At 39.3% G+C, this 57,671-nt stretch carries 48 protein-coding genes, 2 tRNA genes and 1 other RNA gene (1 of these 51 running past the window's edge); 30 read left to right on the forward strand and 21 right to left on the reverse strand.

From position 1 onward, the window contains the following. Positions 1-93 precede the first annotated feature (93 nt). On the reverse strand, positions 94-2,214 hold the full coding sequence (locus WFY05_RS20720; RefSeq protein ID WP_340114849.1) for a M3 family metallopeptidase: 2,121 nt from the start codon (positions 2,212-2,214) through the stop codon (positions 94-96). A 222-nt stretch (positions 2,215-2,436) separates the two neighbouring features. Between WFY05_RS20720 and pheT the strand changes: the two genes are divergently transcribed. The 14 genes from pheT (at position 2,437) to WFY05_RS20790 (ending at position 17,924) form a co-directional block, all read left to right on the forward strand. Continuing rightward, a complete protein-coding gene (gene pheT / locus WFY05_RS20725) occupies positions 2,437-4,887 on the forward strand; it encodes a phenylalanine--tRNA ligase subunit beta (RefSeq protein ID WP_340114850.1) in 2,451 nt (816 codons plus the stop codon). A 97-nt stretch (positions 4,888-4,984) separates the two neighbouring features. Beyond that, complete coding sequence (locus WFY05_RS20730; protein ID WP_340114851.1) at positions 4,985-5,893, forward strand: DMT family transporter; 909 nt, start codon at positions 4,985-4,987, stop codon at positions 5,891-5,893. A 74-nt stretch (positions 5,894-5,967) separates the two neighbouring features. Next, positions 5,968-6,981, forward strand: coding sequence for a phosphotriesterase family protein (locus tag WFY05_RS20735; protein ID WP_340114852.1), 1,014 nt, complete (start codon positions 5,968-5,970; stop codon positions 6,979-6,981). A 164-nt stretch (positions 6,982-7,145) separates the two neighbouring features. After that, complete coding sequence (locus tag WFY05_RS20740) at positions 7,146-7,601, forward strand: hypothetical protein (protein WP_340114853.1); 456 nt, start codon at positions 7,146-7,148, stop codon at positions 7,599-7,601. 305 nt (positions 7,602-7,906) lie between these two features. Next, positions 7,907-9,223 (forward strand): phage integrase SAM-like domain-containing protein, encoded by a 1,317-nt coding sequence (locus tag WFY05_RS20745; RefSeq protein ID WP_340114854.1) that lies wholly within the window; start codon positions 7,907-7,909, stop codon positions 9,221-9,223. A gap of 8 nt (positions 9,224-9,231) precedes the next feature. Continuing rightward, entirely contained in the window at positions 9,232-10,068 is an 837-nt protein-coding gene (locus tag WFY05_RS20750) for a hypothetical protein (protein ID WP_340114855.1), read from the forward strand. An 81-nt stretch (positions 10,069-10,149) separates the two neighbouring features. Continuing rightward, complete coding sequence (locus WFY05_RS20755; protein WP_340114856.1) at positions 10,150-10,434, forward strand: helix-turn-helix domain-containing protein; 285 nt, start codon at positions 10,150-10,152, stop codon at positions 10,432-10,434. Positions 10,435-10,437: 3 nt separating this feature from the next. After that, positions 10,438-10,722, forward strand: coding sequence for a hypothetical protein (locus tag WFY05_RS20760; RefSeq protein ID WP_340114857.1), 285 nt, complete (start codon positions 10,438-10,440; stop codon positions 10,720-10,722). After that, positions 10,713-11,123 (forward strand): hypothetical protein, encoded by a 411-nt coding sequence (locus WFY05_RS20765; RefSeq protein WP_340114858.1) that lies wholly within the window; start codon positions 10,713-10,715, stop codon positions 11,121-11,123. The genes WFY05_RS20760 and WFY05_RS20765 overlap by 10 nt, the downstream gene beginning before the upstream one ends. Positions 11,124-11,300: 177 nt before the next feature. Further along, positions 11,301-11,624: a hypothetical protein gene (locus WFY05_RS20770; RefSeq protein WP_340114859.1), complete on the forward strand. Its 324-nt coding sequence runs from the start codon at positions 11,301-11,303 to the stop codon at positions 11,622-11,624. 415 nt (positions 11,625-12,039) lie between these two features. Beyond that, a complete protein-coding gene (locus WFY05_RS20775; protein ID WP_340114860.1) occupies positions 12,040-14,709 on the forward strand; it encodes a Kelch repeat-containing protein in 2,670 nt (889 codons plus the stop codon). 417 nt (positions 14,710-15,126) lie between these two features. Beyond that, positions 15,127-16,047 (forward strand): AlbA family DNA-binding domain-containing protein, encoded by a 921-nt coding sequence (locus WFY05_RS20780; protein WP_340114861.1) that lies wholly within the window; start codon positions 15,127-15,129, stop codon positions 16,045-16,047. Positions 16,048-16,057: 10 nt separating this feature from the next. Continuing rightward, positions 16,058-17,101 (forward strand): endonuclease, encoded by a 1,044-nt coding sequence (locus WFY05_RS20785; RefSeq protein ID WP_340114862.1) that lies wholly within the window; start codon positions 16,058-16,060, stop codon positions 17,099-17,101. Between the two features lie 181 nt (positions 17,102-17,282). Then, positions 17,283-17,924, forward strand: a complete 642-nt coding sequence (locus tag WFY05_RS20790) for an SHOCT domain-containing protein (protein ID WP_340114863.1) — start codon at positions 17,283-17,285, stop codon at positions 17,922-17,924. A gap of 158 nt (positions 17,925-18,082) precedes the next feature. Here the strand turns inward: WFY05_RS20790 and WFY05_RS20795 are convergent, their stop codons facing one another. The 4 genes from WFY05_RS20795 to WFY05_RS20810 all read right to left on the reverse strand — a co-directional run bounded on the left by WFY05_RS20795 (position 18,083) and on the right by WFY05_RS20810 (position 21,020). Next, positions 18,083-18,634, reverse strand: coding sequence for a hypothetical protein (locus WFY05_RS20795; RefSeq protein ID WP_340114864.1), 552 nt, complete (start codon positions 18,632-18,634; stop codon positions 18,083-18,085). 128 nt (positions 18,635-18,762) lie between these two features. Further along, a complete protein-coding gene (locus tag WFY05_RS20800) occupies positions 18,763-19,788 on the reverse strand; it encodes a hypothetical protein (protein ID WP_340114865.1) in 1,026 nt (341 codons plus the stop codon). After that, a complete protein-coding gene (locus tag WFY05_RS20805) occupies positions 19,785-20,123 on the reverse strand; it encodes a hypothetical protein (RefSeq protein ID WP_340114866.1) in 339 nt (112 codons plus the stop codon). The genes WFY05_RS20800 and WFY05_RS20805 overlap by 4 nt, the downstream gene beginning before the upstream one ends. Before the next feature lie 129 nt (positions 20,124-20,252). After that, a complete protein-coding gene (locus WFY05_RS20810) occupies positions 20,253-21,020 on the reverse strand; it encodes a hypothetical protein (protein ID WP_340114867.1) in 768 nt (255 codons plus the stop codon). 432 nt (positions 21,021-21,452) lie between these two features. On the opposite strand from WFY05_RS20810, the gene WFY05_RS20815 reads away from it, so the two are divergent. From WFY05_RS20815 to WFY05_RS20825, 3 genes are all read left to right on the forward strand, one after another. Further along, a complete protein-coding gene (locus WFY05_RS20815; protein WP_340114868.1) occupies positions 21,453-22,553 on the forward strand; it encodes a hypothetical protein in 1,101 nt (366 codons plus the stop codon). A 20-nt stretch (positions 22,554-22,573) separates the two neighbouring features. Next, positions 22,574-23,818, forward strand: coding sequence for a hypothetical protein (locus WFY05_RS20820; protein ID WP_340114869.1), 1,245 nt, complete (start codon positions 22,574-22,576; stop codon positions 23,816-23,818). A gap of 167 nt (positions 23,819-23,985) precedes the next feature. Continuing rightward, positions 23,986-24,231, forward strand: coding sequence for a hypothetical protein (locus WFY05_RS20825; protein WP_340114870.1), 246 nt, complete (start codon positions 23,986-23,988; stop codon positions 24,229-24,231). A gap of 129 nt (positions 24,232-24,360) precedes the next feature. Here the strand turns inward: WFY05_RS20825 and WFY05_RS20830 are convergent, their stop codons facing one another. Next, positions 24,361-24,939 carry a hypothetical protein gene (locus WFY05_RS20830; protein WP_340114871.1) on the reverse strand — a complete coding sequence of 193 codons (579 nt, stop codon included), beginning with the start codon at positions 24,937-24,939 and terminating at the stop codon, positions 24,361-24,363. 296 nt (positions 24,940-25,235) lie between these two features. On the opposite strand from WFY05_RS20830, the gene WFY05_RS20835 reads away from it, so the two are divergent. Continuing rightward, the gene (locus WFY05_RS20835; RefSeq protein ID WP_340114872.1) at positions 25,236-25,775 is read left to right on the forward strand and encodes a hypothetical protein; all 540 of its coding nucleotides are present in this window, start codon (positions 25,236-25,238) and stop codon (positions 25,773-25,775) included. A gap of 83 nt (positions 25,776-25,858) precedes the next feature. Next, positions 25,859-26,962: a hypothetical protein gene (locus WFY05_RS20840; protein ID WP_340114873.1), complete on the forward strand. Its 1,104-nt coding sequence runs from the start codon at positions 25,859-25,861 to the stop codon at positions 26,960-26,962. A gap of 471 nt (positions 26,963-27,433) precedes the next feature. Here WFY05_RS20840 and ssrA read toward each other — a convergent pair. From ssrA to WFY05_RS20865, 5 genes are all read right to left on the reverse strand, one after another. Continuing rightward, positions 27,434-27,832, reverse strand: a transfer-messenger RNA (tmRNA) gene (gene ssrA / locus WFY05_RS20845). A gap of 76 nt (positions 27,833-27,908) precedes the next feature. After that, complete coding sequence (gene galU / locus WFY05_RS20850; protein WP_340114874.1) at positions 27,909-28,778, reverse strand: UTP--glucose-1-phosphate uridylyltransferase GalU; 870 nt, start codon at positions 28,776-28,778, stop codon at positions 27,909-27,911. A 2-nt stretch (positions 28,779-28,780) separates the two neighbouring features. After that, complete coding sequence (locus tag WFY05_RS20855; RefSeq protein ID WP_340114875.1) at positions 28,781-29,782, reverse strand: mevalonate kinase family protein; 1,002 nt, start codon at positions 29,780-29,782, stop codon at positions 28,781-28,783. Positions 29,783-29,804: 22 nt separating this feature from the next. After that, complete coding sequence (locus WFY05_RS20860) at positions 29,805-31,709, reverse strand: AMP-dependent synthetase/ligase (RefSeq protein WP_340114876.1); 1,905 nt, start codon at positions 31,707-31,709, stop codon at positions 29,805-29,807. Between the two features lie 167 nt (positions 31,710-31,876). Beyond that, positions 31,877-32,914, reverse strand: a complete 1,038-nt coding sequence (locus WFY05_RS20865; protein WP_340114877.1) for an aldose epimerase family protein — start codon at positions 32,912-32,914, stop codon at positions 31,877-31,879. Between the two features lie 283 nt (positions 32,915-33,197). On the opposite strand from WFY05_RS20865, the gene WFY05_RS20870 reads away from it, so the two are divergent. The 10 genes from WFY05_RS20870 (at position 33,198) to WFY05_RS22305 (ending at position 41,130) form a co-directional block, all read left to right on the forward strand. Beyond that, the gene (locus WFY05_RS20870) at positions 33,198-34,205 is read left to right on the forward strand and encodes a GntR family transcriptional regulator (protein WP_340114878.1); all 1,008 of its coding nucleotides are present in this window, start codon (positions 33,198-33,200) and stop codon (positions 34,203-34,205) included. 86 nt (positions 34,206-34,291) lie between these two features. Next, positions 34,292-35,581, forward strand: a complete 1,290-nt coding sequence (locus WFY05_RS20875) for a galactokinase (protein WP_340114879.1) — start codon at positions 34,292-34,294, stop codon at positions 35,579-35,581. Positions 35,582-35,773: 192 nt separating this feature from the next. Next, complete coding sequence (locus WFY05_RS20880) at positions 35,774-35,926, forward strand: hypothetical protein (protein WP_340114880.1); 153 nt, start codon at positions 35,774-35,776, stop codon at positions 35,924-35,926. Between the two features lie 16 nt (positions 35,927-35,942). Further along, positions 35,943-37,223, forward strand: coding sequence for an MFS transporter (locus tag WFY05_RS20885; protein ID WP_340114881.1), 1,281 nt, complete (start codon positions 35,943-35,945; stop codon positions 37,221-37,223). A 223-nt stretch (positions 37,224-37,446) separates the two neighbouring features. Then, positions 37,447-39,108: a sodium:solute symporter gene (locus WFY05_RS20890; protein ID WP_340114882.1), complete on the forward strand. Its 1,662-nt coding sequence runs from the start codon at positions 37,447-37,449 to the stop codon at positions 39,106-39,108. Positions 39,109-39,195: 87 nt separating this feature from the next. Further along, positions 39,196-40,110 carry a metallophosphoesterase gene (locus tag WFY05_RS20895; protein WP_340114883.1) on the forward strand — a complete coding sequence of 305 codons (915 nt, stop codon included), beginning with the start codon at positions 39,196-39,198 and terminating at the stop codon, positions 40,108-40,110. A 150-nt stretch (positions 40,111-40,260) separates the two neighbouring features. Further along, positions 40,261-40,334, forward strand: a tRNA-Asp gene (locus WFY05_RS20900). Between the two features lie 37 nt (positions 40,335-40,371). Next, positions 40,372-40,445, forward strand: a tRNA-Asp gene (locus WFY05_RS20905). A gap of 92 nt (positions 40,446-40,537) precedes the next feature. Then, a complete protein-coding gene (locus WFY05_RS22300; protein ID WP_367575995.1) occupies positions 40,538-40,738 on the forward strand; it encodes a GIY-YIG nuclease family protein in 201 nt (66 codons plus the stop codon). 74 nt (positions 40,739-40,812) lie between these two features. Continuing rightward, on the forward strand, positions 40,813-41,130 hold the full coding sequence (locus WFY05_RS22305) for a GIY-YIG nuclease family protein (RefSeq protein WP_367575994.1): 318 nt from the start codon (positions 40,813-40,815) through the stop codon (positions 41,128-41,130). Here WFY05_RS22305 and WFY05_RS20910 read toward each other — a convergent pair. The 3 genes from WFY05_RS20910 to WFY05_RS20920 are packed head-to-tail and all read right to left on the reverse strand — an operon-like array spanning position 41,094 to position 43,828. After that, positions 41,094-42,362: an L-rhamnose isomerase gene (locus tag WFY05_RS20910; protein ID WP_340114884.1), complete on the reverse strand. Its 1,269-nt coding sequence runs from the start codon at positions 42,360-42,362 to the stop codon at positions 41,094-41,096. The two genes, WFY05_RS22305 and WFY05_RS20910, sit on opposite strands and share 37 nt — an antisense overlap. Before the next feature lie 18 nt (positions 42,363-42,380). Next, entirely contained in the window at positions 42,381-42,695 is a 315-nt protein-coding gene (gene rhaM / locus WFY05_RS20915; RefSeq protein WP_340114885.1) for an L-rhamnose mutarotase, read from the reverse strand. Next, positions 42,695-43,828 carry an L-rhamnose/proton symporter RhaT gene (locus WFY05_RS20920; protein WP_340114886.1) on the reverse strand — a complete coding sequence of 378 codons (1,134 nt, stop codon included), beginning with the start codon at positions 43,826-43,828 and terminating at the stop codon, positions 42,695-42,697. The genes rhaM and WFY05_RS20920 overlap by 1 nt, the downstream gene beginning before the upstream one ends. Positions 43,829-43,960: 132 nt before the next feature. Between WFY05_RS20920 and WFY05_RS20925 the strand changes: the two genes are divergently transcribed. Then, positions 43,961-44,851: a helix-turn-helix domain-containing protein gene (locus WFY05_RS20925; protein ID WP_340114887.1), complete on the forward strand. Its 891-nt coding sequence runs from the start codon at positions 43,961-43,963 to the stop codon at positions 44,849-44,851. Between the two features lie 46 nt (positions 44,852-44,897). Here WFY05_RS20925 and WFY05_RS20930 read toward each other — a convergent pair whose 3' ends face one another. From WFY05_RS20930 to WFY05_RS20960, 7 genes are all read right to left on the reverse strand, one after another. After that, the gene (locus tag WFY05_RS20930; protein WP_340114888.1) at positions 44,898-47,012 is read right to left on the reverse strand and encodes a family 43 glycosylhydrolase; all 2,115 of its coding nucleotides are present in this window, start codon (positions 47,010-47,012) and stop codon (positions 44,898-44,900) included. A 31-nt stretch (positions 47,013-47,043) separates the two neighbouring features. Then, positions 47,044-47,886 carry a M90 metallopeptidase family protein gene (locus WFY05_RS20935; protein WP_340114889.1) on the reverse strand — a complete coding sequence of 281 codons (843 nt, stop codon included), beginning with the start codon at positions 47,884-47,886 and terminating at the stop codon, positions 47,044-47,046. A gap of 9 nt (positions 47,887-47,895) precedes the next feature. Then, positions 47,896-50,142, reverse strand: coding sequence for a S9 family peptidase (locus WFY05_RS20940; RefSeq protein ID WP_340114890.1), 2,247 nt, complete (start codon positions 50,140-50,142; stop codon positions 47,896-47,898). Positions 50,143-50,202: 60 nt separating this feature from the next. Next, positions 50,203-52,557: a fibronectin type III domain-containing protein gene (locus WFY05_RS20945; protein ID WP_340114891.1), complete on the reverse strand. Its 2,355-nt coding sequence runs from the start codon at positions 52,555-52,557 to the stop codon at positions 50,203-50,205. A gap of 110 nt (positions 52,558-52,667) precedes the next feature. Beyond that, positions 52,668-55,379 carry a DUF5695 domain-containing protein gene (locus WFY05_RS20950; RefSeq protein WP_340114892.1) on the reverse strand — a complete coding sequence of 904 codons (2,712 nt, stop codon included), beginning with the start codon at positions 55,377-55,379 and terminating at the stop codon, positions 52,668-52,670. Between the two features lie 85 nt (positions 55,380-55,464). Continuing rightward, complete coding sequence (locus tag WFY05_RS20955; RefSeq protein WP_340114893.1) at positions 55,465-56,817, reverse strand: CotH kinase family protein; 1,353 nt, start codon at positions 56,815-56,817, stop codon at positions 55,465-55,467. Between the two features lie 9 nt (positions 56,818-56,826). Then, positions 56,827-57,671, reverse strand: the final stretch of a protein-coding gene (locus WFY05_RS20960; protein WP_340114894.1) for a DUF4859 domain-containing protein. 1,219 nt of this gene lie beyond the right edge of the window; only the last 845 of its 2,064 coding nucleotides appear in the window; its start codon lies off the right edge, out of view; the stop codon is at positions 56,827-56,829.

The following is a 57,671-nucleotide window of genomic DNA, read 5'->3' on the forward strand; positions in this document are numbered from 1 at the left end:
AGCCAAAACTCAACCTGGAAGAAATTGTCGAAGAAAGACGTGTTTGCTCTTTCTCTTAGATCGAACTCACGTTATTTATAAACAAACTGAGAATTAAAGCAATCCTCTGCCTTTCAACAGCGGCTCAATTCCCGGTTCTTTACCACGGAAATTCAGGTACAATTTCATTGGGTCATCAGAACCACCTTTTGATAATACATTCTCGCGGAATGCGCTTGCAGTTTCCTGATCGAACAAACCATTTTCTTTAAAAGCCTGGAAAGCATCTTTATCCAATACTTCGGCCCACAAATAAGCATAATATCCTGATGAGTAACCACCGGCGAAAATATGCTGAAAGTAAGTACTGCGGTAGCGTGGAGCAATTTCAGGAATCAAACCGTATTTATCCATCGAAGCTTTTTCAAAGGCTTCAACATCCATGTTCGGATCCGCTGAATTTAAGGTATGGTAATCCATATCGAGCAAGCCGGCTGCCAGAAATTCAATCGTTACAAAACCCTGGTTAAAATGGGCTGCATTGTTGATTTTCTTAACCAATTCATCCGGAATTGCTTCACCCGTTTTATAATGTTTTGCATACAGTGCCAGCATTTCAGGTTCAAAAGCCCAGTTTTCCATAATCTGCGATGGCAGTTCAACAAAGTCGCGTGCTACCGACGTTCCCGACAAAGTTCGTGTTTCGCAATCGGAAAGCAATCCGTGCAAACCATGACCAAACTCGTGGAACATCGTTGTCACCTGATCTAAGCTCAACAATGAAGGCATATCATCAGTTGGAGACGGAAAGTTGCATACGTTTGTAATTACCGGAAGTACATCTTCGCCATCCACCATTTCCTGTTTGCGGAATGAGCTCATCCATGCACCGCCGCGTTTACTAGGTCGGGCAAAATAATCGGTGTAGAAAATTCCAATGGTACTGCCATCGGCCTCTTTTACTTCAAACACTTTTCCATCTTTATGGTATTTGGGTAAATCAGTTCTTTCAGTAAAAGTGATTCCCCAAAGCTTATTAGCCAAAGTAAAAATACCTTTCTGCACGTTATCAACCTGGAAGTAGGGTTTAACATCTTCTTCGCTTAGGGCATATTTTTCCTGGCGAACTTTCTCGGCATAGTACCACCAGTCCCAGCCTTGAATTTTAATTTTCGCACCTTCTTTGTCGGCAATAGCCTGCATATCAACCACCTCATGTTTAGCCACCGGAAGTGCTTTATCCCAAACTTTGATTAAAATATCGTATACGTTTTCAGGAGTCTTAGCCATGTTCTCTGCCAGGATGTATTCTGCATGGTTATTGTATCCAAACAATTTTGCACGTTCACTGCGCAATTCAGCAATACGGGCTACAATTTTGTTATTGTCGTACTCGTTACCATTGTCACCTTTCATGATGTATCCTTTGTACAATTTCTCACGCAATTCACGGTTTGGCGAATAAGTAAGGAACGGATACAAACTTGGACGGCTAATGGTGAAGATCCATTTTCCCTCCTGCCCTTCTTCTTTTGCAGTTGCAGCAGCAGCTGAAACAGCAGCAGCAGGCAGACCTTCCAGGTCGGCTTCATCTTCAATAACCAGTTTGAAAGCATTATTATCTTTCAAAACATGTTCGCCAAATTGTACTGAAAGGGTTGCTAATTCACCGTTGATCTCGCGCATGCGAGCTTTTTTATCGGCCGACAGTTCAGCACCACCACGTACAAACGACTTGTATTGCTTTTCAAGAAAACGAGCTTCTTCAGTTGTCAAATCAAGGTTATCGCGTTGCTCGTAAACGGCTTTCACACGTTTAAACAAATCTTCATTCAGGTTGATATCGTCGTAGTGTGCCGATAATTGCGGCTCAATATCTTTTTCAATGGCCTGAATACTATCGTTGGTATGTGCACTGCTTAAATTGCTGAACACATTACTTACCCGATTCAAAAACGATCCGGATTTGTCCAGCGCAATCATTGTATTTTCAAAAGTCGGCTCTTGCGGATTATTTACAATCGCCTCAATTTCTTCTTTGTGCAAACGCATACCTTCTGCAAAAGCCGGGCGAAAATGTGCATTCTTTATTTCATCAAATGGTGGTACACCAAAAGGCGTGTTCCACTCTTTAAAAAACGGATTATCCATATTACTTGTACTTTCTTTTTTTTGCGACTGACACGAAACAAGCGCCAAAGCCGCGATAATAAATAACAACAGCAGTTTCTTCATCTTTTTTACAAATTATGATTTTCAATTTTGCCGCGCAAGATAAACATTTATAGCTATGTTTCATATGACAGACTTCACGGTTTTCAGGTGATATAATCAGCTAAAATACCTGTATGCTAAAGTTTTGGTGTGAATTGCAAAGGATGCCTTTTTCGGTTCGGTTGGTCGGATAAAAATCCTTACTTTTGTCACATTCAAAAAAAGACAGAAAATTCGATTAAAATGAAGATAGCTTACTCCTGGTTAAAAGATTACATACAACTGGATAAAACCCCGGAAGAAATTTGTGACATTCTTACACAAACCGGCCTGGAAGTTGGTGGTCTGGAAGAAGTGGAAACAGTTAAAGGCGGCCTGGAAGGATTGGTTATTGGCGAGGTGCTTACCTGCGAAGAACATTCGAATTCCGACCATTTAAGTGTTACAACCGTAAATATTGGAACCAGTGAAGCACTACCTATTGTTTGCGGAGCCCCCAATGTTGCTGCCGGGCAGAAAGTGGTTGTAGCTACCGTTGGAACAACGCTTTATGATGGCGACCAGGAATTTAAAATCAAGAAATCGAAGATCAGGGGCGAAGTATCGATGGGAATGATCTGTGCCGAAGATGAAATCGGCTTAGGTACCGATCACGATGGTATTATGGTTCTCGATGAAAATGCAAAGGTTGGAACTCAGGCGAAAGATTTCTTCAACATTGAGTCGGACTGGGTAATTGAAATCGATTTGACTCCCAATCGAATCGACGGTGCTTCACTAATCGGAGTTGCCCGCGATTTAGCAGCTTTCTTAAGCAAAACAAAAAAAACAACATACACCAAACCATCGGTCAATGATTTCAAGGTCGATAATCACAATCTGGAAATTCCAGTAGAAGTAGGAACACCCGAAGCGTGTCCACGTTATGCCGGTGTCACCATTTCTGGAGTTGAAATAAAAGAGTCGCCGGAGTGGCTGCAAAACCGCCTGAAAATGATCGGCCTTGCTCCTATCAATAATGTAGTTGACATCACCAACTATGTGCTTTTTGAAACCGGTCAGCCGCTTCATGCTTTCGATGCCGACCAGATTACCGGCGGAAAAGTGGTGGTTAAAACATTAGTAGCCGGAACAAAATTCACGACCCTTGATGAAGAAGTACGCGAATTGCACGAAGACGATTTGATGATCTGCAACACCGAAGAAGCCATGTGTATTGGTGGTGTTTTTGGAGGAATTAAATCGGGAGTAAAAGAAACTACCAGAAATATTTTCCTCGAAAGTGCCTGTTTCGATCCGGTTTATATCCGCAAAACGGCGCGTCGTCACGGACTGAACACCGATGCATCGTTCCGTTTCGAGCGCGGAGTTGATCCGAACAATACCATTTACGTGTTGAAACGGGCAGCCATGCTGATCAAAGAAATTGCCGGCGGCAGTATTTCTTCAGAAATCGTTGATATTTATCCCGAACCGATTGAAGACTTTAAAGTGGAAGTGAGCTACGTCAATATCACCCGACTAATCGGGAAAGAATTGGGGGCTGAAATGATCAAAAACATTCTCACTTCACTCGAAATAAAGATTGATGCCGAAACAGAAACCGGGCTTTCGCTCAGTGTTCCTCCTTATCGTGTTGATGTAAAACGCGAGGCCGATGTTATTGAAGAAATTCTTCGAATTTACGGATACAACAACGTTGAAATTCCGACACAGGTAAACGCGTCCTTGCAAACTGCCGAAAAGCCAAGCCCCGACGGTGTTAAAAACCTGGTGGCTGAAATGCTGACGACACAGGGTTTCAATGAAATCTGGTCGAACTCACTGACCAAAGCAGCACATTACGAGGGATTAAAAGATTTTAAGGAAGAACAGACGGTTATGATCCTGAATCCCTTGAGCGCCGACCTGAACGGAATGCGTCAGACCTTGCTGTTCGGTGGTTTGGAGGCGATTGCCTACAATGCCAACCGCCAGAGCAAAAACCTGAAGATGTATGAATTCGGGAATTGTTATTTCTATAAAGGCACTCAGTTAAAGGACCAGCCGGCCAATAATTACTGGGAAGAAAATCACCTGGGATTGTTTATTACCGGTAACAAGGAACAGGAAAACTGGACGACAAAAGAGGAAGAGGCTTCATTCTATGGATTGAAAAGCTACGCTGAAAAGATCCTGAAAAGATTGGGACTTCTGAATCATACTATCCAGGTTGATGAATCGGAAAGCGAACTGTTTTCGGATGGCTTGAGTTATTCGTACAACAATAAAGTGGTTTTGGAACTGGGTATTGTTGCCGGCTCACATCTTAAAAAGTTCGATGTTGATGCACCGGTTTATTATGCCGATTTTAATTGGGATAATGTTTTCCAGTTGCATAAGAAACATCAGATATTATTCAACGAATTGCCGAAATTCCCGGCCGTTCGCCGAGACCTGGCTCTATTGATCGACAAAAAAGTACAGTTCAATCAGATAAAAGAACTGGCTTATAAGTCGGAACGCCAGATTTTGCGCGACGTTGATCTTTTTGATGTTTACGAAGGCAAAGGTGTGCCGGAAGGGAAAAAATCGTATGCCGTTAGCTTCATCCTTCGTGATGACAACAAAACACTGAACGACAAACAGATCGATAAAAGCATGAAGCGACTGATCATGGCATTTGAACGCGAATTGGGCGCCGGGTTGCGTTAGTATTTCGGCTTTCACATGCATTGAGTAAATGTATTTCAATTTTGATCGAACTGCGTTCCGTTTATTGGATAACTAAATTTTCGTAGAAGTTCGGCTTATGCAAAACCACACAAAAGGAATTATTTACGCTGCCGTAACTGCCTTTTTGTGGGGTTTTCTGGGTATTGCATTAAAAATAGCGGTTCGCGAAGTCGATCCGGTTACCGTTGTCTGGTTTCGTTTTGTAATTGCTTTTATTGCTCTTGCCGGTTGGTTGGCTGCTAAAAATTCATCCTCCTTCAAAATAATAACCAAACCTCCAATATTGTTGATTCTGGCGGCACTGGCACTTTCGTGGAATTATATGGGATACATGCTTGGGGTTCATTATACCACACCCAGCAATGCCAACCTGATTATTCAAAGTGGCCCCTTGTTGCTGGCTACTGCCGGTTTTGTTCTTTTTAAGGAACCGCTGCATAAAAAACAAATTTTGGGTTTTGCGGTAGCCATCGTTGGCTTTGTATTTTTTTACCGCGACCAGTTGTCTGCGTTTTTCGAAGCTAAAGGAAGTTACAACACAGGAATTCTGTTCACATTTTCGAGTGCAGCTGCCTGGACCACCTATGCCATTCTTCAAAAGAAACTGGTAGTCAAGCACCCTGTAAACAGTCTTAATCTTGTTTTATTTGGATTGCCTGCCATTATTTACATTCCATTTCTGGATCTTTCTCCCCTATTGCATCTGCACTGGACCTGGTGGCTACTTCTCATTTTCCTGGGGATGAATACCTTTGTAGCCTATACTTATCTGGCAAAAGCTTTACAGTACATCGAAGCCAACAAGGTCAGCATTATTCTAATTATGAATCCGATGATCACTTTTATTACGATGGGAATCCTCACCAGAATGGATGTATCGTGGGTACAACACGAGCGATTCACCCCGGTGACTATACTCGGAGCTTTCATTCTTTTAAGCGGCGCTTTCCTTGTAGTTCGCCGACCTCAGAAGGCAGTTAAATAACTTCGCTCCATTCTGCAAAATTATCTAAACCCTGCACACATTTAATTGTTTATCTTCACAGAAAACAAAATCAGATGTACGCAAAACGTTTTTTAATTGTCTTAATTTCCATCCTCGTTTTAATCTCCTGTTCTTCCGATATACCTGAAATAACTGCTGTTACAGGTGGCATACCCATTAAGAAAATGGGAAAAACTCTGGCTCACGAACACCTGCTGGTTGATTTTATTGGTGCCGACAGCACCGGTTATCACCGCTGGAATAAACCTGAAGTAGTGGAAAAAGTGCTGCCCTATCTCGTAGAGATAAAAAAGCTGAATTATAAAACCCTGGTCGATTGTACTCCGGCTTACCTGGGGCGCGATCCGGAATTATTAAAAACACTTTCCGAGAAATCAGGAGTGCAGATCATTACAAATACCGGATACTATTCGGCTTACGACGGAAAGTTTTTACCTCAACATGCCTTTACCGAAACCGCTGAAGAAATTGCAGCCCGCTGGATCGATGAAGCAAACAATGGCATTGAAGGAACTGATGTATACCCCGGGTTTATTAAGATTTCAGTTGAAAGAGGGCCACTTCAGCCTATTAATCGAAAAATTGTGGAAGCTGCCTGTCTCACCCACCTCGAAACCGGCTTGACAATCATGTCGCACACCGGCCCGGCAACTCCGGCCTTTCAACAACTCGAGATTTTAAAAGGATATGGCATCGATCCTTCTGCATTTATATGGACACACGCCAGCGATGAGAAAGATTTTAATAAACTTCTTGAGGCTGCAAAAATGGGAGCTTTTATTTCGTGGGATAAATTCAGGCCCGAAGATGCTGAGCGCTATGTCGAGTTTTTCTTGTTTATGAAAAAACATGCTGCGCTGCATTCTCTGCTGTTCTCGCACGACGCCGGCTGGTATAAGCCCGGCGAACCTGATGGTGGCGAATTCAGGGGATTTACTGACATTGAAAATTATCTGATCCCGGCACTCGAAGATGCCGGTGTTGCGCAATACGATATATTCCAGGTCTTCTTTAAAAATCCGGTGGAAGCTTTCAGAATTAAGAAACGATTGATCGGTGAAGAATAGTCATTTTCGGGTGGCAAGGGTATTCCGGTTATGATGTTTTCCTTTTAATAATGGTCAAATTGTCAAACACAACAAAACAGCACTGTAAAATATTTTAATGTGAAAATGTATTCGTAAATTGAATAGTAGTTTATACGAAAACAAGCTATAAAAATTAGTGAATCATGTTTTTGCAATTCTTATTACTGGCAGTTTTTGGTGTTGCCATGGCTCATGTTGAAGGTGTGGTGGTGGTTTACCTGAGAAAAGCCATTGGGATGCCTGAAAAAAATACAGAAGTAGGAAATAAAGAATTGCTCGAAAAAGTTCCCCGGCGCTACATTCGAATTGAAATGACACGCGAGGCCGCCACCATTGTCATGTTGCTTGCCCTGGCGTACTTAGTTGGCCAGTCCTGGCTCGATCGTATCGTGGTTTTTCTTTGGACATTTGCATTTTGGGATCTGTTTTATTATGTATCGCTCTATGTGGTCATTAAATGGCCACCGCGATTAACTACAACCGATGTGTTGTTCCTGATTCCACGCCCGTGGATCGCACCGGTATGGTTTCCTGTTGGAGTTTCATCACTAACGATTGTGTTAATTGCTGTGTTTTATGTGTTGCCAGGGATGTTGTGAATAAGGTTAATATTGAAATCCTCCAAAACAAAAAGCGTTGAATGTCAACGCCTTGATTCATTTCATCTTAACATGTAGCCTTTAAAAGTGGAGCTGGCGGGACTGAAATATATCAATTTGTGCGATTTTTGCATATGTGATAAATACACTATAAATCCAATATAATAAGCGCATATGGAGACTATTGATGTACATGAGTAATTGAACTAAATTGAAACAGGTTGACTAAAATTGTCATTTGGCTGACTAAATAATGACTAATATTTGTATATTTGTAATAGTTCAAATGTTCAAACTTATTAATTATGGCAACGTTCAAATTCCTCATTCAGGGTAAAAAGAATCCTACTAACATTTATGTAAGGCTTTCACTAAGCAAGGGTAAAAGCATCAAGCGCAAAACAGGCTATGTGATCAATCCGTCTGACTGGAGTACAACCGGCTATCCAAAACAAAATGATGAAGACCTTAAACGGTTTAAATCGAAGCTTGAACAACTAAAAGCACAATTAGGTATAAAACTAAATGAAGCTATAAGTGCAGGTAATGAGATTGATGGTTTGTGGTTGGAAAAATCCATAGATGAGGTTAATAACAAAAAGGAGAAAACAGACCTTGATCGGCTAACTAATTATTGTGATTACTTTATAGAATCTCTTCCAGACAAGGTCTACAAAAATGGAAAGCATGGTGTTTCAGAATCTACAATAAAAAAGTACACAACAATTAAGAATAAGCTTTCTGCATTCGAAAATAATCAGAGGAAGATATTCTTTGTACGTGATGTTAACACACGGTTTAGAACTGACTTTATGAAGTATTTGGAAGATGTTGAGAAATTGTCTTCTAATACAGTCGGAAGATACATCAAGTTCGTTAAAACGGTATGTTTAGATGCACGCGAAAATGAGATTGAAACACATAAACATCTAGACAAAATAAAAGGCTTTACTGAAGAAAAAACATTCCCATATCTTAGCTTTGAAGAATTAGATTTGATAGAAAAAACACCATTCACACGCGAAGCTTTGGAGAACGCCAAAGACTGGCTTTTAATCGGTTGTTATATCGGTCAAAGAGTTTCTGACCTATTGGAGCTAAAAAGTTCAAATATACAGGATATGGGAGGCTTTAAAATGATCGTATTAACCCAAAAGAAAACAGGTAAAGAGGTGGCAATACCTATTCATGACAAGATTAAACCTATACTTGAAAAACGCAATTGGTCTTTCCCAGAGTCATTAAGTGCGGTTAATTTCAATCTTCACATTAAGGATATTTGCAAACTTGCAGGCATAAAAGGACGAATGGAAGGGAGCAAAATGGTTTGTCTTGACGAGAAGGCCAAACCAAAGGTGTATCGGAAAATACATGGTACATATGAAAAATGGGAACTTGTAAGCTCTCATATTTGCAGAAGGTCATTTGCTACCAACTTCTATGCTGACACACCAACGGCATTGCTAATAAACATCACAGCTCACAGCACGGAAAAGCAATTTTTAGAGTATATTGGTAAGCCTGCAAAGGACTTCTCTGTTCAGTTGGCTGAATACTGGCAGAAAGAAGCTCAGAAGGATAAAAAAGAACCACAACTCACCCTAATGAAAGAAGCAAACTAATATAGACTATGACCGCACCAATAAAGAATGAATCTGTTGTACTATTTGCTAAGTATGAGGAATATTTAAACAAATTTGTTTCAATAAACCTAAGTCAAGGAATAAAAACCTACAGTCAACCAAGGTTATTGGATGAACAAGAATTTGAGAAGGTCATAATTGAATTATATCATAAAAGCAGAGAGGAATTATTTTATTGGGAGTTTTGCCCCTTAATTGCATATGAACATACTTTTAACTCGAGAAAAGAAGAATTTTGCTCGAAGTTTCAAGATTCAACTATTCTCGATTTTATAGAAGAGGAGTCAATGATTATTTCTCGCTCTTTATGGATAAAAGATCCAGATGATACAATTAGAGAAGGAAGACCTGATTTTGAAAGAGACTGGGTATATTTAGGTTTTAAGCACGATGAATACTATTCTTTACTTCTGACAAATTCCGAACTTGCGGCCAATTTGTATTATTCGCGCAAGAAGAAACTTGATCTTCTTAAACGCAAAGCGGAAATCATTAAGAATCCAATTAACAACCCGGTTGAAGAACATGTACCGATTGATTTCTCTAATAATTCAAAAGCAGAAAGAATAGTATTTCTTCACGAACTTGGAATACTGGATTATTTAAAAAACAAAATGGAGTCGGAATTAGGATATTTTAGTGTAAACAAACTCGCAGAAATGGTTAGTACTTTCACTGATATTCAATACAAAACAGCTCAACCATACTTGAATCCAATATATTCAGATGCAATTCAAAAAAACAATCCACTAACAACAGATAATGTTGAAAGAGTTATTAAAAAGCTTAATAGACTTGGATTTGTAAATACAAAATCAAGCTAATTATGCATTTTTAGGGAATCCCTAATTTTCCCTCATTAATCCCTAATTTTCCTTTGCTCTCATAATTCTAAAACAAAGAATATGAGAGAAAATTATTTGCAATTTATTCAGGTAACACCAGAACAGCTTCAGCAAGCTATTATCGATGGTGTAAAAGAACAGTTGGATGAATTAAAAAAGAATTTCCAACTAAAAGAACCAACAGAGTTTTTAACCAGGAATGAAGTCAAGGATATGCTAAAGGTGGACTTGACAACCATTTGGAACTATACCAACAAGGGCAAATTAAAAGCCTATGGCATTGGTAATAGAGTGTATTATAAAAGGAATGAAGTAGAAGCAGCCCTTAAACCATTAAAACACTAAGCCATGACTGAATTAGACAAAACAAAGATTGGTATTGGTGAGATGAAAGGTTTTGCCTTTACCCAAAAGGAAGCTTCTGAAAAGGCTTATGTATATGAAGTTGACATGGGGGAGGATGTGATCTATTATGAAGTCTTTAAAAGACGTATAAACACGAGATTTGAAGGACAAAAAGTCTCATATCCCACAAGCAAAGGTTTTGGTATTTGGGCTTGGTCGTATCGTAGTTATGATAGAGCAGTTAAGAAGTATAACGAATTAAACAAAGGAGGTAACAAATGGCACTAAGAGATCAACCCTATTTCCCGTTGTATGTGCAGGATTTTTTGACTGATGAAAAGTTAATGGAATGTTCTGCAGAAGCAACTGGAGTCTGTATTAAAACAATGTGTGTGATGCACAAGTCAAATGAATATGGAAAAATTTGTTTAAAGCCAAAGGACAAGAAATCAGAAGACGCCTTAACGAATTTTGCGTCGAAGCTTTCAAAACACTTTCCTTGGGATGTAGCAACAATTAAACAAGGATTAACTGAACTCGTTGATGAGAATGTGATGCAAATTAACAGCGATTGTCTTGTTCAGAAAAGAATGGTTGAAGACAACATTGAGAGCTTAAAGAAATCAAAATCCGGGAAAAAAGGTGCAAACGCGCGTTATGCTAAAAAGAAACCGATTCCTCCTGAGTGATTTTTGCTATGGCTTTTGCCATGGCAAAACATATAGCAAACTCTGAATATGAATATGAATATGAAAGTGTATTTGAATCTGGCTTTGAAAATGAAATTGAAACTGATTTTTTCCTTTAAATAAGAACTATTGTAAAAAAATAAATTCACGTTTTAGGCGACGATTAAACAGCGAATAATGGAAGCAATAAAATACTATTATGCAGTTCGTGAAAATGACAACGAACAAACACAACTGATTTTTAAAGCAAATACTCTATTAGAGGCACGACAAAAAGCAATGAAAGAATATAAAAACAAATTGCTGTCAAAAGTTAACGGTTCGAGCATTGAAAGAAACACCGCTTTTCCTGTCTGTGTTTATTTGGTGGAAGATAACGGGACACGGAAATATTATCCTGTTACAGGCAAAGAAGCACACGAAATGGGAAAAGGCTGGCAGATTGAAAGCAAGGTTATGCAGGAACAGAATCCGTTGAATGCCTTTTTTGAAAAAGTGTGATACAGGGCTTTTGTGTTATTTGGGTATGATTGGTCATAATCTGAGAGAAGGGCTATAAATGGTTAATATGGGAGGCAATAAGAGCGTGTTTGATGGCCAGAGGAAAAGACTTACTTCAATGATGTAACACCTCATCATATAAGATCCAAGAATGATTAGATTCATTCCATATTAGTCCCATTTTGATAAAAGCTAATGTTCAATATTGACTCGTGTAACAATGTTATATACCTTGAAAGTCCCTTAAGCGAATTTCTTGATCCAAACACCAGTCATTAAATCACATGGACAAATAATGGGTATTTCTTGTACCCCAATTAAGTGAGCCAGGAAACATTGCTGTTTAGAGCAGGGTGAATGGAATTAATGTGATTAATAATAAAAAATAAGTGGTCTAACCTAAAAACGTACAATCATGCAAAAATCAGCAATCAAACTCGCAGTATTATTAATGGCTTTGATGCCTGTATTATTTCTTAATTCCTGTCAGGAAGAACAGGAAATGCAAATTGAAGATGAACTCGTAAATCTCAAAGCAGGTGAATTGGAAGGAGAAATGGTCACCTATTGGGGAGAAGAAACCTTTACGAGGGAAGATGGGAAACCAAAGGCTGTAACAATGAAAATTGGTAGTGAAGATTTACAGCACTTTGAAGACTGTTTTGTGTTGAAAATAAAGAATGGTAATGAAGATGGAACGAAAAGGGTTTCAAGTGCATTAGTCAAAGTTGATGGTGAAGAAATTTTTGGGACAAAAGATTTTAATTTAGAAGTAGGTTGTTTGGAAAAAGAAATTTGTGGATTGACAGAACAATCTGAGATTGAAGTGGAGTTAAGAAGTGAATTTGGAAGTTTTCTTGTTATCTGGATTGATGGCGAAGTTAAAGAAAATCATGCTTACATAACTCCTAATGGTGGGAGTTTTATTTTTCTCAATGGTAATCTAGAGCTGAAAATTGACAATGGTGCAGTTGATGAACCAATATATATTAGTGTACAAGATATATTGCCAGACTTGCCAACAAAATATAGAGATGTTTTAACACATGCTTTTGAATTTTTACCAGATGGTTTCAAATTCAATAAAGATATAGTAGCAAAATTGAATATTCCTAAGCCCTCAAGTGAGGAAATTATTCCAATTAGCTTTGGTCAATTTTCATTAATTACTGAATGGATTGTTTGGAATAGATGCAGATACCTAGAGAATGAAAATTCTGTTGAATTCAAAATTAATCACTTCAGTATATGGGGAGGTGTGAATAAGGAAGAATTTAGAATTAAAGAACAATCAACGCCATATTATTTTTATATTGAAGATTACATTCCCAATGCTGATATGCCTTATGGAATAAATGATGTTAATAGATATCAGAAAAGAGACATCATCCGTAGTTTTAATAAATGGAATACATATTCACAAAAATTAGGAATTGAATTTAAATACAAACAGGATCAATCATCCCATATAAAAATAGATTGCGCTAACAATTCAGAAGCTTTTATAGACTATGACATTGTTGTCTTTAACAACAATTGGGGTGGTAAACTTGTCAAAAAGTTGTTTTATAAAGAATGGGCAATTGTTCTAAATAAAAATTATACCAATTGGAGATCAACATTTGGTCTAGTCAGTAATAATTACTCAGGTGGTTTTGATATTGAGAGAGTAGTAACCCATGAAATTGGACATATTTTCAGTTTTGGTGAAGAATATGGGTCTTCAAATGATTACAGAAATGAATTTTCAGTTATGGGGGATTTATATTTATCCAGACCAATTTCAATTTTCAACTACGACTTAATCCATCTATCTGATTTATACAATTATAATTACAACCACAACAACGCTAATCAAATGTTATCATATCCTAATAATCAATCATTTGTTACTTTGAATGATTTTTTTTGTGGGGATTCAAAAGAAGATATTTTGAAGGTTAAAGTAATTGATAGAGCAAATCCCAATGTTGGAATTGAGGGAATTACTGTAGTTTATCAGTGCATTGACGATGGCAGAGGTAGTTGGCCATTTGAAAGTGAATTAAACTCTCAACACGGATTGTATAATATTACTTCAACGGATAATAATGGAATAGCTTCCTTAAAATATTGGAAACTACCTGATTCTCCAGGACAATATGTTATAAAAGCTAAAGCATGGTTAGAACCTATTCAATATACAGGAAGTAACGATGAACCTCTGAGAGAGGTAACTTTCACAGTTAATATCAGCAATAATTCAACTGTTAACTGGACTCATAAAAGAGATTTTCCTGCAGTGGGAATGAGAAGACCACTCTCATTTTCTACTTCAACGAAAGGCTATATTGGGGTTACGGAAACTCATGAATTATGGGAGTATCAACAATCGTCAGATACGTGGTTGAAAAAAGCTAATATTCCTAATGCAATATGGGGGCACAATGGCTGGGAATCACCAAATTTTGTGGTGGATGATAAGTTTTATGTTGTCGGATATAATCAACTATGGATGTACAATCCAGATAACAATAGCTGGACAAGGAAGAAAGATTTTCCAATTTATGCCAGCAACTACTATGACAACTATGGCTTTGGTTTTTCCATTAATGGAATGGGTTATGTTGGATTAGGCGGAAGTGGTAAGTTAGATTTTTATCAATATAATCCAAGTACAAACTCCTGGAAACGAATGAATAACCATCCGTGTTTTGCTGATGGAAACAATGGATGTTATATAGATGGAACTGCCACATTCACAATAAACGGGAAAGGTTATGTTACAGGAACTAATAGTGGTTTTTGGGAATATAATTCGTATAATGATACATGGACTGAAAAAGCCTATGTTCGTTCCACATATGGACAAGGATTCGCAATAGAAGATAAAGGATACGTGTATAATACTCTCGGTGATTTATATGAATATAGTCCCAATACTAATAATTGGGAATTAATTGGAACCCTTCCGGGTGATAAGATTTGTTATCCAGGTGGATTTTCACTGAATGGTAAGGGTTACATTGGAGTTGGAACTAAATTTATCAATAATGGCTGTACTACTGAAAACACCAATGATTTTTGGGAATTTAATCTTGACTAAGACGGTATAAATGTTATATGATAGAATTTTTATAAATCCACCTTTTCAGAAATACTATGCCACATACCTGACTAAATTTAAATAAAGTTGAATCTGAAGAATTTAATTAGATAGCCTAATCTTGTTCGGCTAATATTCTTATTTGTATGTATGTCATTTTCTAAATCATCGCTAAATTAGACCATCACATTCTGAAAATGAAATACAAAAGCATACCTGCAGAAGGCAAATATATTGGTGTCCGTCAATACTACAACTATCACATAAATCTATATTTATGGGAAGATGAATTTTATGAAGTGTGGTATTTTCGGGAAGAAAACAGAATCGAAAAGATTGAAAAACTGACAGACCAAAAGAACCTTAATTTGTATATTGACTTCGAAATAAGAACAAATCCAAATACAAGATAATGCAATGAAAGAACTCCATAAACTTGATGATTATGACGAAAGTACGATCAAATCATTTATTGAAAATGAAATTGAGGAATCTATTAATATTGAGTTTAAGGCAGGTGAGGCTTTAGCAAGAACCGAATCAAAGAAAAAAGAGATTTCAAAAGATGTTTCTGCTTTTGCTAATTCAGATGGCGGAATAATTGTCTATGGCATACACGAAGAAAACAATAGAGCTCATTCATTATCCTTTATTAATGGCAATGAATTTAGTAAGGAATGGTTGGAGCAAATTATTAGTTCAACAATTCACCGTAGCATCCCTGACCTAAAAATTTACCCAATTCGATTTGATAAAGATATTGAAAGAACGGTATACGTCGTTAAAATCCCATCCAGTATTGAAGCCCCACATATTAGTAAGGACAAAAGATTTTACAGGCGTTACAATTTTGAATCTGTACCGATGGAAGAGTATGAGATTCGACAACTATATGGAAGAAAAGTCAGATCAAAGTTAAGTTTGGCGGGTTATATCCTTCATTCTGTAGCACCCGATAATGATGATAATAAAATGTTCCATTGTGAAGCCCATGTTTACAACGATGGAGAAAAACCCGAAAACGAATATAAAGTAAACGCATACCTCATAAATGCCATCAAGGGAATGAATGTTAGCTGGGAGAAAAATGACATTAACAGAAACAATGATTATACAATATTAAAATCAAATAAGGTAAAGGTTTCAACGGTAGGTTTTTCGCCAATATACCAAGACGAAAGGATAAAAGCTATTCAATTTAACTTTGAAATCCCATGGGACAGTTTATTAAGTGCTGCTGATCAAATGGAGATAAACTTTGTTTTGTTTTATCCCGGAGGAAAAGACGAAATAAAAATAAAACCAGATAGACTCAAAGAAATTCTACTTGAAGATTAATGTTTTTCTTATGAAAAAAAGCCGAATTGTTGTTGCCGTCGTAATAGTTTTCTTATTAAGATATGCTTCATTGTCTTGTGCCCAAGTACCCGAAGGTTACTATGCTTCAGCAACAGGACTAACAGGTGAACAGCTTAAAACAGCTCTGTACACTATTATCAAAGGTCAAACAACCTATCCTTATACATCTTCATCAACTGACACATGGGATATATTGAAGGAATCTGACAAGGACACAACAAATTCAGACAATGTCATTCTTATCTATTCAGGATGGAGTGTTAACGCTGCACAAGAATACAACAGCGGTAACGGATGGACAAGGGAACACACATGGGCGAAATCACACGGAAGTTTTGACACAGACGATATCGGAGTTGGAACGGATTTACATAACCTAAAACCATGCGATAATTCAATAAATTCAGCACGTAGTAATAAGGACTTCGATAACGGAGGCACTCAATATATTGATGGTGACGGTGCAACGGATTGTTTTTATGATAGTGATTCATGGGAACCACGCGATGAAGTAAAAGGAGATGTTGCGAGAATACTATTTTACATGGCCACAAGGTACGAAGGAGAGAACAGAGAGCCAGACTTGGAATTGGTAGATCAAGTAAACACTTTTGATTTAAACGAAACAGGGAAAGGATATTTTGGTAAACTTTCTACACTATTAGAATGGCATAATACTGACCCAGTGGATAGCTTTGAGATCAGAAGGAATGACGTAATATACAGCTATCAAAATAACCGCAATCCATTTATAGATCATCCCGAATACGTTGAAAGTATATGGGGAGACGCAACTTCTGCCGTATTGATTAATCAATCTGGGTTCAGAATCTATCCTAATCCTGCAACAGATTTCATAAATATTGATATTAGTGAACCGGCACATGGGGCAATCTATTCTTTGAGTAGTGAAAAGATAAAGGATTTTGAAGTTGAACAGAGAGTATCAATTCAATGCCTTAATCCTGGAGTTTATCTATTGCATATTTCTTCTAATAACAAAGTTTACAATTCAAAGCTTATCATTCAGTGATTGTTTCTGTAAAAGTCTGATATGAGGCTTTTAATTTCTCTACAACATGATGTGTCATAAAATTATAGAAAGTGCCTAGTTCGATGATATGGGAGACAATGAAAGCCAATTTAAAAATGAATTTAGTTGTAAAATCAATCGTTTGTGGTAGTTTTAAAAAACTAATCTTTAAACATAAATCATGGTCATTTTAATCTTAGCATGGATTGTACTTTCAATTGTTGTTGCATCTCTGGGGAAAGATAAAAAAATCGGTTTTGGGGGACTGCTAGTAATTTGCATATTGTTCAGCCCATTAATTGGACTTTTATTTGCTATTGCATCACCGAATATTCAAAAGTATACAGGTGCTGTACTAACACCAGAAGCTACTCAGTTATACAAAAAAGGAATACAGAAATTCAATAACAAGAAATATGATGAAGCAACAGAATTACTTAATGAGGCATTAAAATTTAATCCGAAATCTAAGACCATCTTTATAGGTCTTGCAGAATGTTATTCACGTAAACAAGACAAGGAAAAGACTTTTTATTACATAGATAAAGCAGTAAGAAATGGATTTAACAACTTTAAATACATTCAACAGCAATCCTCGTTTCAGTTTATCAGAAGGCAATATGGATTCCCAGAATTTGTGAAGAATGGCTATATGAAAAAAGGTATCCATGAAAATGAAGAAACTACAAAAACTCCTGAATCTGAAATCAACATCAAACAAACAGATAAGTATTCACAACTTGAGAAACTTGCCGAATTAAAAGAAAAGGGCATTATTAATGAAGAGGAATTTCAAGCGGAGAAAGCTAAAATTTTGGTTTAAATCCACTAATCCCAATTTCAAAAGTGTGACACAGCAATTTTCCCCTTCGGGTGGTATACTTAGTCTTCTGGCTTAAGAAAGAAGCTAAATTGTTGATATGGGATGAAATAGAGCTGTATTTAATCAATCTCTTGCTACTTTGTTTTAAAGGGTATTGATTATTCTTCTATTTTTTGCATTATCTGAAAAAACTGATTCAACGCCTTCTTGAAATGTTTTGAAAACAGTAATAAAAGTCCCAGTAAATTAGTAAAAGAAAAGTTCATATAGGCATTTGAATAATCAAAATTCTCGAGAAGAGGGAAATTGATATACATGCGAACTAGCAATAGTTCACTAAGAAAATCATTAATAGCAGATATCCAAGGTATTAAACTACAAATATAATATGCAACACCACCAACAAAATTGAATACTATAATAGCGACGAAGAAATTGTAAAAGGATGCAAAAGAATCAATCATCTTCAATCCAGAATGATTAATTTTACTTAGAGCAGTAGTTAAGAATCCTCCAAGAAGCAATAATGTTCCAAGGTTGATAAACAAAACCAAACCTTCCAATTTTACGGTTTTTGCTACTGTATTTAATTCGAATCCAAATTGTATTACACTCAAATATTTTAGGTATTTGATGTTGTCAACCACAAAATAATCGAATGCGAGAATAATTGCTAAAAAAATAGTGAGTTGCAGTAATAGTCTTTTCATAATCTATTAAGTATTAAGTTAATTTGAATATGTTCAATTATTGGTAGAATTAACGCTAACCAGATTTAAAACCATACAGGATATCGAACCTAATCGAGCACAATAACTCATTCGAATCAAGATGTGTTTTATTCAAATTTAATTGGGATTGTCGCTTGAAAAACTAAAGAATATTTGTAATCACCATCTTTATCTTGGTTAAACTGATTTATAACTGAAAATAGCACTTGGTCAGGGAAACTATCTAATCCGAATGTTGGTCCAAAAGCAAAATTATTTCTAGATTTTATATCTGACAGGGAACTTACAATAGGAGAATATGCAAACAAAATTCCTAGTACAGGTTTCTTATCACCTATATCGAATCTTAAAAATAAATCCGCACGTGGAATAAATGAAAACTCTTTATCAGGAACTCCAGAGTAGTAGGTTTTTTGTGTTCCAACTAACTCAAGAATAGTAGAATCTTTGGCATGATAAATTATATCACTTACAGGCAGAACATTAGTTTTTGTCAATCGTGTTATACTGTTATTGTTAATTTTTAAATTTGCAGATATTGCCCATGAAAAAAAACACTTAGATTTCCATTGAGTCATAGAGTAGAATCCAGGCGTAATCGTTAGAATATTTTGCATTGGTTCTCCAAAACTTGCATATGTAGTGTCGATATTGTATTCAGATAATTGCATTGTATGTACTCGTTTGAACGCATCATTAATAACGAGATATAAAGTTCTCTGAGTTGCTTTTCCAATTTGACGATGAGTAATACCACCTGCTTCTGTTATTTCCTTTGATTTTGAGCTATTATCCCATGTTCTAAATATTGTTAAATCAAATCCCACACCAGCATTCCATTTCTCATCAGAAACAAGGTTCGCTTTAAATTTGTCAGCTTGAATTGAAGAACCAATATTTAATCCCCAAAAATCAGGATAGTCTTTATTTGATTTTATGGTGTCATCCTGTTTTGAGAATTTATAATTAAATAAAAATTCACTGCTTTCATTTTTAAATCCAATACCAACAAAGTCTGTATCAGAGCCAACAAGAATACCACTATTACTTTCAGAATTCGAAACAATTGATTGTGAAAAACTAGTATTCCAGAACATCCCAAAGAATAATATTGGGAAAACGTATTTTTTCATGTTTCCGATGTTTCTATTAAATCAAATTTTGAGTATTTAACAGGTAATTTTATTTCAATTTCTTCGAGTTTAAACTTTAAATCAGAGAATTTTACACCTGTCTTATTATTTATAGAAATCTCAAATTTAGATATTTTGCTACCTCTGACACCTTTGAATCGAGCTAGTATTTGCATAGGGTCCCCATCTAAAGTAATTTCAAAATCTTTTCGTTCGTTATTAATAGTTGGAATAAGTTGATTCTCAACTAAAATTGCATGATTTCGCACAGTACCTTCGAATTCCAGAATTACTGTGACTGGAATTTTATCACCGATTTTAACTAGTTTAGTCATTGTTCTATATTTTTGGGTTATATAAATTCGTTTCGAGCATCTATTTGTGCATTAGCTAAATTGTCGATGTGAATGAAATAAGACAATCTTTATGGCGATAAAAGAGCATATTTAAATTTGTGTAAGCTTTTATTGTTTGTTTAGAAATTCAGATACCTTGTTAGCAATTGAGTTAAGTGCGGCACTCCCACCTCCAAGCAAACCACCGGTTACAAGTATGTCAGCAAACCTCAATAAACCAGATTGCCAGGCTAGGCCATTCTCTAGTAGCATATTTTTTTTAAGCTCTTCATCCATTGCGGAAACCAAATTCATATTTTGCAATAAATCTTGGAATAGACTGATTCCAAAAGTGGCTAACACAATACCAACGAAAAAGACGGTTCTGGCTACATATTTACTACTTACTGAATCGTAGCGTGCTCTTTGAAATTCATAGGCATATTTTACAGAGGTAAGGAATCCAACATAGTCTTGTATACCACCATTCTTTGGAACGTCATCTATCTTGCCAATAACTTCTTTCTCCTCTAATTTTGAAGTAAGACGTCGTTCCCTAGCATAAACCTGTTTGAGAAGTTCGATGGAAGGATCATCCTTCTGTAGGATCTCGTTTATTCTGCGAATTCTAACAGACCAATCTGTTTTGTTTTGGCTTCTCAACATTCCGACAAATACAGCAGCAGCCCGTTCAACAGCTACTACAATAAAAATATACTTCAGAAAAATATCACCACTAAGTTTTGCTAAATCTTCATTCACATCAACCAGCGTAAACATTTTGTTTGCGTAAAGAACAGAACCTATTATGGCCGCAACTAAAATAAGTATCCATCCATAATATTCTTTCAAGCCTTTATCTGACAGGCCTTTGTCTAGGTATTCATAGTCCTTCATGATTGTTTGGTTTTATTAATTCTTGAATACGTTTGCAACCACATTATGTTTCAAGAATTACTATTCAAAAAGAAATATGCTGAACATATATTTATCTAAAAGTCTAAAATACGGTATTTATAGCTTGGGTGGTGCTATGTGTAGTCTGAACGGAGAAAGTCTGTAAATGGTCGATAAGGGAGGCGATAAATTGATTTTAGAGTTGGCTTCTGCTCTCGAATATTCGTATATTTAAAAGTCAAGGCTGATTGCCTTTTAACCAGATGAATGAGCAAAACTTATTCTATCAAAAATCCGCTGGATGAACTACTTTAGTGAAAAACTTGGATTGTACACTCAGATTGGCGTTATAATCCAAAGTGGTAATAGAGAAATAACCCAAAGTTTTGGATTCCACACACGTTGTAGCCAATAATAAAAAAGATATACCAAATGAAAAAAAATTCATTTTTATCAAAAGGTGGGATAGAACATATTTATGAAAGGGATGAATTAGTTAACATTTTAGCCGAGGTGCTAGAGTCACAATTGTATAATAGCGTTATTCAAAACAAAAGTTCAAACTTGCCTGATCTTCGTTTTAAAACAAATAAAGAATTTTGGGATTCAGTTATAGCAAAAAGAGTAGATGAGAGTCAAACTTTAATGTTAAATAAGTTTCATATAACTGAATGGCTACCTTCCTCCCCTGGCAAATACCATACAAAAATAGCAAAAGAAAAAAGAGAATGGGGGATGAAGCATGTTGCAAGATTTAAGGACACTGTATTTACTGGATACGAGCAATATGCAGGGAACTTAAAATATAAAGACATGACTCCTATAGAATTAGCTCCAACAGGAAAAGAGGGGATGATTTTAGGAGGATATGGCTCAATTAGATTAGCTTCAAAAAATATAAATAATAAAAAAACTTTCTTTTTAGGAGCTACTTCTAGTGGCATAAGTCATGAAGGAATACCCTTAGTTTTTGAGGAAGATGTCTACAAAGAATTAATTAAGTATTTCAAAGGAAATTACGGAATCATAGCTGATATTATTGGTAGTATTTCAATTCTACCAAAAGAAGCTTCCTTAATTGAATTTGATCCAGTTATTCCACGTTATTGCTTCTATGTTAAGGACTTTAAGTTCAAACTCATCTCAAAGGAATCAGAGATTTTATCAAGCATAGCCATATCTTTTGCTAATCCATATAATCCTTATTTAAAATCTTTTTCTTTCTGTTCATTTAATCCTGATCCAAAAGATGATAACCTTAAAATTGCTGTTGAATGGCTAAACGATTATGCAAAAAGATATTCAGAATCAGACAAAACAATTATAACGGGAGATTTTGATGAGATATATGAACATTTTTCTAATGTAGATTTCAAACTAAATGACATTATGAATGGAAGAATATCGATAGAAACTTTAAAAAGATATGGAAAGGATTTAAATATTACTATCAATGAAAATGTTTTAGGTGATAAATTTCAAAATATTTCAGGATCAACAATAGTTAACAGATCAAATAATAAACCTGATTAGAACTTAATAAGTAAAATAAGATGAATTTGCCAATATATTATTCACATGGTTATAGAGAAAGAGAGGCTTCTTTCAATCAATATTTTGGTCTTTTAATAAAACAATTTGGATTTATTCCCAGCCTTGACCCTCCATCGGGAGATGTGAATTCTGCTAAGCTAGAAAAACATCTAAAACATACGGTGGGTTTAATAGCAATTGTAACTAATAGAGATGGGGGCATTTCTCCATACATAAGATACGAAATTGATATCGCAATAAGAGCACGAAAACCAGTTCTTGCTTTTATTGAAGATTCTTTACCTGATAATATATTACCGAATTTTATTTTAAGAAAGAGATTCTCGTCTAAATCATTTGTCAGAGAATACTTTGAGCATTTGCACGCTTTGGAAATATTCAAAACCTACATTGGTTCGAAAACGATACCCAAATACCAGCATTTAACTCAGCAAAAATCAGCTCTTTTGATTGGTTTTGAATCTAGCAAGAAAGATTTATTAATTGGCACAAAGGAGATGATAAGTAGTTTAGGATATAAAATCATTGATTTTGAAGTTGATAATAGCGAAAATACACTTCTTTATGGTCTGGATCATTTTCGAATTTCAGATTCTTATGTTGCTATCTGTTTATTAGACAATATTTCACCAAAGGAATCATATAAGCTTGGGATTGTTCGCTCGATTCAGATTCCCACTATACTAACTGCCTTTAATCCCAACTCACCCTTAAACAATTGGATTCCATCTGAATTTCAAAGAAGAATTCTTCCTGAAAATACTACAGAAAGTATATCTAAAATCTCATCTCAAATTGAATTGTTTGAGGAAGACTTTGTGGAATTAGATAAGGAAGGAAAAGTCGAGCAATACATAAATTCTTTATCGAGAGGTTTTTCCGAAAAAGGAGAATATACAGATGAATTAAGAACTCAAATTATAAATAATATTACCATGGGAGACAAATTTGAAAATATCTCGAATTCTACAATTATTAATAAGTCAGTTGTAGATAATGCATTTAACAAAGTTAAGTCAGTAGCTGATGAAGAAACAGCTAATGCTATTAAAATGATTGCTGAAAAGGTTAATGAATCTGGGAATGTTGCTGCGGTTTCTCTTTTCAATAATTTTAGTGAAGAAATAGAAAAGGAAAAACCAGAAAAATCAAAACTTGAGCAATATTGGAATGGTTTAATTTCAGTTCTTCCTAGTATTACATCATTAGTTGGAGTTGCTGAAAAAGTAATTGGATTATTCTAAAATAACTGGCTACAACACAGTATAAAAATAATAGACGAGATAGCAGTAAATTAAAGGTTTGTAGCCGGCTGTAACTTTCTTGAAACTTGACAGGAAAGTGCAACGCAGTCGGCTACTATTCTTATACTAATCGTTATTCAATAAAAAAATTTTAAGTTCAATATTAAATGAGATACTTCGGTAACCACAGCATGTTAAAGAGTATTCGAAAAGAGATTGATAGCTTTAATTCACGCGAAAATCACATTGCAACATATGTAATTATCTGTGATGCCGACATGCCTCTACTTTTGAAAGAGATGACCGAAGCAGATATGGTTCCTGCCAAAGGAATGCCGTTTCAATTATATGGTTTGCGCCTAATCCGGACGAACGATATCTCTCAGGGAATGTTTGCTATATCAGGTGAATAAAAGTAGTCCCCAATTGGCTGTGTGAGGTCTGTAGCTCGGTTTCTCAGCTCTTTCTCTGTTCAGATGAACAATTGTCCACCTGAAAAAAACAAAGCCTCTCACGGGTCAAAATATGTTGTACAGCATGTTTTAATTATGAATTACACGTTCCAGATGAATACATTCCCCTTTGATTTTGAATGACGGTGCAGATTCAATTGATATCTCTGAATTTTCGTCGTAAAATTGGTCAACCTCAACCTCGTAGTTTCTAATTCGTACCAATCGAGGATTATTCACTACACAGTATACTAAATCTATCTTTTTCAAAGACAAGTCCAGCAATCTCTTTTGTAAAGTAAATTCACAGCCTGCTTTGAATAAAGCATAATCAAAATTACTACCTGAAATAACATAAATGCTGTCATTTTGGGAGACGAAAATATCTGTTAGCAATACGGTAAACAATCTGGTATCATCTTTAGACATCTGTTCACTTGCTTTATAGGTAAAATCCATAATATCTCCAAGGCTTGTTGTGTCACAATTGAACCTTGTAATCAGGCTAGCAATTTGCAACTGAGAACTGTCAACCTTGACCTCGACATTATTATTGGATATATTGCTCTGTGATTCAGTGCTTTCTATGTTCGATGATTTGGGCTTAAGAATGAAAAACAAAATTCCTACTACTATTAGAATAGGGATGATTTTAACAAATTTGCTCATTTAGGTTCGTGCTTAAAGTTGAGAGAATTAAATTATATGTTCAGTTTCAAATTTATTATTTGTTTCATTTCCAAGCAAGAAATACCTTCAGAAAAGTAATGTTGCCAAAGTCTAAAGTCTGATAGAGGAACTTTTATTTTAAATGGGCACATTACACCTTACAAAGGAGAAAGTGCTGAGAATCGGACGTAAACGCCTCAGGCGAGCTGTTTTTATTGTTTAATTGGGTTGTATTTGTCGGTTATCATTTATAACTTTAGTTCACCAATTGGTACTCATGCCACTAACAAAAATCAATGATCAACCACACGCTAAGAATTGTCTTCGTAATATTAGCAATACTGTTTGTTTTATGTAGTTGTGACGAAAAAAAATCGAAAGAAGAATTAGTTTTTGAACAACAGAAAGCTAGAAGAGAATCTGTAAAAAATGATTTAACCCAGAAATACAATATTAGTTATTCATGGGATACCTTACGATTTAATTATAGTATTCAGTTTCAGGATATTATTGACGAATCAAATCATTTAATAACCTATTTCGACATAGTAGACATATTTAAGGAAAACAATCAAAATTACCTATTTATTGAAGCAATGATTATTCCTCGCACTTACTTGAAATTACAAATAAGTGACAAATTATTCCTTAACATGAAAGACAAACTAAATGAAGCAAGATTCCATCGGGGATTTATTGTCGTTAAAATTCGAGAGATAAAAAAAATAATATTCGAATCAAAAGTGGAATTAGAAGGTGATGATATATATCTTAGGCATGAAACCACAAATGACTTTATTGGAAGTGGTGAAATTGTTGATATGGTTATACTATAAAATTCTATTCCAAGAAAAACAATTCACTTTTTACTATTTACAACTCAAATAGAAACTGAAAAAAAATAATACAAAAGCTAACTGTGAATACTGAACCTGACGATTGGACAAATTTAGAAAAGCGACTAAACGCAATAGACACCCTTACTAACGTTTATAAAAAACTTGAAGCGCAAGGATTGTCCCACATCCAGATTGTTAAAAAATTAAAAGAAATAACGAATAAGCACAATGTCCCAATTGAATTACTTTACGAAGTTATTGGATATCCTGACGGTTACAACGACAATGTGGAAGAAATTGAGGGATTAACTATTGAGGCACTTAGTGAAATTGAATTGGATGAAGGACAAGAAATTAATGTTGAAACTGAAGATGTTGAATTTATTTTTGAAAATTTAATATCTCATTATCGAGGATCTGGAATAAGCAAAAACAAGGAGAAGGGACGAATTTTGAATATTGTTCATCGTTCAGGGAAAAAAATCTCTGAAGACTATTTAGATCATTTACTCCATAAGAAAAACTCCAAAGGGGATTCAAGAAAATTCTTAAGCAAAATTTTATTTGTACTTTCCTTTTTATTATCAATTGCGGCTATAGGAGTTACTGTATTTGAGATAATAGATGTGGGTATATTTAACGCTGTGGATTATTATCTTTTTGATTCTCTATATGTTCTTCTATCAATTTTTGGGGTTTTTTCTCTAGTTCTTTTGGTTCGTCAACTTGTTTTAAAAAAAATACCTTCAAAACTCACTTCCTGGGGAATTGGAATTTTTATCCTTTGCTGGTTAATTCTAGGGGCGATTGCCATAGGAATAGAAGGTGAACAACCCTATGTTATATTAATTTTCTTGCCACTAATTTTTATTTTTTATCATTTCGTTCATTCACGCAAACATTCTGAGATCTTGAACGACAAGGCATTTGCTAATTGTATCGGAAGAAAATTCATTTTAAAGCTAAAATCAGAGTGGTTTAAACTTTCTATCTTAATAGTGATCGTCATATTTTTAATAATGATGGGAAGTTACTTAAAAACGCAATCACAAAATGGTAGATATCAAAGGTTTGATGAGAATCAAATTATTGACACAAGAACAGGTAATGTTTATTATATACAAAACGATAATAATAGTTGGCCACCATTCGGCAGACCCGATATTCCAAGAGATTTGAAATAAGAGAAAAAACAAATAGACACTTACACCAACTACCCCCATTTCTGAGCAACCAACCAAAAAAGGAAACTCGAACTGCGAGACCGGGCTATACCTTGCTTTCTGGACTTTTCTCAATTTCCTGTACCAAAGCGACACAACTCGTCATTGCCTCCCATATTAAGCAAATTGGCACTTTCTTTCCTCTCTGGTATATTGTTACTCGGAAAGTGAGTTTAACTGTTTAATCGTGTGTATGGTTAGCAAATAAGAAGATATAAGAAACACGCGAATGTTTGGACAAAACAAAGGGAGGTTGTTCAGGCCTCCCAAAGTGTTCAAATGTTGTAATACGGCAACGCATTACTATACAAAGATAGGGAATACTGAAAACACACGAAAATTGAGGAATTTTGAGATTGTTGGCTATATGCTGACTAAAACAAATAGCGAATAATTCTAAAATATTCGCTATCAATAATTTGCATTATTTAAAAGTGGAGCTGGCGGGAGTCGAACCCGCGTCCAAACGAGGAAGCTACAAGCTTTCTACATGCTTATCTCTGACTTGATTTTCGAACAGCAGCCGGATCAAAGCCACCAACTACTGCCTTAACTCCTTTAAATTCGCAGAAACGCCGGAGCTTCATTTCCGCTAGCTTCGATTTTTTTGCACCGCCGATTCGGACCGCTTCAAAGCATTAGCATCCGGGCGATGTCTTGTCCCGGCACCTTGTGCCGGAATTAAGCAGTTAACCTACTATAATTCGGTTACGCAGCAAGAGCGTAATTATTTTCGCCAATTATGGTTTGATCATTATTTATAAGGGTCAACAACCAAAACCCTGCATGCTTACTTGCCTCTTCTACCCGCTGTCAAAACCAGTCAGCCCCATAGAAAAGTGCCGCAAATATAAGAAAATCTATTTGTTCTCTACATCCTTTCAACGTATTCGCTGATAGGTGTGTTTCAAAGTTCGCCGGCAAATTCTTTCAACCAGCCTTTTAGTTCGTCGCCAATTTCAGGGTCGTTCAGGCCAAATTCGATATTGGTTTTCAGAAATCCCAGTTTGTTTCCAATATCGTAACGTTTGCCCTTGAACTTCAATCCGAACATCGGATGATTCTTCACCATTTCGCGCATGGCATCGGTTAACTGAATTTCGTTGTTTTTTCCCGGCTCCGTAGTTTCGAGGTAACTAAATATTTCAGGGGTAAAAAGATAGCGACTCGCCACCGCAAGATTCGAAGGTGCTTCTTCAAAAGATGGTTTTTCGATCCAGTTTTTGGCACGAATCACATTCTCCGAAACCGCATCACCATCAACTACTCCGTAGCGACTAACCAATTCGGGTTTAACTTCTTCCAAAGCAATTACCGATCCTTTTTGCTGCTTATAAACATCGATTAGTTGTTTAGTCACCGGCCCGTTCTCGCTTTGAACCAGGGTGTCGCCAAGAAGAATCACAAATGGTTCGTTCCCAACATGATGTTTGGCATGCAGGATGGCATCACCAAGGCCATTCATTTCTTTTTGCCACACAAAATGAATGTTGGCCATTTCTGAGATCGCTTTGATTTTTTCAAGCATTTCGAGGTTATTCTTTTTTTCCAAAGTCTCCTCCAGAATGGGACTCCTGTCAAAGTGCTCCTCAATCGCGCGTTTCCCTTTCCCGATGATCATCAGAATATCGGTTATTCCACTTTCAACTGCTTCTTCCACCACATATTGAATCACGGGTGTATCTATAATCGGAATCATTTCCTTTGGCGACGATTTGGTGGCCGGTAAAAACCGGGTGCCATAACCTGCTGCAGGAATTACTGCTTTCTTAACCATTTTTACTTGTTAACTATCTTCGGTTTTATCACTTCTATTTCTTTTTTGGCCAGTGCATTGGTGAGTTTGCGGAACATGGTTTCATCGGTATAAGTTCCGATAATTGCACCACCTGAACCTGTGAATTTTGCTGAAGCACCAACCGAGCGCGCGGTTTCAACCATTTCGATATTACCACTTGAAATTGGAACCAGACTCCGGCGAAGATCAAAATTCTGGTTGATAAGATCGTGAATGGCCTGTTGATCGTTGTTATGCAAGGCCGCACAATAAGAATCGGTCAGGCTGATCCATTTATCCATGGCTTCCAATACCACTTTTTCGCCGATGTTATAACGTGCTCGCAGGTTGTTGTGCACCACCTCGGTACCTTCCGAAAGATTTTTCCTGAAGGCGATGTACATATTTTTAAAACTTTCGGCTTTTAGCACTTCGTAATTTCCGTAACCTTGCTTTTCCATTGTGGTTTTATTGAAATCCATCAAAACAGGTTTTTCAAATGCCTGTGCCACCCTGTCTTGCAATCCGGCTGCAATTCCTAGTTCTTCGGTTTCAACACTTAATACCAGGTTAGCCATAATTGCCTTTGGAATTTCAACACCATAAAACGACATCAATGCCTTCATACATGAAGTGATGATGGCACTTGATCCTGCCAGCCCCAAACGTAAAGGAATATTTGAGTGGTAACGGATTGTAAAATTGCGTTTATCCAATTTGATGTCTTTTCGCTGGCAGTATTCGTAAAAAACTTTGATCGTACCTTTCAGTAAACGAATTCCGCCGTAATATCCTTTCAGGTTCACATTATCGACTAAATGTTTGATACTGTCAAACGAAGTAATATCCATTCCCTGCGGGTAGATCTTCAGCTCGGGAGAATGGTACAACTGAACACTTGCCTTGAAATTTGAAAACAAGAAGGCTATGGTTTTTCCAAAATATCCATCCGACGGATTTCCAATTACGGCTGCCCTCGGATAGGACTGGGTTTCAATAATCATTTTCTGCTTTTTGCCGGCAAAGTTATTTATTCCACGCTTTTATGGCCGATAAATTCATATCATTTTCAATATTTTTTGCCGCCGGTGTATACAGGAACTCGAGTTCTTTGGCAAATCCTTCAGTTACCTTTCCTCGCACCATTTTCATGGTAGCATTCAACATTTTATTATCGGCAGTAAATGCATAAGGCAAAATAGCTACTGTGGCAGGCAGCCAGCGCTCAGGAAACATCCCTTCAAATTTTCCGCCTTTTTTATATTCCTGAATCTCCTGCTTTATAATTTCAATGGATGCACTATCGCCTTCAGGTGTTCCCTTTTCGATGCCTCGGTTTTTCAACTCGCGGTTTATTGCTTCCATATCCGGAACTACCATTCCAACGGTGTAAGGATTCTGGTTGTTGTATAGCATTACCTGCTGCATAAAAGGAGACTGATCGACCATGGCTTCCTCGATTCCTTCAGGGCTGTATTTTTCACCGTCGTTTCCGATCAGTAAACTTTTAAACCGCCCGAGCACATAAAGGAATCCATCTTCACCCATGTAGCCCATATCGCCGGTATGTAACCAGCCATTTTTTAAAGTTTCGGCCGTGGCATCAGGATTATTCCAGTAGCCGAGCATTACATTGTCGCCTTTAATTACAATCTCGCCCTTTTGTCCGGTAGAAAGCTCTTTGCCATCCTCATCCAAAATTTTCAATTCGAGGTCTTTTACCAGTTTCCCCGACGAACCAAATTTAACATCGTGAGGTACATTCGAAGAAATAACCGGTGATGCTTCCGTTAAACCGTAACCCTGGCAGATGGGCATACCAATGGCATAGAAATATTTCTGCAATTCAACATCGAGTAAAGCTCCTCCACCGATAAAGAATTCCATGTTTCCTCCAAAACCCTCACGAATTTTCTTGAACAGGATCGTATCAAAAATCCAATAGAGCGGCTTCAGGAAAAAGCGAAATCCTTTTCCGCGGTTATTACCGTATCCATTATGTGCGTATGCCACCTTCAACGCAAATTTGTACAGACTGAACAGTGTTTTTCCTTTTTTACGTATTCCGGCTTCTATGTTTTTTCTGAATGTTTTGGAGTAGGCTGGCACACTCATCATCAGCGATGGCTTAATTTCCTGAATATTTTTTGGGATATTTTTAAGTGTTTCAAGCGGTGTCTTCCCCACCTCAACCGATGCGATACTGGCTCCCTTGTACATAAAAACATAAAGACAAGTAGTATGTGCAAATGCGTGATCCCATGGAAGAATCGCCAGCGTGATCCAGTCCGTTTTCAGGTGCATCAACGAGTTCGACTGAACAACATTGGCTGCGTAATTCAGGTGCGACAACATAATTCCTTTAGGATCTGCTGTGGTGCCCGATGTGTACGAAATATTAGCGACATCGTTGGGTTGAACTGCTTTCCAAACTGCCTCCACTTTTTCAGGATTTTCCTTCCGGTATTTGGCGCCCTCTTTGAGCAGTTCACGGTAATCGAGATCATTTTCTCCGGGATTATCTTTGCCGTCGAGGTAGATCACTTTCTCAAGATCGGGAAGTTCACTGCGAATAGCTTCAACCTTATGAGCATGCTGAGCAGAAACAAAAATATACTTGGCCCCGCTGTGCTGCAAGCGAAAAGCCAGTTCATTATTCTGCAAACGTATCGAAAGTGGTACATTTGTACCACCTGCATATAACATCCCAAGTTCACTGATTATCCAATCGTTTCGGCCATCAGCGATCAAACCCGAGCGTTCGCCCTTTTTGTAACCCATTTTAATGAGCCCGGCGGCAAGGTCTAAAACTTTTTCGTGAGTTTCTTTGTAGGTAGTTCCAACGTACTTATCAGTTGTTTTCTCCCATAAGTAAAAATTGTCGGGGTAATTTGCTACGGCAGTTTCGAATAGTTCAATAATGGTTTTCATAAGAGCTGCTCAGTTTTAGTTCATAATTAAACACAAGGACAATTACTTGGCAAGTTAAACTTACGTTTTTTTGAATAAAATATTCAAACAGCTTAAGTTAAAAATTGAAAAAACAGATCGGGTAAAAGTGTCCGGTCATAAAAAATGCCCTTTCGGGCATTTTCAGTTTAATCAGTTATAAACTTATAAACGGTTTTCTCGCCATACAATTCGCCCGGTTTAAGCAGCGTTGTTGGAAATTTCGGGTGATGCACAGAATCGGGGAAATGTTGTGTTTCCAAAGCTACTCCTGAATACTTTCCAAATTTTTTCTTGCCGTCGATCTCCAGTTCAGGAATCCAGTAACCGGTATAAACCTGCATCCCGGGTTGTGTGGTATACACTTCCACTTTTCTGCCGCTTTTTTCTTCGTACAGCGCACCAATATATTCCAGTTCACCAGGTTCATTATCGAAAACATAGTTGTCGTCGTAACCGGTCTCCAGCCCGGCAGCACCAAATTTTCGAGGTGTGTTGAAATCGTAATCCGTACCTACCACCGGAACAATTTTTCCTGTTGGGATCTGATCAACCATTTCGGTCATTTTTGTAGCAGTAAGTTCCAACTCGTGGTTCAATATATTTTCCTTAAAACCGGTAAGGTTAAAATAGGTGTGGTTGGTAAGGTTTACAACCGTTGTTTCATCCGTTTCCGCGTAATACTGAATACCTAGTTCGTTTTCTTCGTTCAAAGTATAAATGCAGGTCACTTTCAAATTGCCCGGATAATTTTCCTCTCCGTCTACACTCAAATAAGTCAGTTTTACACCGACTTCAGTTTCATTTTCAAGAATTTCGGCGTCAAACATTTTTTTGTCGAAACCAACATTTCCCCCATGCAGGTGATTAGGACCGTTATTGATAGCCATTTTATATTTCTTGCCTTCAATCTCCAGATCGCCACCGGCAATACGGTTTCCAAAACGACCGATGATGGCACCAAAATACGGGTAACTTCCCAGGTATTCATCGCTCAGGTAATCATCCAGTTTATCGAAACCACAGACAATATTATCGATGCCGCCATTTTTATTGGGCATATCAATCGAGGCTACAAGCGCACCGTAGTTGCTTATTTTTATGGTTATGTTATCGTTGCTGAGTGTAAAAAGTTTTACTTCCGATCCATCCGCCAGTGTTCCAAAAGTTGCTGATTTAATTTTCATGTGATTAAAATTGTTTATTTCATTCGAACTTGATATATCGCTATTCATTAAATCAAATATGATACAAATCTCAAATGTAAGCTAATTATATTCTAAAAAATATGACGCTGTAAAATAAAATTTGCGATTGTTTATTCGTACCCGAATCCTGCTGTTTCAGCATAAAGATCAAGGTTCTACAAAAATGCAAAAAAAGAAAAACCAACTGGTAGGTACAGGTAGTGTTTTAAAGCATGTTTTTATTCCAGGATTCTACTATTTTTGCATTCATCAAATCAAATTTATGGCAAAGAAACGTATTATCAATATCGATTCGAAATCATCGCGACCAAAGTACCGTCAGATTATTGATTCGATTTTTTTGGCTATTGATAAACGTTATCTGAAAAAGGGCGATAAAATCCCTTCCATTAATCAAATCTGTTCCAATTTTAGTTTGAGTCGCGACACCGTAATGGTAGCGTTCAACGAACTCAAGGCAAAAGGAATTATCCTCAGTCAACCCGGAAAAGGTTATTACGTCGCCAGTACTGAAATTCAACTCGAAGAAAAAGTATTTGTGTTGTTTGATGAATTAAATGCGTTTAAGGAAGATTTGTACAGCGCTTTGGTGGGCGAACTAAAAGGCAAGGCCAATGTCGATGTTTTTTTCCACCATTTCAATTACAAGGTATTTAAAAATCTGATTGCTGAAAGCATTGGCAAATACACGTCGTATATTATTATGCCCGCTTCTTTTGATAACATTGGGCACCTTATTTCGAAATTGCCGAGCGACAAGGTTTATATTCTCGACCGGCTGAAAAAAGAGCTAAAAAATTATTCGGTGGTCTACCAGGATTTCGAAAACGATCTGTATGAAGCGATGAACGAAGGTAAAGCAACGCTAAAAAAATACAGGAAGCTTGTTTTTATCAATCCGGGAGGTAAAGAACCATCCGAAAGAACCTTGGGCTTCGAAAAATTTTGCCTGGAAAATAATTTGGAATTCGAAGTGATAAAAAGCCTCAGCAGTGCCAATCCTTCGATGTATGAAGCCTATTTTATTATTTCCGACCGCGAACTGGTTGAAGTAATAAAACTGGCAAAAAAATACAAGTACAAACTGGGCAAACGCTTTGGTATCGTTTCATTTAACGATACAACATTAAAAGAAGTAGTGGCCGGCGGTATTACAACCATATCGACCGATTTTAGCGATATGGGCCGCACCCTTGCACAAATGGTTTTGAATAAGAAAAAGGGCCAGGTAAGAAATCCTTCGAAATTAATAATGAGGAACAGTTTGTAAACAATTGAAATGCGAGCAGTTCGAAAAGAAGATATAATTTGAAAGCGAGTATATAAAAATTAATCAAAAACTAAATAGATAATATTATGACACAGATTGCAAGCTTAGTTGAAAAAATTAACGGAGGAAACAATCCCGTTTTTCAGGAATTATACGGAACCGATGCCGCAGTACTAAAAGCTCAGGCTGACCGCTACGCCGATTTGATGGCAGAGTTTGAACAAACATACGGAAACAGCGATGTAAACCTGTTTAGCTCTCCCGGTCGTACTGAAATTGGCGGAAACCACACCGACCATAACTTCGGACGCGTGTTGGCAGGGGCGGTGAATCTTGATAATATTGCGGTTGCTGCAGCAAACGGAAGCAACACCATTCGCATCAAGTCGGCCGGTTATCCTGAATTCCAGGTAGACCTCACCGACCTGAGTATCGACGAATCGAAATTTTATACCTCGGAAGCGTTGGTGAAAGGAATTTGTGCAAAAATGAAAGAAAACGGGTATCAGATCGGAGGTTTCGATGCCTGCATTGAAGGACGAGTGCCAAAAGGATCGGGGTTGAGTTCTTCTGCATCTTTCGAAGTTTTGGTTGGTGCTATTATTAATGAAATTTTCAACGATGGCAAAATGTCGGCTGTCGAGAATGCTATAATCGGTCAGTGGTCGGAAAATAACTATTTCGGCAAGCCTTGCGGACTGATGGACCAAACCGCTTGTTCGGTTGGCGGATTGATCACTATCGATTTTAAAGATCCGGCCAATCCGGTTGTGAAAGAAGTAGATTTCGACTTTGTTTCAACAGGATTTTCACTGGTAATAACTGATGTTGGCGGAGGTCACGATGATCCTGCCTCGCAAGCTGAATATGCTTCGCTACCTACCGAAATGAAGTCGGTAGCTGCCGAACTTGGAGCGAACGTTTTACGCGAAGTTACACTTGAACAAATTGTAGAAAAGATTCCAGAGATCCGCGAAAAAACAGGCGACAGAGCCATTCTTCGTGCCTATCACTTCCAGGGTGATAACCAACGCGTAGTCGATCAGGTAGCTGCCCTCGAGAATAACGATTTTGATGCATTCCTTAAAATGGTGGTTGAATCGGGTTACAGCTCTTACATGTACAATCAAAATATTTTCGATGTAGTACACAAAGACGAGCAAGTAGTTTCACTGGCGCTTGCACTCAGCGAAATGGTACTGAAAGGAAGTGGTGCATGGCGTGTTCACGGCGGTGGTTTTGGTGGAACGATCCAGGCATTTGTCCCTCAAAACAAAATTTATGAATACGTGAAAACTCTGGAGCATGTTTATGGCAAAGGATCTTGCCACAATCTGTTTATCCGTTCAAAAGGATCGATAAAACTTGATTTATAAAGAGATCAAAACAGCGAATTGACTATAATTCAGCACTTTAGATCTTTAAACATTCTAAAAAAATAAAAAAGTGCTGTTAGTCGATCACTAATTCAGGCGATATTATAACTTTGGAGGCCAGAACTCCGGACGTAAAATTGCAATATGACCAGCGTACCGGGTTCTGACCTAAATTAACGAAATAATTTTCTGATGATATTCAACTTAGAAGCTTTGTTAAACAGCTATTCCAACTCCGCTTACCCGACCAACAAAAGTGGTTGGAGAACTGTAAGTCGCTGGCTGGTTTCACAAAAAGCACTGGTTGATCGTCAACATTCAAATCCGAAAATATTTACTACTTAAATCAATATTAATCATTATGGAATCTACAAAACAAAATTACACGGTGCCCATTATAATGATGATCCTGCTATTTGGTATGATCGCATTTGTAACAAATCTGGCTGCACCAATGGGGATTGTATTAAAAGACCAGTTCGGGGCAACCAACTTTCAGGGAATGTTGGGTAATGCGATGAACTTTATTGCCTATGCGATCATGGGTATTCCAGGAGGTCTTCTTTTACAACGAGTTGGTTATAAAAAGACAGCACTGATTGCTGTAGCTGTTGGATTTATAGGTGTTGGAGTACAATACCTTTCCGGACATGTTGGACAAAACATCGCATTTACTGTGTATCTTATTGGTGCATTGATCGCAGGTTTTTCAATGACCTTGCTTAACACGGTTGTAAATCCAATGTTGAACACCTTAGGCGGTGGAGGTAACAAAGGTAATCAGCTGATCCAGGTTGGAGGTTCATTCAACTCGGTAATGGCCACTTTTACTCCTGCATTTGTTGGTATTTTGATTGGAGAAGCTGCCAAAGCACAGATCTCCGACGTGTTCCCGGTAATGTACATTGCACTGGGCGTTTTTGGTCTTGTATTCTTTGTTTTAATGGGAGTTAAAATTCCTGAGCCACATGCCGAACACAAAGGAATTTCGTTGAAAGATTCGATGAAAGGTGCTTTACAGTATCGCCATTTGATACTTGGAGCAGTGGCAATTTTCATATATGTAGGTGTTGAAATTGGTGTTCCTGGTTTTCTTAATTTTTGGTTATCCGATTCGCCCGTAGGAAAAACAACTGCAGGTTATGTAGCCGGCACCTATTGGTTTTTAATGTTAATTGGTCGACTGGTTGGAGCTTCCATCGGTAGTAAAGTAAGCAGTAAGCTTATGTTAACAGCAACATCGCTGGTAGGTATAATTTTAATTGCTGCAGCCATGTTTTCATCGCCGGCTAACGAAGTATCGATACCGGTAATCATGAAATCGGCAGCCGGTTCAGTTTCATTTGGTTTGGCTGAAGTACCAATTAATGCCATGTTACTTGTTTTAGTGGGTTTATGTACCTCCATTATGTGGGGTGGTATTTTCAACCTGGCGGTTGAAGGACTGGGAAAATACACGGCCGCTGCTTCAGGTATTTTCATGACCATGGTTGTTGGAGGAGGTATCCTTCCTCTTATTCAGGGTAAAGTGGCCGACATCGCCGGTTATCTTCCAAGTTACTGGGTAATCTTACTCAGTTTGGGGTACCTGCTATTTTATGCCCTCATTGGTAGTAAAGTTCACAAACGTGAAGAGGCATAATATGCAAAAGAAATAAAGTTATCCATCGATTTTTGGGATAACAATCAATTCGGGATTATCCCGCAAGCCATCCGTCATTAGGCGGGTGGCTTTTTTTATGGTAACACACTGAACCATAAATTCCCTGTTAGCTGTTCAACAGCATTTCGCTTTTTCTGAATTTTAAAAAATAAACGTTATTTTCACAATTATTTAAACCAAATTCAAACCAAAACTTCGAACTATGAGTAGTTTAGACTGGATCGTTCTGGGCCTCTTTTTTCTGGGTCTGATCGGTATTATTGTATGGGTTCTCCTCCAAAAAGAAAAAGACACTTCTGATTATTTCTTAGCCGGACGAGATGCCACATGGATCGCAATTGGTGCATCTATTTTTGCCTCCAATATTGGATCGGAGCACCTGGTAGGTTTAGCCGGTGCAGGTGCCGAAAGTGGAATGGCCATGGCCCACTGGGAAATGCATGGCTGGATGATATTGATGCTGGGCTGGCTCTTTGTTCCCTTCTATGCAAGAAGCAAAGTGTTTACCATGCCGGAGTTCCTCGAGAGAAGATACAATCCGCATGCCCGTTCGTTTTTATCGGTAATTTCAATCGTTAGTTATGTGCTGACCAAAGTAGCCGTTACAGTGTATGCCGGGGGTGTGGTTTTTAAAGATGTATTTAACATCGATTATGTCACATTCTTTGGGTATAATATCGATTTCTTTTGGATCAGTGCGATCGGGCTGGTGGTTTTGACGGGTCTTTATACCACGTTCGGAGGTATGAAAGCCGTTCTGTACACTTCGGTGTTGCAGACACCAATTCTGCTTATCGGTTCCGTCGCCATACTGATTCTGGGATTGATAAAAGTTGGTGGCTGGAACGAACTGATGGAAATTACCCGTGCAAATGTAACCGTTCACGGCGATTCAATGACCAGTTTAATACGATCGCACAACGACCCGGAATTTCCGTGGACTGGTGTAATATTAGGATCGGCCATTATAGGATTCTGGTACTGGTGTACCGACCAGTTTATTGTGCAACGTGTGCTGTCGGGTCGCGACATGAAACAAGCCAGGCGAGGTACCATCTTTGGGGCTTACCTGAAACTCACACCGGTATTTATTTTCTTAATTCCAGGAATGATTGCTTATGCATTAAACCAGAAAGGATTGATCACATTATCATCAAACGATGCGGCCTTTTCAACCCTTGTAACTGAACTGCTACCCATTGGTTTTAAGGGAATTGTTATTGGTGGTATTCTGGCTGCCTTGATGAGTTCGCTGGCCTCGCTATTTAACTCTTCGGCCATGTTGTTCACCATCGACTTTTACAAGAAATATGTTCCCGATGCCACCGAAAAACACTACGTTTTAGTTGGTCGTTTAGCAACTGTAGTAATCGTTTTGCTTGGAATTCTGTGGATCCCTGTAATGAAAGGGATCGGAAAGGTACTTTATGAGTATCTGCAGGATGTTCAGTCTTTGCTTGCTCCGGGTATAGCAGCCGTTTTCCTGCTAGGAATACTATCGAAGAAAACAACGCCGGCAGCAGGATTATGGGGTTTAATAATCGGATTCTCACTTGGAATGTTACGGCTCGGGCTAAATGTATTTTCAGATTTTATTGGCCAAGAGTCAATCTTGTATAAAGTTATTTTATCACACAACTGGTTACACTACGAGATTTATTTATTTATCCTAGTTATCATCTCAATGATAGTTATCAGCTATTTCACAAAGCCAAAAGATCCGAATGCTATTGTTGGTTTAACCATGGGATCGGCTACGGCCGAACAACGTGCTGAAGTACGCGATAGCTGGGGGAAATGGGATGTTATTAACTCCGCTGTTGTTATTGTTATAATCATCGCATTCTATGCTTATTTCTGGTAAAGAACATTTTAAATCATAAAAAGAAAATGGCTGTTCATCTTTTGGTGGACAGCTATTTTTTTTAATTTCGATTTTTTAAAATTCCTTATGTACGATATCATCGGAGATGTTCATGGTGAGGCATCATTATTGAAGAAGCTTTTAAAGAAATTGGGGTATTCGAAGAACAACGGCAGTTTTTCGCACCCCGAACGTAAGGCGATTTTTGTTGGCGATTTTATCAATCGTGGACCTGAAATCCGAAAAACCATCCGAATGATACGGGCAATGGTCGAAAGCGGTAATGCACTCGCTGTATTAGGCAACCACGAAATAAATGCCATCATCTACCACACCAAAGACCAGGGCACTTCCCTGATCAAAAAACCCAGCAAGCATTTTTTATCGCTGTTTAAAACCATCAATGAATTCTCTCTCAATCCGCAGGAGTTGAAAGACAACCTGAACTGGTTGCGAACCTTGCCCCTGTTCCTCGATTTGGGCGAGATCAGAATTGTCCATGCCTGCTGGTCGGATAAAGCCATTGAGATTGCCCGCTCGATCTATACCGAAGGCAAAATCAAGAAAAAAGTGTTTCGTTCTCTTCATAAAAAGTCGGACGAAACATTAAGCAGGTGCGTGTGGCTTTTAACAAAAGGCGTTTACCTGAAAATGCCTTCCGATTTACATATCAGAAATAACAAGGGAGTGATGCCGCGATCGTTCCGTATTGAGTGGTGGGAAAGCCCCGAAGGTAAGACGTTTAACGAGTTGTCGTTTGAGAGTAAATACAAGCTACCCGATTATACCGTTCCCAGGGAAATACTTCCTGATGTCCACCCCTATCCGGAAGATGCGCCGTTGCTGTTTTTCGGACATTACTGCCGCGGACATGGGCCGGTTATTGTAAAGCCCAACATTTGCTGCGTAGACTCCTGTGTTACAGGCACCTCTACACTTACCGCCTATCGTTGGAGCGGTGAAAAAGTTCTGAGCGAGGATAATGTGCTTACTTCAAAGTAAAAAACATCACCAAACAGCTGTAATTCAGAATGATACGACTACTTTCAAAAAAATTATTTTTTGTATTGCAGGTAAAAAAAGAAAGTATATATTTGCAACACCTTTCGCAAAGGGGTTTCGCGCCTCAGGAAAGGTAAGTTCTAAAAATACGGTGGCGTAGTTCAGTTGGTTAGAATGCCGGCCTGTCACGCCGGAGGTCGCGAGTTCGAGTCTCGTCGTCACCGCAATTTTTTGAAAATATTATTTGACACCATATTTTATGGTGGCGTAGTTCAGTTGGTTAGAATGCCGGCCTGTCACGCCGGAGGTCGCGAGTTCGAGTCTCGTCGTCACCGCAGAAGAGAAGCAGCTCAGTAGGGCTGCTTTTTTTGTTATGAACAGATATATTGTATACATATTACAAAGTGAATTAGATGATAGTTAATACATCGGATTCACATCTAACCTGGCGCAAAGACTGAGTTATCACAATGCCGGGAAATCAAGATATACATCAAGAAAAATCCCATGGAAATGCGTTTATATTGAAGAATTCAAAACGCGGGCGGAAGCAATGAAAAGGGAAAAATTTCTGAAAAAGCAAAAGAACAGACAATTCTATCAACGATTGATACAAGAAACAAAGTGAGGTCGCAAGTTTCCCGAGGACTCGGGATCGTCACCGCAGAAGAGAAGCAGCTCAGTAGGGCTGCTTTTTTTGTTATGAACAGATATATTGTATACATATTACAAAGTGAATTAGATGATAGTTATTACATCGGATTCACATCTAACCTGGCGCAAAGACTGAGTTATCACAATGCCGGGAAATCAAGATATACATCAAGAAAAATCCCATGGAAATGCGTTTATATTGAAGAATTCAAAACGCGGGCGGAAGCAATGAAAAGGGAAAAATTTCTGCTTCTTAACATACTCAAAAAAAACAGCAGCCCGTCATTTAATAAACGACGGGCTGCAATTACTAATAAACTTGATCTAATTTATCGTTTCAACAAAACCTCTTCTTCATATTCCTGAATTTCGCCAATGTAGTCGGCTCCAACAGGAACTTCTTCTTGCAAACAGTAGTAGTCCCAAACGGCACTGAACGGCATGGTCTTCAGTTCTTCGAGCATGGCAAGTCGTTCGAAATTTTTACCGGCTTCTTCCAGTTTAACCAGGTCAGCTGTTGGTTCCAGTGCTGCAATCAGGAATGCTTTCTGTGCTGCGCGGGTTCCGGTCACGTATGCTCCTATCCGGTTAATCGATGCATCAAAGAAATCGAGACCAATATTTACGCGACTCAGAAAATCGTTGCGCATAATTTCAGATGCAATCAATTGTACGTCTTCATTCAGCGTAACCACATGATCCGAATCCCAGCGAATAGGGCGGGTAACGTGTAACAACAACTCATCGACATAAATTAGGCAGGAGGAAATTTTATCACCTACAACTTCGGTTGGATGAAAGTGACCGCTGTCGATACAAATTAATTTATCGTTTTTAATCGCATAACCCAGGTAAAAATCATGAGAACCAACTGTCATGGATTCAACGCCAATTCCGAAGACTTTACTTTCCACGGCATCCTTCATGTATTCTTTTGGATATTCTTCAGCAAATGCTTCATCCAGCGATTTTTTAAGAATTGTACGATATCCGTTACGATCAACAGGTGTATCTTTTGTTCCGTCAGGGATCCAGGTATTGTGAACACAAGGAGTTCCCAGTTGCTTACCCATTTCTGCCGAGATGGCACGACAACGTTTTACGTGTTCTACCCAGAATTTGCGGTTTTCTTCGTTCTTACTCGATAAGGTAAAACCATCATCAGCTTTTGGATGAGAAAAACAGGTGGCATTAAAATCCAAGCCCATTTCACGTTCCTTCGCCCAATCGATCCAGCTTTGAAAATGTTTTAATTCAATTTGATCGCGATCAACAAATTCACCTTCAAAATCGCCGTAGATGGCATGCAGGTTTAAACGTTGTTTGCCCGGTAGCAGCGCCAAGACTTTATCTAAATCAGCACGCATTTCCTCAATTGTTCCTGCTTTACCCGGATAATTTCCGGTAGTCTGAATACCGCCTCCACCAAGCTCTGCGTCAGGTGTTTCAAAACCACCTACATCATCGGTTTGCCAGCAGTGCAGTGAAATATTTACATCCTTCATTTTGGCAATCGCAGCATCGGTATCTACACCAATGGCAGCATATGATTCTTTTGCCAGTTCGTAAGCTTTTTTGATTAATTCAGTTTTATCCATTTTTATATTTTTTATAATTTATTCCATGTAGAAAACTTCTTCCAGTCCAACCGAAACCGGAGAATTATCGGGATTGGTCTTCATAATATCGGCCATGTATTTCCACCATTTTTGCACAATTTCCGTTTTTCCCAGTTCCTGGGAACCGCCTTCACCGCTAACTTTCTGAAAAGCAAACAGCGTGTTGGTCTCTTCATCCAAAAAGATAGAGTACTCACTTATTCCCGATTCTTTTAATAAAAGTTTCAATTCGGGCCAGATTTCTGCATGGCGTTTTTTATATTCTTCTTTTTGCCCTTCGTTGAGGTGCATTTTAAATGCCATTCGTTCCATTATCCGAGAGCGTTTAATTCAGGATACAACCATTTGGCAACACCAATTACAATTACTGACAGTAAAATTGCACCAATTCCAACCAGAATGGTGGTATAGGTTTTCTTCGAAACTCCTTTCCATTCCTTTCGCCAGAACCCCCAAAGGTTAGCTGTAAGGATTATTGTTGCCATGTGAAGTGTCCACGAACTGGCGCCGTTACCAATTTTGGTTTCACCCATTCCATAGAAAAAGAACTGCAAAAACCAGGTTGTTCCTGCGAGTGCACAGAACAGGTAATTACTTACCAACGGTGTTTTTTTGTCAATGAAATCTTTTCCGGTTTTATTTCGAATAATTAAGGCGATCGACCAAATTAAGTTAGTAGTTAAACCTCCCCAAAGTATAACGAAGAAAATGATATTATTTTCAAAAAGATAAGTTACCGGCGCACCTCCTTCACCACCGGCCAAAAGTGGATAACTTGCCTGAACAGCCAATTCTCTGGCAGCAATTCCCATTTCTTTTCCCGTGTCGATACCGAAGCTGAAAAATGCACTTAACACCCCGGAGACAATGGCAATAAACAAACCAAAGGCCAACTTAAATTCCGTATTTACTCCTTCTTTGTGTCCACCTAAATCTTTGTCTTTCATAATCCCGGCACGTCCGCTAAGGATAATTCCGGCAAGCAAGATCAAAATGCCAAGTAAGACAATACGACCACCCGGGCTGCCAAACAGATCTGTAAATGAAAGACCATCGGGCAGGATCTTCGCCATAATCGGAATATTTCTTAATATGGGTAAACCGAGAGAACCAACTACGGAAGTAATACCGAGTAAGACTGAATTTCCCAGCGACATCCCAAGATATCGTATAGCCAGTCCGTAGGTTAATCCGCCAATCCCCCAAAGTAATCCCATGATGTAGGTATTGCGAAGGACACGTCCATCGGCAGCCTGCAGAATTCCCTGCCAGTCAGGAATTGTGATTACAGTGGCGATAAATGGCATAATCAGCCATGAGAAAAGTCCACCAGTAATCCAGTATATTTCCCAGCGCCACTTTTTTACCCAATCGTATGGCATGTACCAACTACCCGAGGACATCCCTCCAAGGGAGTGAAAAATAATTCCTAATAAAGCTTGCATAATGGTTTGATTGAATTTAAGTTATAATTATTGAATAAGTTAGATTTTTATAGTGCTAACAAATATAAATGACCTACAAACAAGAAACAATACAGAAAATGGCTTTATATTTATACTTTTTGACACCAGTTTATGAAACGTCAGTTTAAATATTTAACCACCAGCGAAGAGGATCTGGAGTGGGGAATCTTCCTTAGTGTGGCAGGTTCGGCCAAAATTGAACCGGGTACCATTTATCCACCCCGCGGAGAACATCCCTCGGAATATACTTTTGAATGGAGCAGCGGACGTATATTGCGTGAATACCAGTTAAATTACATTTCAGAAGGCTCGGGAATCTTTGAAAACCGACATGGAAAATTTCCGGTTAAAGAAGGATCGTTGCTCGTTATTTTCCCGGGTGAGTGGCACCGCTACAAACCGAACAACCAAAGCGGCTGGATGGAACACTATGTAGGATTTAACGGTGCTATTGCCGATCATTTTCTGTCCAATCGTGTTTTCTCAAGCAAGCAGCCTGTTTTGTTTCCCGGTATCAGGGAAGAAATAATTGATACCCACCTGAAAATTATCGACCTGGTTGAAAAAGAGCAACCCGGCTACCAGCAGATAGCATCAGGAATGATCGTAAAATTACTGGGCTACCTAATTTCGTTTGAAAAACAAAAAGGTTTCTCGGGAAAACCCATTGCGAAAGTGATTGAGGAAGTGCGCTTTTACATGCGCCAAAACCTCGACCGGGAGATCCATCTCGAAGAACTGGTAGAAAACAGAAACGTTGGTTATTCTTATTTCAGAAGAATGTTTAAGAAATTCACCGGTGTTTCTCCCGGCCAATATCACCTTCAACTTCGCATAATGCGAGCCAAAGAAATGTTGGTTGGTACCGACAAAAGCATCAAAGAAATCAGCCTTGAACTGGGTTTTCAAACCATCCACTATTTCAGTTTGATCTTTAAAAAGAAAGTGGGTATGAATCCTTCGGAATTCAGACGTCAAACTACGATTCTTTCAAAAGCATAGAATGGTCAGCCTGCGCAACAAACATCGGCTCAACTGTTCATCACAACTATTTTAACTCGCTGATTTCCTTTTCCGACAGGGCGTAATCGTACAAAGCAAAGCGGCTCATTAGTCCGGTGTAATATTCACCAACATCGGAAGCGCCAATTCTGATTCTTGCACCATTGATTTGCGACGACAACAACATATTTTGCGCATTGTCGAGTTTTCCGTCAACATAAACTTTCTCCACTACCCCATCAAATGTAATTACAATAGTATGCCACTTATTGGCTTCGGGCAATTCATTGTAAGGCATATCATATGCGCCATGCAAATGCGCCATGGCACCGTAATTGCTTTTGTTGTAATAGGGTGCGTTGTAGCTGTTTGCCAGGTATAATTCGCTGCGGTTACACCAGGAAGCCAGGCATTCATTTTGATCATCGATCTCCGGATTTATTACCCGGGCAAGCACAGAGAAAGCTCCGTTCCACTCCAAACTGCGGGGTACCTCTACCCTATCCAGTTCGAGGAAACCTCTGCGAAAATCGATAGCCTTTGTACCGCTTTCTTTATCAGTTACCAAAGCCAAATCGCCATTTACACTGAAATTTTGTCCTAAAGTTCCACTGTTCGCCAGTTGCTTTAGTGAGGATCTATCATCAATATCAAATCCTACGATCATGCTTTTTGTGCCAACTGCACCGGGCTCATTTTCCGAAGGCTTATTCTCAAGTTGAAGAGGAAGTTCAAAGGCTTTTGAATACACCTTCATGTTCCAGACTGCGGCATAAACACCTGTCTTTTCAGCGCTTTCAATGGTCAGTTTAATGTAGCGGGCTTTTACAGCTTTATCATCGATCATCGGACTTCCCGGCGTTCTGTTTTTCGTACGGTCAGCAAATACCTCCCAGTTTTGATTGTCGTTGGAATACTCAATTTTATACTGGTAATAATAAGGCGAAAATTCAAACTCAGTCGCAACACGTTCAACTTTCTTTTCTTCGCCTAAATCAACTGTCAGGCTTTGCGGGAAAGTATTATCAACTGCTTTCCACATAGTAGCATTGTCGTCGTCAAAAGCATTAGAAGCTGAATATTCATAATCGTAATCAGGCGACTGCAAGTGGTAAAATGAAGATGCGGAAGCCTTGGCTTTGAATGCTATATTTTCAGGAACTTCAGATTTTATAAAAGCCTGAATCCCATTAGTCGTGGGAACAACTGCTTTTATGGTTGAATCATTCTCGAAAATCATGCTGTCGATACAAACCTGACGGGCCATTCCGCCGGCAGTAAATGGGTAATCGTGCTTGTGATAAACAATGTAATAATCCTCGTCGTTTTGCAATACCGAGTGGTGACCGGGTCCATGAGTAGATTGGTCTTCGTTGGTTTGAAGAATGGGATTATTTTCTCCCGGATGAAATGGTCCGAAAGGATCATCAGCATAAGAATAAAGGACTTTGTAGGTCTCATCGTGACATGATTCTGCCGAATACATCAAAATATACTTATCGCCCTTTTTCATCGGATAAGCTGCTTCAAAAGGATTGGGCGTTTGTTCCAGCGGAATATTTGTGCCTTCACTCACCTGGTCCATGGTTTTGTTGTTCAGCACTCCTACTGCGTAACCTTGGTTGTAATGCACCCAGGTTCCCCAGTAGCCATAGATGGTTCCGTCATCGTCGCGGAAGAACTGTGCATCCAGTGATGGAAATCCTCGCCTCGGATAATTTTGTGCAATTACAGGTGTATCATTATCGTGTAGCTTTTCCCAGGGACCGACCGGCGATTCTGAAACATAACCGTAAATGTTACAGCCGGCCTGGCAGTTACCAAAATAGAGGTAGTAGCGTCCGTCGTCGCCTTTCATAATATCCGGTGCCCAAAAGTTGCGCAAATTCACCGAATTCAAAGTGGGTACTTCCATAATATAATTGTACCAGTTTTGCAGGTCGCGACTGTACCAAACAGTCGGTGCCCCCGACGCCAGCATTTCGTTATCGGTAGTGGCGTAGATGTAATAAATATCGCCAAACTTTTTTATGGTTGGATCGGCAAACCAGCCCGGCAAAACCGGATTCTTAATGCGATCTTTCACTTTAGGATGCTTGTCCGCTTTACAAGCTCCTAAGAACAATGTTCCGGCTAAAACCAGTGTAACTAGTACTTTCATTATGGAGTTCTTATATTTTTATAGAATTATTTTATTCAGTGTACAAATTTGTGGCCGCATGGCACGATGGGCTGGTTTCAAATTCGGGGAAATAGGTACCAACGATCTCATACAAATCCGGATCATACTTCTTCATGTCGTCGCGGGTGTTCACCCAGTTGTGTTTACCGTCGGCCTTTTCCACTTCGGCGTTTACATTGAACCAGTTTTGAACACCTTCGGCCCAGTATTCCCAAATGTTGGTGGCGGCATAAGTTCTTTTGTACTTGCCTGCTGCCATCGCTGCATCCAGTTTTTCCTGCAGCAAATCGTTAAATTCGGCATCGAGCGGAAGAATTCCAACACCGTGAATTGTATGTGCAAATTCATGGATCAAAATATCTTCGGCATGATACTTATCAATTTGATAGCAAAGAAGATTCTCTTCGGCACAGGTTGTTAAGGGTTCTCGCAGCGTGCCGCCTAATCCGCGCGCACGAACATCCCAATTCAAGGTAGTGTCTTTGGCCAAATGAGCGTGCTCCGGAATATCAGTTGTTCCTTCATAACGCGCCATGATTCCGACACGGGTATCCACGCTTACCATTTGAGCCAGTATTTCTTCGGGCAAACCACCGGTCATAAAATCGATGATTTCGCAAGCTTTTACAAAAGCTGAATCGGGAACCCGGTGCGAACTCATGATATGAATGCCGTTTACATTCGCGTATTTCTTATAAAATGGATTGAGGTCCAGTTTCTTTGGCGGACGGGTAATTTCGTAAGTTTTGTCTTTGTTACTTTTTTCGGTCGCACATGAAGTAGTTGTGCTCAGTAAAAATACACTGCAAATAACCAGTAGCATTGAAAATGCAGTTGATAATTTATTTTTCATCTTAATAATTTATTCTGATTTGTTCCAATCCGGTGTTTCTTCTTTCAGAAAGTTGCGCACAAAAAAGTCGCGGCGCTTCTGTTCGCCATAAGTTCCGCCAAGCGTATGATTAGATCCCGGCAAAACCACCAGCTCAAAATCTTTATCTGCCTTTATCAGGGCATCTGCCACCTGCATGGTTGAAGCCGGATCAACATTATCATCCATCTCGCCAACGATCAGCATCAATTTTCCTTCGAGTTTATCGGCGTTTACCACATTCGAACACTCTTCGTATTGCGGCCCGATCGGATAGCCCATCCAGAGTTCGTTCCACCATATCTTGTCCATGCGGTTATCGTGGCAACCACACGACGAAACACCCGCTTTGTAAAATTCGGGATGAAAAAGTAAGCCCGCCAATGTGCTTTGACCGCCGGCAGAACCACCAAACAGTCCAACACGTGTTGTATCCATGTATGGATATTTTTCGGCCGCTGCTTTAATCCACAAAATACGGTCAGGAAAACCGGCGTCTTTCAGGTTCTTCCAGCACACATCGTGAAATGCTTTCGAGCGGTTCGAGGTTCCCATGCCATCCATCTGTACGATGATGAATCCCAGTTCAGCCAGGCTTGAAAAAGAATAATTCACGGCGCGAAAGTCTTTTTGTGCAAACGAACTGTGCGGACCAGCATAAATATATTCGATGATCGGGTATGATTTGCTGGCATCAAAATTTGTTGGACGGAAAATGTTACCCCAAATATCGGTTTTACCATCGCGCCCTTTGGCAACAAACGGTTCAGGTTCAATCCAGCCTTTTTCTACGAGATTGTCAATGACGGTGGTTTCGAGTTCCAAAACTATTTTACCATCCGATGAGCGACGTAAAACAGTTGTTGGTGGCGTTTGCACTGTTGAATAGGTATCGGTAAAATAATCCAGATTATCTGAAAATGATACATCGTGGTTCATGGCTTCGGGAGTTAACTCCGTCAATCCACTACCATCGAAATTTACGCGGTAACAATGCAGGTAATAGGGATCTTCTCCCTCGTTTTTACCCGATCCGTAAAAGAAAATGGTTTCTGAATCTTCATCAACCTCCAACACACGTCGCACCACCCACTCACCTATGGTAATTTGATTTTTCACCTTTCCTGTTGTGGCGTCAATCCGATACAAATGATTCCAGCCGTCGCGTTCCGAAGCCCAGATAATTTCATTCCGATCTTCCATATCATAACGATATTTTTTGCCGCTGTAATCGATAAATGTTGGACTTTGTTCGTCAATGATCACCCGAACGTCGCCTGACTCTGCATCAACTTCGACAACCTGGTAAACCTGATGACCGCGCTGATTAAATTCAAAAGTAAATGCATCACTGTTTTCTCCCCACTTTGGATTCGAGAGGCTGAACTGGTTCAAAAATGCGGTAGCATCAACCGGTATCTGCATTTTATTTTCCACATCAAACAAAGCCGGTTGTTTAACCGGAACTGCATCACCCGGTTTCAGATAATCGCGGTAATGCAAAATGGGTTGCAACTGCGAATCCGGTGACGATTCCACAAAAAATATCTGTCGGTGATAATTGTCGCGCACTTTATTCACGGCCAGTTTTTTCGAGTCGGGCGACCACGAAAAGTACGACGAATAAAACTCACCTTTACTTCCATCAAAACTCAGCTGATATTCTTTTCTATCCTTGTTATTTTTTATGTAAACATTGTAATCACGTAAAAACGCGGTCCAAACACTATCGGGCGAAACCACAGGATCGTTGCCCTGTTCATCGAAGAATTTTCCCCAATAGCCACGGTCGCGTCGTTGTTGTTGTTTTCGCACTGAATCTTTCTCCAGTTTATAGTTTTTAAGATTGCAGGTCCAGTAAGCATTTTCGGCAACAAAATGAATCTGATTTTTTTCGAGGTCGAATTCCAAACGATCCAGCCGAAGTTTATCAGCTGCTGTTTTTCGTTTCAGTTGTTCATTAAGTGCCTCCACCAGTTTTTGCGTCTCGAAAGCTGCTTTTTTTGTTGCTTTCTCCGAGTCAACAATTTTATATTCGATACCGTCCCTGGTTTTCACCCGGTACCAAAACGTATTCGTGGAGTCGATCCAATTTATTCGGGAAACCTCGTTATAAACCAGTTCGCCAAGCTTCATCACCGAATCCGCTTTCTGATAATCTTCGCGTGTTAACTGCGCCGATACCCGGATGGATGTCAGGCTCAAGAGAACAACTAATACAAATAAAATCTGCTTCATCGTCTATTATTTTTTGTAAAACATTTTCAATTTAAGTTCAATAATTCTGCACCGATAAAATCAATTTTCATCCGGAACATAAACCGGTCCTTCCGCAGGGAAAGGCTCTACCGGGTCGGCTATATTCGTGATCGTAGTTTCGTAATCGTACCACTTTTTGTACACACTTGCCGTACTTTCCACGCCGTCAACCAATTGCAACCTGTAATCGAAATGTGCCTTTCGCGTTTCTTCGCCTTCGTAAACATAGTCGGTGTTACAAATCACGGCAATGACCACACCATTTGCAGGTGATTTTTCCAGTTTCAAGCTGCATTCCCCGCTTGATACAGGTTTGCTGTAAATTGGTGTTCCGTTGTCAGCACGATAGCACAACTGGCAGGTCATATTTTTGCCACGCGGCATAAATTTCACAACTACTTTATCGCCTGAAACCACTAAAGGAATTTGGTTGGCACCCGACCATCCCGGAGTAGTCCGGGGTTCAGGTGTCAGAATTTTATTTTCAGTATCCCGCATCCACGTTTTCACATAAGGCGTGGCCTGCCATGGTGTACAATCTATCCAGTTTGGCTCCCATTCAGCTCCAATGGTTGAATTTATATTGGCGTCTAACAGTTTCTTGATGGCACCACTCCATTCCTGCATATCAACTAATGCCTGCTTGGCACGGTATTCCATAATCAAACGCCGAATCTGCATATCACCTAAACCGTTCGACATTCCCTCCAACACCCGTTCCGGGCAATTGCGCCAAATCCAGGCTACACTTTCTTTTCCAAGCGCCTGACCGAGAAAAGTTGGAAATGTATTCCCATACTGATTACCACCGAGCAACCTTCTCCAGGTGCAGATCTGCTTGTTTCCTTCGAACATATTTACACCTTCGGCACTTGGGCCACCAAAAGTTCCGTCCTGAAGCCAGCCTGTGTAACACTCAATAGGCATAAATGGCGCGATATACGCACTGGCATTCAAAAAACCCATGGAGCTGTAGTTATTTGTTCTTCTGGCTTCCATTTCCTGTTGCAACCAAGTATTTCCACCTTCGTGAAACCATGCAGCCTGTTTACATCCCGGCATATCTGCCAGTACAGCATGAATACCTTCATGAACCATGGCTCCCATCTGCATTTTACGGTCGCGATACGGGCAGGAAGGATCGAAGCTGTATATCGGGTAATACGATGCCAGAATCATTGGCCAGTTTTCATTCTGATAATGGATACTGCCCATCCAACCACCAAGTGCTGTAGTGTCGGCATTATCGGTGCACAATCCCGAACCAAAAAGGTAAACGGCACTCCGATATCCTTCTTTGACTCTTTTATCGGGTGGCCATCCCATGGTATCGCGGAAGTAGGCAAAATCTTTATTTAACCGTTCCAGCATCGGTGTAATGGCGGCCTCGGTAATTTCAGATCTTTTGTTTGGCCCCCATTTAAAAGTCCACCAACCGGAAGACTGTGTTCCGACCACCTCCGGACAATCATCAAGATCTTTGGTCGGCATTTCAAGTGCCGGGTATTCATCCCTGAAATTGTATTTCAAAGTCGGACTGTATTCGGGCCAGTTGTATGCTTTGGCAGCATTTTCCTCATCGCCAACAAATACCCAGCTGCCATCGCCTGTTTTTGAAATATTACCCGATTCATCAAAAGCCTGAACGGCCAACATAAAATGCGAATTGGGCTCCAGATCTTTCAGAGTTGCCTTAGGATTTAATACTTCTTTGACGAATGAATCGTTTAAGAACACCTTGTATCCGGCAACTTTCCCGTTATCGGTGGAAGCGTCCCATTTAATGGTGACGCTTGTTTCAGAAGTACTCATAATTTCGGGCAATGTCGGGGTGCTCGGGGCTTGTACATCAGTGCTTCCCGAAAGTGTTGTTCCCCAAACAATAAACTCCAGAATTCCGGTTGAGGTGCTGTCATTTTTCATGCTCACCCGCAACTTCGAAGTCGTGATTTTACCCAAATCAGCCTCATTGAACCGATCTTTCTGACAAGGCACATCAACCACTTTCACCCATTTATCGTTCTCTTCGTCGTAAGTTTCGATATAGGCGTCATCGGGAGCAAGTACGCGGTCGCTGTTATCGAACCAGTAAATCTCGACAGAAGTAGCAATTAAAGGCTGACTCCATTCATATTGTACCCACTGATAGGCAGCGCCCCTGCTCCAGTTACTGTATACGGTATGAGTTATATCATTCGAATTCGCAGGAGTAAATCCATCGTTTACTGCCCCCAGGTTGGCCCTTCGGGAAACATTGGAAGCGCTCGCTTTTGCCACCAGTGCAATATTGGCACCTTCTTGTTCTTGTCTACTCAAATCATGAGCGTTCCCCGGCCGGATGCCTGTCACAAAACTGATCAGAAAAAGCAGAATTAAACGATTGATTATTCTCATAGTAATCTTATTTAGTTGGTTTCCCCTCTAATATACATTTTTCATGTTATCAGCCCATATTCCACTCAGGATTTTCACAGGAAAACCTATCTTGCGTAGAATTTAAATTATTAGTCGATTACGACTTTTGTTGTTTCCTGCTGAAGCGGAATCACATACTGACCTCTTTTATTTTTTGTGAAACCTTTAATTGAAGCGGTAGATTCAGCGTCGCTAAAACTCTGTACTCTTAAATAAGCCTTGGGCGTAAAATCATTGGCTTCACTAAGTTCGAGAGTTACTTGTCCTGTAGCTTTGTTGTACGTTACCGATTTTAATTTACCGGCATCAAGCGTGAGCCAAAGCTGAAGCGGTGCCACATAGAATCTCGATTTTGCTGCAGTTGTCAGATCTACTTTCAATGCATCTTCTTCTTCACTCAGATTTCCACCAAAAGCCAGCCAGCCAAATTCATCGTGCTGTGTAAGATAAGTTGACGAGTTAACAGCATAACCATAAAAACCAGGGCCGTAATCACCCGAAATTCCGTCATTTTTTAAGGTTGAAGGAAATGAGTGGAAAGCTGCCGGTGCAAAACCATCTTCGGTAATGTTCGAAAGTGTCCCCAATAATCCACCATAACCAACACGCAAAAGGTAGAGATCATCGGGTACCTGACGGTATTCTTCGAGAACCGGAATTGCGTTCAATCCCGAACCGTAATGATGAATCTGGCGCTCGATGCGCGAAAGTTTCCCTCCGTATAAGAAATCCCAGTAACGACGGGCATTTCCGTTATATGCCCAGTGAGGAATGGTTGGCATGTACGCCAGTATTGCACGCAATGTAGTTTCTGCTTTATCCTGGTGTCCGAAATATTCCGACCACATGTACACTTCTTCCTGACCGGTTGAATCCCAAGGCATTTCGCTACCGAACGGGTAATTCAGCGATGCCCAGTGCTCGGTGCGACCTTTCATTTTTTCTTCGAGTTTGCGAGCATATTCCCACATGCCTTCGGCTTTCAAATCATCGAGAATATGTACAAAAACACTACCTTCCATCTGGCCAAACTGTGCATAGTAAGGTGCCAGTTCCATCATAGCCATCGAAGTTTGATAGGCATTCAAAAGGTACCAATCCCAGGTTTGTTGTTTTACCAGACCTTCATAATTTCGGGCCAAACGATACATTACCCAGTGTGCAGCTGCAACGTGCGGATAATTGTACGAACGTTCAACCGTCGTGGCATGTTCCTTGTCCCAGGCTGCCCAGGTTTTGTAATTAATATCTTTTCTGTAGGTACCTTCCGGCATTGAGTCGGGCTCGTAATAAAACATACTTTTCCGAACACCATATTTTTCAGGACCTTCGTTGTATTGGATACCTCCCCAAATCGTCTGCTGAACAAAGTCTTCCAACTTGGCAACTTCCTCCTTATCGGGTTCAACAAATTGTTTCATAATGGCATTTAACCATGCACCGGCACCACCTTCATCACTCAAACCGCAAATCCAGGCACGGCTGTCTTGTGTTACTTGCTTCTTTTCTTCGTAATCGTAGGTAATTACCGATGGCGAACGATCAAATAGATCGTTGGGCTGATCGAACCACTGCTCTGTAGTCAGGAAATGTCCATTATCAGCAACGACCTGTTCTTCCGGTTTAATCACCTTGTAATTGATGGTTTGAGTCAAGCCATCTTTGTAAGTAACAGTCAGGCGGGCGCGTCCCCATTTTTTACCCTGAACGGAATATTTTTGCCAGTTGTTTTCGGTTGCCTTCTGCTTTGTTAATTCAAGCGCACCTTCCGGCTCCACTTCCATTTTTTTGATCTTCTCATCGTATTTCAGGAATAATTCTGCATTTACATCCTGCGGAAGAACATATCCGGGAACTCCAACCGCCACAGGACGTTTGTTTTCGATAAGTGTGCTTTCTATGTCGTGGATCGAATCGGACAAAACAAACTTCAAACCAACGCTTCTGGTTTTTCCGGGTTTCAGCACCTCTGAAGTAGGCTTATTCCATTGTTCAGCTTCTTTCCATTCATTTTCAGCATATGCCTTGCTGTGGATCATCCATTCGTGAAAACCTTCGAAGGTAATTCCGCGACGTGTCGGATCGTCGAGCAATGGATTGTACGCTTCAAACGGAGAATTTTCGTAAGGAAGCACCAACAAAACCTGCCCTGTTCCTTTTAAACGGATCACCTGTAGGTAACCGGCATCCTGTCCGATGTAAGGATCGTAAAATACATTTTCGGCATGCGCCTCATCGAGTGATTTGCGCGAATGGTTGTTGTTGAAAATAACCGGAATGCCGAGTGCTCCGATCTCCACATTGCTGTTCGAAATATTTTTAATGTCGAAACGCAGAACCAGATTATCTCCTTCTTTCTGCCAGTAACGGGTAACTTTAACCGGAGCGTCTTCCGGGAAAAGTACCGAAAGATCAGAAGCATCCAGAATGTTATCGTCTTTTGTTTCAATCGCGCTCACATCTTTTCGCGATGATGCCGATGAATAACTTTGCCAATCCTCATCTTCATTGGTTCTTATTCGGAAATTGATGTCACCTAGGTGGTAAAATCCGGCTTTATTGCGGTACTTAAGCCATTCACTCGGTGTAAAATCGAAACCGGGTTCTTCAACAGGATGAAGGCCCGCTACTGTATGCGAAGATTTTAAAATCTCCAGGTTAAATTTTGAAGTAGAAAACTCCAACGATCCCATATTTACATCGATAGAATCGGCTTCTGAAGCACGATCTGATGCAATAGCTCCCGCGTATGACGTAAAGCTCCAAATTACTAGAAGGAAAAAGATATTCTTTAGTTTCATCTCATAAAAATTGTTAGTCCGTAATTTTAGATTACTCGCCCGGTGACCCGGCATTTGTTTATTACTATAATTTATTGTTCTAATTTTATTCGACTGTTCCTGCAGGATAATTCTCAATTATCTCAGTCAGGTAATCAATCCGCATCGTCAGCCACTCTTTCATGTTGCTGATCTCAGTTTGGTTATCTTTATCGATTGGCCAGCGTTCAGCATCTCTTACAAGCGCCTCGGCAAAACCATCGGCATACTTTTGTGTTGTCGCCCAGTATTCCGACATGACCTTATCGTTCACTTCAAACCAGCGTTCCTTATATTCTTTTAAAAATCGTTTGTTCTTGAACAAGTCGGTGAAAAAAGAAGGAACATGATATCCTCCGGTGTGGTGAACAGGTGAAGTTCCCAACACCAGTTCGCGGTGTGTATGAAAATAGTTGTGCCCGGTGTACATGGTTCCCCAATCGAAATCGAAACCGGCATCAAAATCCCACAAGGGCCCCATAATCCAGCGCCCACCAACATCTTTGTGCATGTACATGCTGCGCGGAGCATCCACTTCCACGTTGTACACCAATTCCTGAATAATCATAAAATCGATGAACGAAGGTATATCGAGTTCCTGAGCAACACGCTCATAATCTGCTGATTTAATTGCATTCTCAAGTTTAGCAAAATCGCTTTTTATTTGCGCCATTCGTGCCGAAGAGACATCATCCGGATGCTTTATACAAACCGGTAATTGATAAATCGGCGACCAAAAATTGTCGGTTGCATTTGGCGACAACTTCGGCCCATCATCAGCATCAAGCGATAATAATATTCCGTGATCAGAATTGATGTCTACACGATTCTTACCTTCCTCAACCTGTTCTGTAATGGAATAAAGCCCGATATAATCGCCATTGAGCGAAACTTCAGCATAACGAATGTTGTTGGTATCGGGCAACTCCAATCCCTGACCAACGGTAAACACAAAAGTGTTCATCAGGTGTGTGGGATCGCGGTAATCGGCCAGTAACACCCAATCTTTATTGGACTGCATCCCCAGAATCTCTGACGATTCATCCAATTTGATTCGGTATGGCTTTTTCGGGTACCACAACCAGGTCGAGTTTCCTCTTCCCCTGATTTTACCGGTACCCAAAAAATTCCATGTTGCCTTATCTGAACTAATAGTTATATTGCAATTTATGTAATCTTCTTTTGAAGAAATTGCCGCACCATTCTCGGTTGAAATATCAACCTGAGCCACCATAAAAGCTGCTTCTCCAGGCTCTTCAACCTCATGAGCATCTTCAACTTCTTCAACTTCTTCTTCATCCGGATCCGGATTAAAGTCATCTTCAGAACAACGAGTGAACAGCATTACTGATACCGAAATCACCAATAACAGTAAATTCGACCGCGTATTAAGTTTGCTATGGAATAATGAATGTGACAATTGTTGCTTTTAGTTGATTGATATATTAAACACAAAAGTAACCTGGTATTGTTCTCCGTTTCTGGTATATACAAAGGCTTCTTTTATGGTATAAGTATCACCGGCAGTGCTTTTACCCGGATATTGCCCAATGCTAAAGTTAAAGTTGTCGGCAGTAAATTCAGAAAATACTTTACTGTCATTATTACTACCCCACCCAATTACAGCACCTGAGCTATCGTACCAAAAACCAAGTCCATTGGCCGTTGTATTGTAGTTCAGCGTTCCGTCGGGCTCAACTGCCGCAAAAGCAATTTTACCTTCCCGGGGTGTTGCTTTTGCCTCGAGCAGTGCCGCCGCAATATCTGATGGCTGCAATACCAGCGCTTCTGCCACTTTTGCAATGTCGCCATTCCCATTCAGGCTGATTGATGTACCTGAATATGCATTGGCATCGGCAGGAAACGAAATATCGTAAGTTAATGTAAGATCTTCAGGTGTATTGTTCGGATCGATAACAACATTACCCAGCAAATCGGTGTTGTTGAATTTCACGGTATAGGGCCACTGGTCGTCGTTACTTTCAAGCTCGTCCCACGGATGAGCCTGATAAGAAGACGGAGCTCCCAAAACAACCAACCATAAACGCTCGCAACCTTCAGGAATAGTAAATTCAATATCAGCTGAAGTTTTTCTGTTCATTTCGCCATATACACGTTCGCCGTTGCTTAACAAAGCTACATATCCGTATCGCCATCCTGCACGGGTGAGCGAACTGTTGTTGTAAGTTCGAGTAGACCTGGTGTTGCCGTTGTCGGCATATTCTCCCGGATCGGCAGAAGCAAGCTCCGAACCAGGTGTGAGTGCTTTAAACG

The organism is Maribellus mangrovi, assembly GCF_037646455.1.
GTDB classification, from domain to species: domain Bacteria; phylum Bacteroidota; class Bacteroidia; order Bacteroidales; family Prolixibacteraceae; genus Draconibacterium; species Draconibacterium mangrovi_A.

Excerpts from the sequence above, each read along its gene's own strand:
- WFY05_RS20820 (WP_340114869.1), top strand. The coding sequence starts at position 22,574 with ATGAATTTGCCAATATATTATTCACATGGTTATAGAGAAAGAGAGGCT.
- WFY05_RS20945 (WP_340114891.1), bottom strand. The coding sequence starts at position 52,557 with ATGAGAATAATCAATCGTTTAATTCTGCTTTTTCTGATCAGTTTTGTG.
- WFY05_RS20890 (WP_340114882.1), top strand. The coding sequence starts at position 37,447 with ATGAGTAGTTTAGACTGGATCGTTCTGGGCCTCTTTTTTCTGGGTCTG.
- WFY05_RS20765 (WP_340114858.1), top strand. The coding sequence starts at position 10,713 with ATGGCACTAAGAGATCAACCCTATTTCCCGTTGTATGTGCAGGATTTT.
- WFY05_RS20750 (WP_340114855.1), top strand. The coding sequence starts at position 9,232 with ATGACCGCACCAATAAAGAATGAATCTGTTGTACTATTTGCTAAGTAT.
- WFY05_RS20825 (WP_340114870.1), top strand. The coding sequence starts at position 23,986 with ATGAGATACTTCGGTAACCACAGCATGTTAAAGAGTATTCGAAAAGAG.
- WFY05_RS20865 (WP_340114877.1), bottom strand. The coding sequence starts at position 32,914 with ATGAAAATTAAATCAGCAACTTTTGGAACACTGGCGGATGGATCGGAA.
- WFY05_RS20730 (WP_340114851.1), top strand. The coding sequence starts at position 4,985 with ATGCAAAACCACACAAAAGGAATTATTTACGCTGCCGTAACTGCCTTT.
- WFY05_RS20775 (WP_340114860.1), top strand. The coding sequence starts at position 12,040 with ATGCAAAAATCAGCAATCAAACTCGCAGTATTATTAATGGCTTTGATG.
- WFY05_RS20930 (WP_340114888.1), bottom strand. The coding sequence starts at position 47,012 with ATGAAAGTACTAGTTACACTGGTTTTAGCCGGAACATTGTTCTTAGGA.
- WFY05_RS20735 (WP_340114852.1), top strand. The coding sequence starts at position 5,968 with ATGTACGCAAAACGTTTTTTAATTGTCTTAATTTCCATCCTCGTTTTA.
- WFY05_RS20830 (WP_340114871.1), bottom strand. The coding sequence starts at position 24,939 with ATGAGCAAATTTGTTAAAATCATCCCTATTCTAATAGTAGTAGGAATT.
- WFY05_RS20910 (WP_340114884.1), bottom strand. The coding sequence starts at position 42,362 with ATGGATAAAACTGAATTAATCAAAAAAGCTTACGAACTGGCAAAAGAA.
- WFY05_RS20790 (WP_340114863.1), top strand. The coding sequence starts at position 17,283 with ATGGTCATTTTAATCTTAGCATGGATTGTACTTTCAATTGTTGTTGCA.
- WFY05_RS20755 (WP_340114856.1), top strand. The coding sequence starts at position 10,150 with ATGAGAGAAAATTATTTGCAATTTATTCAGGTAACACCAGAACAGCTT.
- WFY05_RS20815 (WP_340114868.1), top strand. The coding sequence starts at position 21,453 with ATGAAAAAAAATTCATTTTTATCAAAAGGTGGGATAGAACATATTTAT.
- WFY05_RS20870 (WP_340114878.1), top strand. The coding sequence starts at position 33,198 with ATGGCAAAGAAACGTATTATCAATATCGATTCGAAATCATCGCGACCA.
- WFY05_RS20940 (WP_340114890.1), bottom strand. The coding sequence starts at position 50,142 with ATGAAGCAGATTTTATTTGTATTAGTTGTTCTCTTGAGCCTGACATCC.
- WFY05_RS20950 (WP_340114892.1), bottom strand. The coding sequence starts at position 55,379 with ATGAAACTAAAGAATATCTTTTTCCTTCTAGTAATTTGGAGCTTTACG.
- pheT (WP_340114850.1), top strand. The coding sequence starts at position 2,437 with ATGAAGATAGCTTACTCCTGGTTAAAAGATTACATACAACTGGATAAA.
- WFY05_RS20745 (WP_340114854.1), top strand. The coding sequence starts at position 7,907 with ATGGCAACGTTCAAATTCCTCATTCAGGGTAAAAAGAATCCTACTAAC.
- WFY05_RS20920 (WP_340114886.1), bottom strand. The coding sequence starts at position 43,828 with ATGCAAGCTTTATTAGGAATTATTTTTCACTCCCTTGGAGGGATGTCC.
- WFY05_RS20810 (WP_340114867.1), bottom strand. The coding sequence starts at position 21,020 with ATGAAGGACTATGAATACCTAGACAAAGGCCTGTCAGATAAAGGCTTG.
- WFY05_RS22305 (WP_367575994.1), top strand. The coding sequence starts at position 40,813 with ATGAACAGATATATTGTATACATATTACAAAGTGAATTAGATGATAGT.
- WFY05_RS20780 (WP_340114861.1), top strand. The coding sequence starts at position 15,127 with ATGAAAGAACTCCATAAACTTGATGATTATGACGAAAGTACGATCAAA.
- WFY05_RS20800 (WP_340114865.1), bottom strand. The coding sequence starts at position 19,788 with ATGAAAAAATACGTTTTCCCAATATTATTCTTTGGGATGTTCTGGAAT.
- WFY05_RS20795 (WP_340114864.1), bottom strand. The coding sequence starts at position 18,634 with ATGAAAAGACTATTACTGCAACTCACTATTTTTTTAGCAATTATTCTC.
- WFY05_RS20760 (WP_340114857.1), top strand. The coding sequence starts at position 10,438 with ATGACTGAATTAGACAAAACAAAGATTGGTATTGGTGAGATGAAAGGT.
- WFY05_RS20935 (WP_340114889.1), bottom strand. The coding sequence starts at position 47,886 with ATGAAAAATAAATTATCAACTGCATTTTCAATGCTACTGGTTATTTGC.
- WFY05_RS20895 (WP_340114883.1), top strand. The coding sequence starts at position 39,196 with ATGTACGATATCATCGGAGATGTTCATGGTGAGGCATCATTATTGAAG.
- WFY05_RS20770 (WP_340114859.1), top strand. The coding sequence starts at position 11,301 with ATGGAAGCAATAAAATACTATTATGCAGTTCGTGAAAATGACAACGAA.
- WFY05_RS20835 (WP_340114872.1), top strand. The coding sequence starts at position 25,236 with ATGATCAACCACACGCTAAGAATTGTCTTCGTAATATTAGCAATACTG.
- WFY05_RS20925 (WP_340114887.1), top strand. The coding sequence starts at position 43,961 with ATGAAACGTCAGTTTAAATATTTAACCACCAGCGAAGAGGATCTGGAG.
- WFY05_RS20805 (WP_340114866.1), bottom strand. The coding sequence starts at position 20,123 with ATGACTAAACTAGTTAAAATCGGTGATAAAATTCCAGTCACAGTAATT.
- WFY05_RS20880 (WP_340114880.1), top strand. The coding sequence starts at position 35,774 with ATGATATTCAACTTAGAAGCTTTGTTAAACAGCTATTCCAACTCCGCT.
- WFY05_RS20875 (WP_340114879.1), top strand. The coding sequence starts at position 34,292 with ATGACACAGATTGCAAGCTTAGTTGAAAAAATTAACGGAGGAAACAAT.
- WFY05_RS20740 (WP_340114853.1), top strand. The coding sequence starts at position 7,146 with ATGTTTTTGCAATTCTTATTACTGGCAGTTTTTGGTGTTGCCATGGCT.
- rhaM (WP_340114885.1), bottom strand. The coding sequence starts at position 42,695 with ATGGAACGAATGGCATTTAAAATGCACCTCAACGAAGGGCAAAAAGAA.
- galU (WP_340114874.1), bottom strand. The coding sequence starts at position 28,778 with ATGGTTAAGAAAGCAGTAATTCCTGCAGCAGGTTATGGCACCCGGTTT.
- WFY05_RS20720 (WP_340114849.1), bottom strand. The coding sequence starts at position 2,214 with ATGAAGAAACTGCTGTTGTTATTTATTATCGCGGCTTTGGCGCTTGTT.
- WFY05_RS20860 (WP_340114876.1), bottom strand. The coding sequence starts at position 31,709 with ATGAAAACCATTATTGAACTATTCGAAACTGCCGTAGCAAATTACCCC.
- WFY05_RS20855 (WP_340114875.1), bottom strand. The coding sequence starts at position 29,782 with ATGATTATTGAAACCCAGTCCTATCCGAGGGCAGCCGTAATTGGAAAT.
- WFY05_RS20885 (WP_340114881.1), top strand. The coding sequence starts at position 35,943 with ATGGAATCTACAAAACAAAATTACACGGTGCCCATTATAATGATGATC.
- WFY05_RS20785 (WP_340114862.1), top strand. The coding sequence starts at position 16,058 with ATGAAAAAAAGCCGAATTGTTGTTGCCGTCGTAATAGTTTTCTTATTA.